This is a genomic window from Sphingobium sp. Ant17, from assembly GCF_000588875.1.
Taxonomy (GTDB): domain Bacteria; phylum Pseudomonadota; class Alphaproteobacteria; order Sphingomonadales; family Sphingomonadaceae; genus Sphingobium.
Window position 1 is genome coordinate 1 of sequence record NZ_JEMV01000014.1, and the last position, 57,078, is coordinate 57,078.

Sequence of the window (57,078 nt, forward strand, 5' to 3'; positions counted from 1 at the left end):
CGGCAAGACGCACGCAGTTGCCGCCATTGGTCATGCCCTCATGACACGGGCGCGGCGTCCTGTTCTGTCTCACCACCGACATGGTCCAGAAGCTCCAGTCCGCGCGCCGCGACCTCAGCCTACCCGCCATGCTCGACAAGCTCGACAAGTTCGATCTCATCGTGCTCGACGATCTGTCCTACGTCCGCAAGGACCAGGTCGAGACCAGCGCCTTGTTCGAGCTCATCGCCCACCGCTACGAACGCCACTCGCTCGCCATTACCGCCAACCAGCCATTTTCGGCATGGGACAACGTCTTCCCTGATCCCGCYATGACTGTCGCCGCGATCGACCGCCTCGTGCACCACTCGACCATCATCGAGATGAACGGCGAAAGCTACCGCAAGCGTTCCGCCGTCGCCCGCATCACGCCGGCGATTACGACCCGCCCAATGGCGCCCCGGACCGGCCATCATAATTGTCGCTGGCTTCGCGCTCGGGAGCACCCTTGCTGAGGCAACGGGTAATTGTCGCCAGCGGCAATTACATGCCAACCATCCCATGCGCTTCAAACCCTCGCTTCCGGCCAGCGCCAGCGACAATTACCCAGCGTCGTAATTGTCGCTCGACGGTTGCTCCTCGCAACAGCAAATGGTAGCCAGAATTCACCAACCGGCGCGGCCACCTATCGGCCATCAAAATTGACGCCGACCGGACACCGTAATCGTCGCGCTACAACTACATCCCGATGGCGAGGGGGTTCGTCTATCTCGTGGCCATCGTCGACTGGTTCAGCCGCAAAGTCCTGGCTTGGCGGGTGTCGATCACGATGGAGGCCGACTTCTGCGTCGAAGCGCTGGAGGAAGCGTTGACGCGCTTCGGGAAACCGGAGATATTCAACACCGATCAGGGCAGCCAGTTCACCAGCCACGCCTTCACCAGCGTGCTGCTGCGCGAGGAAATCGCCATCAGCATGGATGGCCGAGGCGCCTGGCGCGACAATGTGATGGTCGAGCGCCTGTGGCGCTCGGTGAAATATGAGGAGGTTTACCTCCGCGCCTACGGCGGGGTCAGCGAAGCCCGCGAGTCGATCGGTCGTTATCTGAGCTTCTACAATGGAAGGAGGCCACATTCGAGCCTCGCCGCCAGGACGCCGGATCAGGCGTATTTTGACAACCTGCCGGTAATGATGGCAGCATGAATTTGGCAACCAATACGGGGCGTCACTCCAGTCGGGCTACGCCCTCCCTGCATGACGCCCCATATTGGCAAGGCAAGGAACCCGGCAGACGATCCACTTAACCGTTGCCGATCCCTGTTCAGACAAACCCGGCCACCTCTCTTCCACCCCGGCCCAAGGCCATTATGAATGGCGTCAAGTTCCACAATATGGGCCGCGTGCGCCCCTCCAGTCAGCCCGGCGCATCTGGGTGCCGGATGCCACGCAGATGGCAAACTGCGGCTGCGACGTGATGAAGATGGGCGCCACGGCTGAAGCCGCCTGCATGCCGACGGTGCCCGGTGCGGGGTCTCCTTCAGGCGCGAGGGCCGGCTAGGACAGGCCTTGGCTGGTCCGGTACTTATTGACGGCCAGGTCTGCGGCATCGGCGGAGCACGCTTCGCTCCGCCGATTTTAGCCTGTCCCATCCTATAGCGCCGCGCCGGCCTGATCCCACGATCAGGAGATTTTCATGCGAATATTACTATGTCTGCCACTTCTCGTGGCGATCCCGGGCGTTGCGTATGCCGGGCCGCTCACCTTCGACGGAGCGCTGCAGCGCGCCCGGCAGGAAGCGCCGTCTATCAGGGCAAAGACGCTGGGCGTTGACGCGGCGCATTCGGCGCGCGGTGCAGCTGGGGCGCTACCCGACCCGACCCTGGCGGTCGGCATCGACAGCTTCCCCATATCGGGTCCGCTGGCGTTCGAACCCGGCCAGGACAACTTTACGATGGCGCGGGTCGGCGTGTCCCAGGATATTCCCAATCTCGCTAGGCGGCATGCCCAGCAGGCGCGCGCCGACAGCGACATCAGGGCGGCCGAGGCCGACACCGCCGTCGAGGCCCGCACGGTCGAAGTCGGGACGGCGCTGGCGTGGATTACTCTCGCCTATGCCGAGCGGCGGCTTGCCGCGCTCGACGATGTCCTATCCCGTCTCGAGCATGTGGTGGGAACGACACCGAGCGCGGTCGCATCTGGCAGCACACGGCCAGCCCAGACATTGGCCGGACAGCAAGCCATAGCGATGATGCAGGATCGCCGAAGCGAACTGGTTTCGAACGTGGCGCGGGCACGCGCGACACTGACGCGCTGGACCGGGGATCCTGCGCCCGAGATCGCTGGCTCGATCCCGGATTTCCCGGTCGATGCAGCGAGCCTGCGGGCAGGGCTCGATCGCCATCCCACCATCCAGATGATCGATGCCCAGGCCGGGCAGGCGGACGCCGATGTGCGCGTGGCCGATGCCGGGCGGCGGTCCGACTTTGGCGTCAACCTCGCCTATCAGCGCCGTGATCCGCGTTTCGGTGACTATGTCTCGGCCGGCGTGACGGTCAGCTTGCCGTTCTTCACCCGCAATCGCCAGAATGCCGGGATCGCGGCAGCCCAGGCAAATGCCGGGCGGGTTCTAGCCGAACGCGAAGCCGCGCAGCGCGCGCTCGCCGCCGACCTCGAAGCCGATATCGGCGATCATCTCATGCACCATGAACAATGGATGCGGGCGCAAAGCACGCTGCAGCCGCTGGCCGAGCAGCGGGTAAAACTGGAGACAGTCAGCTACGGAGCAGGGCGCGCCAGTCTGGTCGATATCGCCGACGCCTATGCCGCGCTCGCCGATGCGAGCCTCGATACCCTCGACCGTGAAGCCCTGGTCGCCGCCGACGGCGCCCGATTGACTCTCACCTATCGGAGCGACGCACGATGAGCCTCGAAATGTCACCCCGCGCACGGCTGGGACTGGCCGCCGCAGCGCTCGCGCTGGTTGCCGGCGGAGCAGGCTATGGCATCGCCCATCTCGGTGGGGGCGAGGCTCCCGCGATGCGATCCGCCGACGCGGGCCGCAAGCCGCTCTATTATTATGACCCGATGGTGCCGTCGCAGCATTTCGACGCGCCTGGCAAGTCGCCCTTCATGGATATGCAGCTCGTCCCCAAATATGCCGATGGGAGCGGGAGCGACGCACCCGGCGTGGGGATCAATCCGGCGACATCGCAATCGCTTGGGCTCCGCACGGTCGCCGTCCGACGCGGGGAACTCGCGAGCAGTCTGACCGCTACCGGCACGATTGACTTCAACCAGCGCGATGTCGCGATCATCCAGGCGCGCGCGGGCGGCTTCGTGCAACGGGTCTATGCCCGGGCGCCCGGCGACATCGTCGGCGCGGGCGCACCGTTCGCCGACCTGCTCGTCCCCGACTGGGGTGGCGCACAGGCCGAGTTTCTGGCGGTCCGCCGTACTGGGAACGCTGCGTTAATTCAAGCTGCGCGCCAGCGGCTCATGCTGCTCGGCATGCCACTTGGCACCATCGCGTCCGTGGAGCGGAGTGGGCGGCCGCACAATGTCGTTACGATCTCCACGCCGACCGGCGGGGTCATCAAAACATTGGACGTGCGCGCCGGCATGACCATGGTGGCGGGGCAAACGCTCGCCGAGGTCAATGGTCTTGGCACGGTCTGGCTCAATGCGGCCGTACCAGAGGCGATCGCGGGACCGCTCAAGCCCGGCCAGATCGTGCAGGCCTCGCTTGCCGCGTTCCCCGGCGAGACCCTGTCGGGTCGCGTCTCCGCGATCCTGCCCCAGACCCAGGCCGACAGTCGGACGCTGACCGTTCGGATTGAACTGCCCAATCGCGGCGGACGCCTGCGGCCTGGCATGTTCGCGACTGTCTCGTTCGGTGGAGCCACGCAACCGGCGCTGCTCGTGCCATCCGAAGCGCTGATCCGCACGGGCAAGCGGACATTGGTGATGCTCGCACTCGACAAGGGCCGCTATCGGCCGGCCGAGGTGCAAACCGGACGGGAGGCCGGCGGCGATACCGAGATTCTGGCCGGCCTTAGCGCAGGCGAGAAGATCATCGCGTCAGGCCAGTTCCTCATCGATTCCGAAGCGAGCCTGTCGGGCGTCGAGGCGCGGCCGATCGGCGGGGCCGTATCGGCGGCACCCGCCGCCAGGTCCGCCACGTCGCTCTACGAGGCGACGGGCAAGATCGAGCAGATCACCGCCACCTCGGTGACGCTCAGCCATGAGCCGGTGCCCGCGATCAGCTGGCCCGCGATGACCATGACCTTCCAGCTCGGCACACCGGCGATCGTGCGCGGCCTGAAGACGGGCGATCGTGTCCGCTTCGGGTTCGACCAGCCTTCCGCCGGCCCGACTGTGCGGCGCATGGCGAAGGTCGCGGGCCAATGATCGCCCATCTCATTCGCTGGTCGGTCAATAACCGCTTCTTCGTCCTGATCGGCTTGCTGGCGCTGGTCGGCGCCGGTTTATGGGCGGTGCGTTCGACCCCAATCGACGCGTTGCCCGATCTCTCCGACGTGCAGGTGGTGATCCGCACCTCCTATCCGGGACAGGCCCCGCAGATCGTCGAGAACCAGGTCACCTATCCGCTGACCACCACCATGCTGTCGGTGCCGGGGGCGAAGACGGTGCGTGGCTATTCCTTCTTCGGCGACAGCTTCGTCTATGTGATCTTCGAGGACGGCACCGACCTTTATTGGGCGCGCAGCCGCGTCCTCGAATATCTCAATCAGGTGCAGGGGCGCTTGCCCGCAAGCGCCCGCAGCGCACTCGGTCCCGATGCCACCGGCGTTGGCTGGGTCTATGAATATGCGCTGGTCGATCGCAGCGGCCGGCACGACCTGTCACAGCTTCGCGGGCTTCAGGACTGGTTTCTTCGCTACGAGCTGAAAACCGTGCCCGGCGTTGCCGAGGTCGCAAGCATCGGCGGCATGGTGAAACAATATCAGGTACTGCTCGATCCGGTGAAGCTCGCCGCTTACGGCATCACTCACGCCCAGGCGGTCGATGCCATTCAAAAGGCCAACCAGGAAGCGGGTGGCTCGGTCCTCGAGATGGCCGAAGCCGAATATATGGTCCGCGCCTCGGGCTATCTGAAGACGCTCGATGACTTCCGGGCAATCCCGCTCAGAACCGCCGCCGGCGGCGTGCCGGTGACGCTCGGCGACGTTGCTACCATCCAGATTGGTCCGGAGATGCGGCGCGGCATCGCCGAATTGAACGGCGAAGGCGAAGTCGCCGGTGGCGTGGTGATATTGCGCTCGGGCAAGAATGCGCGTGAGACGATCGCTGCAATCAAAGACAAGCTCACCGATCTCAGGAAGAGCATGCCGCCCGGCGTCGAGGTGGTGACGGTCTATGATCGCTCGCAGCTCATCGATCGCGCGGTCGAGAACCTTACCCACAAGCTGGTCGAGGAATTCATCGTCGTCGCCATCGTCTGCGGCCTGTTCCTCTGGCACGTCCGCTCGGCGTTAGTCGCGATCCTGACGCTGCCGCTGGGCGTCCTGGCGGCATTCGTCGTGATGCGGTTCCAGGGGGTGAACGCCAACATCATGTCGCTGGGCGGCATCGCGATCGCCATCGGGGCGATGGTTGATGCGGCCGTGGTCATGATCGAGAACGCCCATAAGAAGATCGAACGCTGGGAGCACGACCATCCGGATCAGGCGCTCGATAGCCCGACACGGTGGTCGGTCGTCACCGATGCTGCTGCCGAGGTTGGCCCGGCGCTGTTCTTCAGCCTGCTCATCATCACACTTTCCTTCGTGCCCGTCTTCACGCTGGAAGCGCAGGAGGGGCGGCTGTTCGCGCCGCTCGCCTTCACCAAGACCTATGCGATGGCTTCGGCGGCTATCCTGTCGGTGACATTGGTGCCGATCCTGATGGGTTGGCTGATCCGGGGCCGCATCCCAGCCGAGCAGGCCAATCCGGTCAATCGCTGGCTGACGAATGCTTATCGGCCCGCGCTCGACTGGACGATGCAAAAGCCCAAGACGGTGCTGCTGATCGCGGCGTTGGTGTTCGCGACCACGGCCTGGCCGCTTGCCCGGCTCGGCGGCGAGTTCATGCCCAACCTCGACGAGGGCGACCTGCTCTACATGCCCTCGGCGCTGCCGGGGCTGTCGGCGGCGAAAGCCTCGCAACTGCTCCAACAGACCGACCGGCTGATCAAGACCGTGCCCGAGGTCGAGAGCGTGTTCGGCAAGGCCGGCCGCGCCGAGACCGCGACCGACCCGGCGCCGCTGGAAATGTTCGAGACCACCATCCAGTTCAAGCCGCGCGACCAGTGGCGACCGGGAATGACGCCCGACAAGCTGATCGACGAACTCGACCGGACGGTGAAGCTCCCCGGACTCGCCAATGTCTGGGTGCCGCCGATCCGCAATCGGATCGACATGCTGGCTACCGGGATCAAGAGCCCAATCGGGGTCAAGGTCTCCGGCGCGGATCTCGTCCAACTCGATCGCATCGCGCATGATGTCGAGACGGTGGCCAAGACCGTGCCCGGCGTCTCTTCCGCGCTCGCTGAGCGGCTGACCGGCGGGCGCTATGTCGATGTCGACATCGACCGCGCCGCCGCCGCCCGGTTCGGTCTCAACATAGCCGACGTGCAGGCTATCGTATCGGGCGCGATCGGCGGCGCGACGATCGGCGAGACGGTCGAGGGGCTGGCGCGTTACCCCATCAGCGTTCGTTACCCACGCGAACTGCGTGACAGCCTCGAAGGATTGCGCACACTCCCGGTCCTGACCCCATCGGGCCAGCAGATCACGCTCGGAACGGTGGCAAAGGTCTCGATCACCGAGGGACCGCCGATGCTCAAGACCGAGAATGCCCGACCCTCGACTTGGGTGTATGTAGATGTGCGGGGACGCGACCTCGCCTCGGTAGTCGGCGACCTCCAGCGCGCGGTCGCGAAACAGGTCAAGCTCTCGCCAGGTGTCAGCATCGCCTATTCGGGTCAGTTCGAATATCTTCAGCGCGCCGTCGAAAAGCTTAAGCTGGTCGTACCCGCGACGCTGCTGATCATCTTCGTGCTGCTCTACATGATCTTTGGGCGGTTCGACGAGGCCGCGCTGATCATGGGCACTTTGCCGTTCGCCCTGACCGGCGGTTTCTGGATTCTCTATTTGCTGGGCTTCAACCAGTCGGTCGCGACCGGGGTCGGCTTCATCGCGCTAGCCGGCGTTTCGGCGGAGTTCGGCGTGGTGATGCTGATCTACCTCAAGAACGCTCTGGAGGAATGCGGTGCCGATCCCGATGCTGCTCAGGTCGAGGCGGCGGTGCGCGAGGGCGCATTGCTCCGCGTCCGGCCCAAGGCGATGACGGTCGCGGTAATCCTCGCCGGCCTGCTGCCGATCCTGCTGGGATCGGGTGCGGGCTCGGAGGTGATGAGCCGGATAGCCGCACCAATGATCGGCGGCATGCTGACAGCGCCGCTGCTCTCCATGTTCGTCCTGCCCGCCGCCTATCTGCTGCTCCGCCGGCGGCGGGCACAGCCCCTCCACCAACCTGTTTAACCTGCAAGGAGAAGACCATGAACTCTGTACGACTGACTATCGCTCTCGGCCTCGCCGCCCTGACTGCCGCCTGCGGCAAAAAAGCGGAAAACGCCGGTTTCGACTGAGACCAACCAGGCGGCACCTGCCGCCACCGGCATGAATGGCGACATGGGCGATATGCCCCCGGCAGCTACTGCACCGACCAAGGCCAAGGGCCATGGCACCGTCATGGCCATCGACAATACGGCGGGCACGATCACGCTCGATCATGGCCCGATCCTCGAAGCCAAGTGGCCGGCGATGACAATGGCGTTCAAAGCAGCGCCCGCAATCATCGATGCAACCAAGGTCGGCGACAAAGTCGATTTTGATCTGACGCTGACCGGCAGCGCCGGTGAAGTGACCGCCATTCACAAGCAACCCTGACCAGCTTCGATGGCGTCGGCCTACTCCGGCGCCACCGGCAGATCGTCAAGTTGCCACCCGATACGGCTCCCTGACAAGGTGGAAGCCGCCGACTTTAGCGGCTCCGGTCCTTAGTCGGCGGTGAGGCCGGCGAGATCGAATTGCCAAAATCGGCTTCGAGCGCGCCGCCGCTTCTGATGCGATCGGCAACGAGCTGGCGGGTCGCTTGCCCGATGGAAGTGACCATACGCGCGCTTTCGCCACGCTCGCGTGCGGCCTGCATGGCCGTATCGACGATAATTTGCGCGACTGACAGCCGGGTGTCGGCCAGGTTGTTTTCTGGCGAATTCTTCAGGAACACGGCGGCAAGACGTTCCTGCCCCGGCGCATGGCCGGGCGGCAGGATCGGTCGTTCCAGCGCGCGAACAGCGCGCTGAAGCTGTACCGGCTGCTGGGCATTGATCTGCACGCCCAAGGCCGCACCAATCTCCCGCACGCGCTCCAGCGGCGTTTGCTCGGCCGAGATAACGGCATCGACCTGCCGCACTCCGAGATAAGTCAGAAGATGGGATTGATAGACTGGCCCCTTGGCGTGCCGGACATAGGCCAGCTCGGTGCGGGCGGCGGCGATCTTCTCAGACGGCGCATCCTGCCCGATCAGCGTTCTCAGACGCTCGCCAGCCTGTTGGCGAGCGGTCGGAAGATACCGCTCCAGTTCCTCGCGCACCTTGTTCAAGGTGATGCGGTAACGCTGGCCGGTTGGGGGCGCGCGCTGGGGAAGCAAGGCGATGCCATGCGCGCCGATGCGCGCCTCCGGGGCGGCATCGCGCTGGACCGCAGCAGCAGCGAGCACGGACGCCATTGCGCGATGATCACCTGTCAGGAAACCATGCCGCGACGCGTCCATCCAGAGTGTCTTATCGATAGAGGCGATACGAATGGGATGTCCCGCTTCGCGCGCGACCTGGGCGGCATGATGGCGCATCGTGCGGCCATTGCCTTCGCGGAAGGGGTGAATGGTATTGAGTTCGTTGACGTGGTTGCCAAGTCGGTCGAAAAATTCATCGCGCGCGAGGCCGCGAAACCCATTCTTCGCCGCCATGTCCGCGAACAGTTTGTCGAGTTCGCTAGCGATATAGGGAGTGGCGGCAAAGCTAGACCCGCCCTTGGAGATGTTGATGCTGCGATCCTCGCCTGCCCAATCATAGAGGTCGTGGAACAGATGTTTGTGCAAGGTGCGATAACCATCTGCTGAACCCGGAAAAGACTGGCGTGCAACCTGTGCGCCGCGCGCCAGCGTCAACCGCCGCTCGGCTTCGTTGAGCGTGGCATCACCGGTGATCCCAAGCCGGTTCCGCAGGATGTCGGTGCCGGGATAGGTATAAGGGTCGTCGCCCAACGTCAGCCTGCGGCGGGGTGCATTCCCGGCTTGTAAAGACCGAGAATGATCGATGCCATCAGTGAGGGGGGAGCGCCCTCGTCGAGCATTATGGCGAAAAGGGCATCGTCGTCATCACTGGGCGTCATGTCCTCAATAATCAGATTGGCGCGCGCATCGGCAACATCTTCGCGCCAGAGTGCGACCTGCTCGGGTGTGCCGCGCTCGAAGTCCATGCCTCGAACGCGCTCACGAAATGTCTCAAGATCGATCTGCGCCATCCCAATCATCCTTCCCCGTTAACTTTACTCTGTCTATCGTGATTTCTCAACAAATCACTTAGCTGGCCGGTTGCAAGGTCAGAAGAATATAGGCGTCGCCAAACTGCCGGTCCGATCGGGTAAGTTTCAGTATTCATTCGATAACATGATCGTAAGCACACGTTTGGTGCGATCCTCGTCCCACGGGGCCTCGCTGCCGAAAGCCAAATTTGGCTCGTAATAGTCGATCTTCCAGAAAACGGTCACTGCAATCACCTTGTCATCATCGGGCCGGTCCTGCGTCCAGTCACCCGATGCGAGACGGAAGACGGCCCCGAAGTCATGCTCACCATAAGGGGCATTGTTGTCGTCGAATTTCGAGAACCGCGCGATCAACACCAATGCGGCGGAACGGTCCGCATCGCAGAGGGCCTGAAACCCCATCGTGACATTGGTGACGGACGTGACGCCGGGGATTGCACGCGCAGCATCGTTCAAGCGGCGGATAGCATCGATCTGTTCAGGGTTCTGCATCACTCGTTTCTTTCATCTGGGCATGGCTGCAAGGCCGTGGGCCGGGCAACCCTGCCGTTCCGGCGAGGAACGGGATGGGGAGGGAGGGCGAGAATCTGCCGCTGGCGCGGGCGAGCGGCCTTAGCGCGGTCGACGCCTCCAAGGCGTCGGGTGCCGCGCTTGGCGGATTACACGGGCGACAAGATTGTCGTTCGGGAACGAAAGGGCAGCGCCCTTGGTGTTCCCTGTCCGCCTCGCGCCTCGGGAGGCTTGGCGGAACGCGTGAAGCTCTTGCGCGCTGGCGCGCATCCGCCTTGACCAGCTCAACGCCATTTCCGTATAAACTACAGTCACTGTAGAATGAGCATTGCGCGTCGCACTCAAGATCGTGGAAACCACATGCAAATCGGCGAGTTGTCGCGTGCGACTGACACCAAAGTGACGACCATCCGCTTCTATGAGGAAATTGGACTGCTGGGCCAACCAGTGCGAACGGCCTCGGGACGGCGAACCTATGGGCTACCCGATACTGATCGATTGAACTTCATTCGTAATGCTCGTCGGCTTGGTTTTTCGATCGACGAGGTTCGATCGCTGCTTGCACTTGCCGATCAGCCAGAGCGCGATTGCCGGGAAGCGGCGAACATCGCAGCACGTCATCTGGCCGATGTAGAACAGCGGCTTAGACAGCTAAGCGCTCTCCGCGACGAGCTCGCAGCCATGAGCGCGGCGGGTTGCTGCGCCAAGACGATGGCGGAATGTCGAGTCATACAGGCCATCGCTCGACCTGCAGCATGAGTCGAGCGAACATCGATAACCTTCTATCCTCCATGCGCTCGAGGATTTGATTGCTATCCTCTTCAAAGCGACCAGGGACACAAGCCTCACCGGTCGCCAACATTATTAATGCGAGCGGATCGCAAATCCCTTGATCCTACAGTAGCTAGAGGTTGTAGGGGGCGCTCATGTCAACGCCCTCACTCCACCACGCCCCTGCCATCAACGCGCCCTCCGCAGGCCCGATCCGTACCACCTCCATGCGCTTGATGCTCATTGCGGCGGCTATCCTATTAGGTTTGGTGTTGCCGCTCACTGCGCTGCGCGCTGCACCAACTACGGACCAGAACGACGTGCAAACCGCATGGCGGCTGCTCGACTATGTCGCCGTCGATTATGGTGGCGCGGTCGCTGGGGGGCGGATCACGAGCGTTTCGGAATATGCCGAAATGAAGGAATTCACAGGTTCCGTGTCCGCGCAGCTCGTCGCTCTGCCTCTCAAGCCTGAACGGGCAGCGCTGATTGAAAGAGCGGCACGCCTCCAGAGCGTGATCGCGCGCAAGGGAACGCCGCAGGAAGTCGCGACGCTGGCGCGCGGACTCGCGGCCGACCTACTGAAAGCCTACCCTGTGCCGCTTGCCCCGGCGACGCCGCCGAGCTTTGCTCGGGGGGTGGCTCTGTTCGGCTCCAGCTGCGCAGCCTGTCACGGCACGACAGGGAACGGGCATGGCCCCGACGCGGCCAAGCTCACGACGCCGCCGATCGCGTTCACCGACATCGAGCGCGCCCGCCAGCGTAGCGTATTTGCGCTATACCAGGTCATAGGCCAAGGCATCGACGGAACGGCGATGCAGAGCTTCGCCGACTTGCCAAGTCAGGACCGTTGGGCGCTGGCGTTCCGCGCCGGCAGCTTCGCCCTGACCGACGAACAGGCGCGGGAAGGGGAGCGGCTGTGGAAGACTGATCCGTCGCTCCGCCAACAGGTGCCCGACCTCCAGACACTCGTGGCGCTCACGCCATCCTCGCTTGCCGATCATATCGGCGAGGAACGGGCTTTGGCGGTCATGGCTTATCTCCGCCGCCATCCTGACGCTGTGATCGAACAGGCTCCTGCGTCGCTCTCACTGGTGCGCCAGAAGCTGGCAGCGAGCCTCGATGCCGCCCGAAAGGGAGATCGTCGTGCGGCGAAGGAATTGGCGCTGTCCGCCTACCTGGACGGCTTCGAACCGGTAGAGCCGACGCTGGGCGCACGCGATGCAACGCTGCTCGCACGTATCGAAGGCGCGATGGGCGAGTATCGCGCTGCAATCGATCAGGGTGCCGGGTCCGACGATCTGGCGAACCGCGCGCTCGTCCTCAACGATCTGTTCGACAATGCCGAGGCCGCGCTGGCCCCTGGCGCGTCCAGCGATGCATCGACCTTCCTCGGCGCGTTTACGATCCTGTTGCGCGAAGGCTTGGAAGCCCTGCTCATCGTCGTCGCCATGATCGCCTTCCTGCGCAAAGCGGAACGCTCGGAAGTGCTACCCTATGTACATGGTGGCTGGGTCGGAGCGCTTGTGGCCGGCCTGCTGACTTGGGTGGTGGCCACCTATGCAATCGGGATCAGCGGCGCGAGCCGAGAGCTGACGGAGGGGTTCGGTTCGCTATTTGCAGCAGTGGTCCTGCTCTCGGTCGGGATATGGATGCACGGCAAGGCACAAGCCGATCAATGGCAACGCTACATCAGAGAAAAGATGGCGCGCGCGCTGTCGGGCCGCTCCGCCTGGTTCCTCTTTGGGCTGGCCTTCGTGGTGGTTTATCGTGAGGTGTTTGAAACGATCCTGTTCTACGCGGCGCTGTGGACGCAGGGGAATGGCAGCGCGCTGCTCGCCGGGGCAGGATCAGCGGTCGCGATCCTCGCCGTGATCGCCTGGGCCATGCTCCGCTACAGCCGCCAGCTCCCGATTGCTAAGGTTTTCGCTTACAGTTCGTGGCTGATGGCGGGGCTGACAGTGGTTCTTGCTGGCAAAGGCGTGGGGGCACTGCAAGAGGCCGGAATCATCGGCATAGCGCCGATCGCCAACGGCCCCCGACTTTCCATGCTAGGCATATTTCCCACTTGGCAATCCATCATAGCCCAGCTTCTCATGGTGTTGGCAATTGCCACGGGCTTCTCGTTCAATCGTCGCAAGCGAGATAAGACCGTCGATCTTGCGCCATCTGCGTAAGGCAGGGTGCTCCGTAAAGACCGAATTTTCTACTTGCTTCTATAGTTACTGTAGATTGTAGGAATAGCGTATGAGTGAAATCCAAACCCCCTCATGCGGCTGTACCGGCGATACGAAGCGGGCGGAGCGCGACCCCGCGTATCGCCGTGCTCTGTGGATCGTCATCCTGCTCAACCTTGGTTTCGGTCTGGTCGAGATCGTCGGCGGGTTTATTGCTGATAGCCAGGCGCTCAAGGCGGATGCGCTCGACTTTATCGGCGATGGGACCATTTCCCTGTTCGGCCTTATCGCCTTGGGCTGGACTGCTCACGCGAGATCGAGAATCGCCCTCGCACAGGGCCTTTTCCTCGGAGCGCTGGGTCTGGGTGTTATCGGATTTGCCATGTGGCGTTCGATGAACGCTGTCGCGCCTGAAGCCGATCTAATGGGCGGGATCGGGGTGGTAGCGCTGATAATCAATGTAAGCGCCGCTCTTGTCCTCTCTCGTTTTCGTGAAGGTGACGCCAATGTCCGCGCGATCTGGCTGTTCAGCCGCAACGATGCTCTGGCAAATATCGCCGTGATCGCTGCGGCAGGGCTGGTCGCCTGGACTGGACAAGCATGGCCTGACCTTGCTGTCGCTGGTATTATTGCGCTGCTATTCCTGCATTCGGCATGGGAAATCACGCGGGGAGCCATGGCCGAGATGAACAATCGCCCATAACGGTCGATAATGCGCGGGTTGCCGATGCGGCGCTCTCGCTTTCACTACCCGACGCAGGAGGAGAGCGGACCAGCTCTGCACCACTTGCGAACTAACTCACGGTGCTACCGCTAAACGGCAATTGCACTCAAAAATATATCCATTATGCTGGATATATGGAAAATGAGTTGGCAATCACCGCTTTGAGCGCCTTGGCACAAGGGACGCGGCTCGACACCTTCCGGCTACTGGTGCGGCATGAACCCGATGGCCTGGCTGCGGGAGAAATCGCGCGCCAGCTCGATGTGCCGCAAAACACCATGTCGGCGCATCTTGGTATTCTCACCCGGGCAGGCCTGGTGCGTTCCGAACGCCATAGCCGATCGATTATCTACCGCGCCGATCTTGACGGGCTGCGGGCGCTGACCCTGTTTCTCCTCAAGGATTGCTGCGGCGGCAACGCGCAAGTGTGCGCGCCGCTGATCGCTGAACTCTCACCTTGCTGCTGAAAGGATGCCCCGTGGCCATCGACATCGTCATCTATCACAATTCCGAATGCGGCACATCGCGCAACGCGCTCGCCATGATCCGCAACGCGGGCATCGAACCGCATGTGATCGAATATCTTAAGACGCCGCCTACGCGAGCCTTGCTGGTCGAACTGGTTGGCCGCGCCGGCATGACCCCGCGCGATCTCCTGCGCGAAAAGGGTACGCCTTTTGGCGAGTTGGGCCTTGCCGACCCGGCACTGTCCGACGAACAGCTCGTGGACGCGATGATGGCGCATCCAATCCTTATCAACCGGCCCCTCGTTGTGTCGCCGCTGGGTGTGAAACTGTGCCGTCCTTCCGAAGCGGTGCTTGATCTGCTGCCGACAGGCCAGCTTGGCGCATTCGCGAAAGAAGATGGCGAACAGGTCGTGGATGGCACAGGCCAGCGTATCGCCTGATGCTGCCAGCAATTCTGATCTTCATCGCCACGATTGCGCTCGTCATCTGGCAACCCAAGGGCCTCGGCATCGGGTGGAGCGCCATGGGCGGGGCGATCGTAGCGCTGCTTGCCGGCGTTGTGTCGCTGTCCGACGTGCCTGTGGTTTGGGACATTGTCTGGAACGCGACGGGGGCATTCGTCTCGATCATCGTCATCAGCCTGCTGCTCGATGAGGCGGGATTTTTCGAATGGGCGGCGCTTCACGTCGCTCGCTGGGGCAAGGGCAACGGTCGTGCCCTGTTCGCCCTCATCGTGCTGCTCGGCGCGGCGGTATCGTCCCTGTTCGCCAATGATGGCGCGGCCTTGATCCTCACCCCCATCGTCATCGCGATGCTGCGCGCGCTGGGCTATGGCGACAAGGCGACGCTGGCGTTCGTAATGGCCGCAGGCTTCATCGCGGACACCGCCAGCCTCCCGCTTGTGGTCTCGAATCTCGTCAACATCGTGTCGACCGACTTCTTCAAGCTCGGCTTTGGCGAATATGCGAGCGTGATGGTGCCGGTGGATCTGGCCGCGATCGCCGCCACGCTCGGCGCGCTGATGGTGTTCTTCCGGCGCGACATACCGACAGACTATGATGTTGCCGCGCTGCGCGCGCCGCGCGCGGCGATCCGGGACGCCGCAACCTTTCGCGCCGGTTGGGTCGTCCTCGTGCTTCTTCTCGTGGGCTTCTTCCTGCTTGATCCGCTGGGCGTGCCTGTCAGCGCGGTTGCCGCTGCCGGCGCGATCCTGCTGCTCGCAATTGCGGGGAGGGGGCATGTCATCGAGACCCGCAAGGTGCTGCGCGGCGCGCCTTGGCAGGTCGTCATCTTTTCGCTTGGCATGTATCTCGTCGTCTATGGCCTGCGAAATGCAGGACTGACCGACCACCTCGCTGCGCTGCTCGATCGGACCGCGCAGGGCGGGGTGTGGGGTGCCGCTCTGGGAACCGGCGTGATCGCTGCCATCCTGTCATCCGTCATGAACAACATGCCGACGGTTCTGGTGGGCGCGCTGTCGATCGACGCCACGCACGCCACAGGAGCGGTGAGGGAAGCGATGATCTACGCCAATGTGATCGGCTGTGATCTTGGCCCCAAGATCACACCCATCGGATCGCTTGCCACCCTGCTGTGGCTTCATGTCCTCGGACAAAAAGGCATTCGCATCGGTTGGGGCTATTACTTCAAGGTCGGCGTAACGCTGACGGTTCCGGTGTTACTGGTGACCCTCGTAGCTCTCGCAATCAGGATCAGCATGGTATGACGGCGCTCGTTTATCTTGGCGCAGCAATCGCAGAAATCGCCGGCTGCTTTGCTTTTTGGGCATGGCTCCGACTGGATAAGTCCCCCCTATGGCTAGCGCCGGGTGTCGCGTCGCTAATGCTGTTCGCATGGCTTCTGACCCGCGTGGACAGTGACGCAGCGGGTCGAGCCTACGCTGCATATGGCGGCATCTACATTTGTGCATCCCTCGCGTGGCTATGGGCTGTGGAAGGCGTACGCCCAGACCGTTGGGACGTTGGCGGGGCCGCCCTTTGCCTCATTGGCACCTGTGTAATCCTATTAGGACCAAGGACCGCCTGATGCCTCTTCGCGATCTCTATGAGGCCGACCATCTCCCGGCGCTCGACCCGGCCTATGTCCGCCAGCGCCCCGCCCTGGGGTTGGGCGCGCTCGATCCTGCGCCGCGCATTCTGCTGCTCTATGGCAGTTTGCGCGAGCGATCCTTCTCGCGTCTCGCCGCGGAGGAAGCCGCGCGGCTTCTACGCCTGTTTGGCGCGGAAACCCGCATCTTCGACCCATCGACACTGCCGCTGCCCGACCAGGTGGCGGGAGACGATCACCCCGCCGTCCACGAACTGCGTGAACTGGCACTGTGGTCGGAGGGTCAGGTGTGGTGCAGCCCGGAGCGGCACGGCCAGATCACGGGCATCATGAAGGCGCAGATCGATCATCTGCCGCTGGAGATGAGGGGGATGCGGCCGACGCAGGGTCGCACGCTGGCGGTCATGCAGGTGTCCGGCGGCTCGCAGTCGTTCAATGCCGTCAACTCGCTTCGCCTCCTCGGTCGCTGGATGCGGATGTTCACCATCCCCAATCAGTCCTCCGTGGCGATGGCCTACAAGGAGTTCGACGAGGCGGGCCGCATGAAAGCGTCCAGCTACTATGATCGCATCGTCGACGTCATGGAGGAACTGGTGCGCTTCACCGTCCTGCTGCGCCCGCACGCGGACCAGCTCGTTGATCGCTATTCAGAGCGTCGATCATCGGGCGTGCCCGTTGATCCGGCTACGGATCTGTCGAGCATCGCTATCGCGGCGCAAGGCCAGCATCCTTGATCGTTACTTTGATCCGTTCGGCCATGACAGGCGACGCTTGCGCCATACAGGCGATTTACGCGCCTGTGGTCGAGCATACCGCCATTTCCTTTGAGGAAGCGCCGCCAAGCGTGGTCGAAATGGCGGCACGGATCGAGGCCACCTTGCAGGATTATCCCTACCTGGTGGCAGAGCAGGGCGGCGAGGTCGTAGGCTATGCCTACGCCAGCCAGCACCGCACTCGCGCGGCCTATCGCACCTCCGTCGATGTGACAGTCTACATTGCCGACGGGGTAAGGCGGACCGGGGTCGGGCGTGCCCTTTATGGCCACTTGCTACCTGACCTTGCCGGACGTGGTTTTCACGCAGCGTTCGCCGGCATCGCATTACCCAACAAGGGCAGCATTGCTCTGCACGAGAGCATGGGTTTCACACCACTCGGGATCTACCGTGATGTGGGCCGCAAATTTGGAAAGTGGCACGACGTAGGCTGGTGGCAACGGCTGCTGTGAAAAGGGCCTGACTGGGTTCATAGTCGCCCGCCGCGCGGCCTTGGTCGCGCGGCGCCGGGCAGGTCCGCCAGGACCGGCGAGCGCGCCCGTCATGCTGTGGCATGGCGAGCGCGCCGGGGCGACGGGCGCGCCGCACTGGATCTTGGTATGGAGAGACGGGGGCCGGTTCGCACCAGCCCCCGCTCGGTCAGGCGTCTTCGTTCTCGGCCATATCCTCTTCGTCAATCATGTCGCCTTCCTGATCCTTGCTCTCGTCGGCCTGATCGAAGGCACCGATCTTAATGGGAACGGGAAGCCAACCTGCGGGCAGGCGTCCTGCCACGTTGACGGCGAGGTCGGCCTTCTTCTTGATGGTTGCGCAGTTCTCCGCACTTGCCGCACCGACTTCATCGGTCAGAAGGGTAATCAGGGCAGCGCGGCGCATCTTGTCGAACAGGGCGATGGGGGCGGTCCAGCGAGCCGCGATGTCCACCCCGCTTGCGCGCGCGATCTGCTCGAACTGGTGGTGGCGCTGACCGGGGGAGCCACCCGAAAACACGGTGCCGTCCACGGTCATGGCAACAAGTCCCGCCAGCAGCGCCATCTTGTCATCGCCAGTCATGGCCCGGATCGCCTCGAACCGGCCATCTTCGGGGACGGCAGCGAAGCGGTTAGCCATCACTTCCTCAACGGCCTGCACGTCACTGGTCGCCATCAACTCGTCCGCAACGTCGGTGGCGATCGCCTTGGCCTGCACCTCGACCGCCAACTGGTAGCTGTGAGCGCCATGGAGCAACTGCCCGGCAAGGCTGTCCAGTAGAACATCGAGAGCCAGCGCCGGGTCGGCCGCGACCGCTTCCTGCACGATCTGCGTCTTGATGCGCGACAGGTCGGCGAGCAGGCTATTGCTGTAGAGCGGGGTCGGCCCGTCATGGCTCGCCTTGGGCTTGGGTTCGGCCTTAGCGCGATAGAAGCTCCTGCCCAGCGTCCCGTCCCGCGCAATCCATAGCGCAACGCCGCCCACCGATACTTGCTCGCCAGTGAAAGCGCGCTGGCCTTCCATGATCGCTTCCTGCTCGTCCACCAGCGGTTCGATCCTCTGACTGTCCTCGCCTTCATCGTCGGCAATCGCTCGATCTCGGCGGCAAGGACGGTCATGCGCTCCGCTTCGGCCTCGGTCGGCTCGCGCGTGGCGGGATACATGCTGCCCTTCATGTAGAGGTCATAGGGCCGCTCGATTTCCGCGCGCACTTCGTGCCACCCGATGCTGCGGTATTCGGCAGCGATCGTCTCCAGCTTTTCCTCCGCCAATTCCTGCACCAGTTCGGGGCTGTCGGCGAAACCCTCATCCCCTTGGCTGAACAGGTCCACGGTGATGGAACCGCCTTTGGCTTCGTAGGCTTCGCGCCCGACGAACAGGAACATGCCGCTGGTCGTATCGACCTTCTCGGTGGTGAGCATCCGGCGGATGGTGTGGGCCTGCCCGTTCGCCGCCTTGCACACTTTCACTTGGAAGTCGTGATCGTCGGTCAAGGTGAGCGCGCGGGCGGCTTCAAGGGTCAACTGATCCTTGGCGATCAGGTCGATCAGCACCGGGGCAAGCGCGGAAAGGCGCAGCATCTTATAGACGAAACTGACCGCCTGACCGAACCGGGCCGCGATTTCCTCGGCGTCCATGCCGGTATCGCGCAGAGCCGCAAAGGCGCGGATACTGTCCGCAGGGTGCATGTCTTCACGCTGGAAATTCTCTGCCAGCGACAGCTCGATGGCCTCTTCCTTGCTGCGTACCTCGACGGGGAACAGGTCGCTGTTCCTGACCTTCTTGCGCTTCACCAGTTCCTTGAGGCCGCGATAGCGCCGTCCCCCTGCGAATACCCACAACAGGCCGTCTTCCTCATAGGCGACAAGGTTCTGCAACAGGCCATGCGCGTGAATATCGTCGGCCATGGACTCGATTGCCGATGGCTTGATGCGGCGCTGGTTGAGCGGGGAAAGACGAAGCTGCGACAGCTTGGCGGTGATGATAGCCATGATGAATGCTCCTGATCTGTAATTTCGATTGGGGGGAGGTCAGCCTTCGAGGGCTGCGAGTTCGTCAAATTCGGCGGAAGCGCGCGTGGCGGCGTCGCCCGCGTAAGTCGCGCCAGTGCGCGGATAGAAGAACACGCGCTCGCCCTTGCGGTAGGGGCTGCCGTCTGCGCCCGTCCCGTCCACTTTGGCCCGCTTCCAGTAGGGATCGCCCTTGTATCGTGTGTAAGCCATTGTCCTTGTTCTCCTTCCTTCGGGGCTGAAAGCCGCTTGCTCTGCGGCATGCGGCTCTGCCTCTCCGGCGAGGAGCGGGATGGAGAGGGAGGAGGAAAATCGATGGCCTGGCGCGGGCAGGCCGCCCTAGCGCGGCCGACGCCCATCGGGGCGTCGGGTGCCGCGCTTGGCGGACCACACGGGGCTGTCGATTTTGCTTCGGGAACGAAAGGGCAGCGGCCCTTGGTGTTCCCCGCGTGCGCGGGCCTCCGGGGGAGGGCCGTAGCGCCGAGGGAAGATGTCGCGCTGCGCGCGGCTATTGGGGGGTGTGCCACATGGCACACCCCCTCACGCGAGGATCGTTACCCTAAATGGGCCGAGACGCCGGTACGGTGGCTTGGTCGGCGCGTGCCGCCGGTAGAGCCGTGCCCGGCAGGGCCGCGCCCTGTACCTGTGTTCTTAGACCCCGCACATCAGCGTATCAGGTTACAAGCGCCCCGGTGCGCCCGAAGACAAAGCGTCGATGACCTTGCATTCCGCGATCGTCGTTGCCTCGCAGTCGCCGCCCCAACGCACCACCTCGCTCCGCAAAGCCGTCAGATCGGCGAGCTTACGATCGATCTCGTCGATATGAAGTGCCACGATGCTGTCCACTTCCTCACACGACCCCCGAGGATTATCGGCCAGGCGTAAGAGATCGCGAACCTGATCCAAGGTAAAGCCAAGGTCGCGCGATCGTTTGATGAAAGACAATCGATCGAGATGGGTCTGGCCATACAGCCGGTAATTCCCGCCGCTACGTGTTGGCGGTTCGATCAACCCCTCGGCCTCATAGAAGCGGATGGTCTCGATTTTCAGCCCGGTTTGCTTGGCAATGGCACCGATCTTCATGAGCCGTCCCTTGACCCTCTAGTAGGATGAGGGTTCATATAGGGTGTCCGACGCACGAATCGAGGCATCAGATGGCGGACGACTGCTGTTCGAAAAAAAGTGATACGATCGCTGAGCTGGGCCGAAAGGCGGATCAGCGGCGCGTCCTGATCACCGTGATGGTGATCAACTTCGTGATGTTTATCGCCGAGTTCGGCGGCGGCCTGGCGGCCCGCTCATCGGCGCTGATGGCGGACTCCGTCGACATGTTTGGCGATGCGCTCGTCTATGCACTGAGCCTTTACGCTTTGAGCCGGGGGCCGCGCTGGGAGGCAGGGGCCGCGGTTGCGAAGGGCGGCATCATCCTTGTTTTCGGCATCGCGGTGGTCGTCGAGATTGCCGACAAGCTCGTGAACGGCGTGCCGCCCTCATCGACGCTGATGCTCGCGTTCGGGAGCGCCGCACTTGTGGCCAACGTCGTTTGCCTGGCGCTGCTGTGGCGGTTCCGCTCCCAAAATGTGAATATGTCGAGCACGTTCGAATGTTCACGCAACGACGTGGCGTCCAACATCGGCGTGTTGATTGCTGCCGGACTGGTAGCCGCGACAGGCTCGGTCTGGCCCGACATTGCCGTCGGCGCGGTGATTGCGCTTATCTTCCTGCGGTCGGCGTGGCGCGTGCTGGGCGAGGCGATCCCCGCATGGCGCGAAGCACGGCCAGTGCCTCCTGAAGTTATGCAATGACACTTGCCGGCATCTCGTTTAGATCACGGCACATGCTGCGCAGGCTCTGCTCCCTCTTGCTGGTCATGATCGCGTCGTCCCTTGTGCTGACGGCGACGATCCATGCGCGCGAGGTTTCCGGGCAGATTATGGTGGATTGCGCCGGCGTCGTACATGAAGATGGCGATGCTGATCAGTCTCAGGGCGACGCCGACAAGGCGATGCCCCATCACCACAGCACCTGCCATGGTCCAGCATTGGACATACCCGATACAAGCGACCTGTATTCCCTGGGCGAGGCGGGCGGGTTGCGTCCGTTTCCTGCGGCGCATAGCGCGCTGGCGTCATACCGGACTGGCCCGGCCTTGAGGCCTCCCGCCGCCTGACACGACCCGCCGGTCGGCGCTCGCCGGCCAGATGTGTTTTGTCAGGATCACCAGATAATGAAAAAGATGTTCGTGGCCATGATGGCCGCGGCGTCCTGCGCTTCGATGGCGCAGGCGCAGCAAACGCCGACTACGGAGGCGACGCAGCCGCTCGGCATCTATACCCTCGATCAGGCCGTGCTGGCCGCCGGCGGCGCGGCACCTGCCGCTGACGCGGCATCGGCCGCAATCGAAGCAGCCCAGGCCGAACGGACAGTCGCGGGGCTACGGCCAAATCCCGTGGTTCAGGGTCAGGTCGAGAATGTCGTCGGCTCTGGCCCATATAAGGGCTTGCAAAGCGCAGAGACGACCGTTGGCGTGGCGATTCCGATCGAGCTGGGCGGCAAGCGCGGCGCGCGCGTCGCTGTCGCCAGCGCACAGTTGTCGCGTGCCGAACTGCAGGCAGCAATCACCGCGAGCGATATTCGCCTGCAGGTGACACAGCTCTATATCGAGGCGATCGCGGCCGAACGCCGGCTCGCAACGGCGCGCGATCAGGCGCGCATTGCCGCCGAAGTGCTGCGCGGCGCGGGTGTGCGGGTTCAGGCGGGCCGGGCCTCACCGCTCGAACAGCAACGCGCCGATGTCACAAGGATCAACGCCGATGCCAATGTGGAACGGCTGACCCGGCTTGCCGAAGCCGCGCGCGCGAACCTTGCACGGCGGATTGGCCGACCGATCGACGGAAGGCTCGATGCTGCGCTTCTGGACCAGCTCCCAGCGTCGACTTTTGGCCCCGTCGAGACGCCGCCGGCGGCAAACACCTTGGCGCTCGCTGCCGCCGATGCCGATCTGGCTATTGCCGATGCCGGCGTGAGGCTTGCGCGGGCGAACCGGGTGCCGGACCTCAACGTCGGCCCGGGCCTGCGGCGGCTCGAAGCGACCAACGACACCGCCGCGGTATTTTCGATCTCCATTCCGATTCCGCTGTTCAACAGCGGCCGCGCGGCCATCGCGCAGGCGAGCGCGCAGCGCACCCAGGCAGAAGCCTTGCGGCGTGTTACCGCCCTCGATGTCGAGCAGGCGATCACGAACGCGCAGGCGGAGGCAGCAAACGCAGCGACAACCGCTCGCGCTGCAGCCGGACCGGCGCTGGCGGCGGCGCAGGAAGCTGCCCGGATCGCCCGGATCGGCTACCGTGAGGGCAAGTTCGGCCAGCTCGATCTACTGGATGCCGAACGAACTCTTGCCGAGACGCGCGTCGCCGCGATCGACGCACTCGCCAATTATCAAAATGCTCGCGCGCAACTGGAGCGGCTGACCGCCCCCGCGACGGCGACCACGATTTCGGGGAACACCGACCGATGAAGACCATCCTTATGGGCGGCGCGCTGCCGCTTGGCCTCGCCTTGCTGCTCTCCGCGTGCGGCGGTCCTGAAGCCGGCGATGCTTCTGCAACCAACGAAGCGGCGGCCGACGCTCACGGGGGCGGCGGTGAAGAGGCGCATGCCGACGAAGGTGTGGTGACGCTCACGGCCGACCAGATCAAGTCCGCCGGGGTCCAGATCGGCCGACCGATGACAGGCGGTGCCGGTACAATCGAACTCCCTGCGACTATCGAAGGCGACCCGCAGGGCACGCAGGTCGTTTCGGCCGCGATCGGTGGCCGCATTGTGGCATTGACCCGCAATCTGGGCCAGTCGGTTGGCAGAGGGGAGACCATCGCGGTCATCGAAAGCCGGGAAGCCGCTCAGCTCAAGGGTGAAGTCGAAGCGTCGCGCGCCAGGCTGGCACTCGCCAATTCCAACCTTGCGCGTGAACAGCGCCTGTTCGCACAGCGCGTGTCACCCGAACAGGACCTGATAGCGGCACGAACGGCTGCAACCGAAGCACGGATTGCCTACCGCCAGGCCCAAAGTCAGGTCTCGGCCGCCGGCGGCGGCGCAGGCGGGGGCGGCCTCAACCGCCTCGGCATTACCGCCCCTATCGCCGGCCAGATCATCTCGCGTCCGATCGTGCTGGGCCAGACGGTCACTGCTGACGCGGAGCTTTACCGTATCGCCAATCTTGGCCGGGTATCGCTGGCGCTGAACCTCAAGCCCGAAGATGCGGGCAGGGTGAAGCCCGGCAACGTGGTGACGGTGACGGCGCCAGGCAGGCAGACGAGCGCCCGCATAACCTTCGTATCGCCCGCGCTTGATCCCCAGACCCGGCAGGTGCCGGTCATCGCAACGCTCGACAATCGCGGCGCGCAGTGGCGTGTCGGCGAGCCCGTCACTGCGGCGGTGCAGCTCAGCGGCAATGCCGGAAGCTCTGCGGTCCGCGTCCCGACGACGGCCATTCAGACCGTCGAAGGCAAATCGGTCGTCTTTGTCCGCACGGCCAAGGGCTTCCAGGCGACCCCGGTCACGCTGGGCGACGCTGCCGGCGATACCGTCATCGTCCGTTCTGCCTCACCGGCCGCGAACAGATCGCCACTACAGGCAGCTTCACGCTCAAGGCCGAACTCGGCAAGGGCGAAGCGGCGCACGAGGATTGATGCCATGATCGCCCGTATCGTCACATGGGCGGTCGAGAAGCGCTGGCTCGTCCTGCTCCTCACCGCCGTCGCCACCGCCATCGGTGCCTATTCCCTCTATCGGCTCCCGATCGACGCGGTGCCGGACATCACCAATAATCAGGTCCAGATCAATGTCCGCGCCTCGGCGCTCTCGCCCGAGCTGGTAGAGAAGCAGGTCTCGTTTCCGATCGAGACCGCGCTTGCCGGCATTCCCGGCCTTGAAAACACACGCTCGCTCAGCCGCAATGGGTTCGCGCAGATAACTGCGGTCTTCGACGAGTCCACCGACATCTATTTCGCTCGCCAACAGGTTGGCGAGCGCCTGGCGGGCGTCGCGGAGAACCTGCCCGATGGCGTAAACCCCGAAATGGGGCCGATCGCAACGGGACTGGGCGAGGTCTATATGTGGACTGTCCGGCTTGATCATCGACAAGATGACAAGCACCGACCCGGCGAGCCGGGTCAGCAGCCCGACGGCAGTTACATCACGCCGGAAGGCGAACGGCTGACGAGCGAAGAAGACAAGGCAACCTATCTGCGCACCGCGCAGGACTGGATCGTCACGCCGCTCCTGAAGAATACGCCGGGTCTTGCCGGCGTCGACTCCATCGGCGGCTATGCCAAGCAGTATCTGGTCATCCCCGACGTCCAGAAGCTCGCTTCCCTGAACATCACGCTCACCGAGCTTGGCACCGCACTCGAGAAGAACAACACCAGCGTGGGCGGCGGCTTCGTCAACCGCAACGGAGAGGGTCTGGCGGTCCGTTCCGACGCGCTGGTGCGCAACGCGGCCGAACTGGCGCGCACCGTCATCGCAACCCGCGAAGGGGTGCCGATCACCCTCGACCAGGTTGCAACCGTTCGCACGGGTCAGGCGATCCGCATGGGCTCGGCCTCGGAGAACGGCACCGAAGTGGTCGTGGGCACCGCGATCATGCGGATTGGCGAGAACAGCCGCAACGTCGCCACGGCGGTCGCTGATCGGCTGAAGGAGATCAATGCCTCGCTGCCGCCCGATGTCGTGGTTCAACCCGTTCTGGACCGGACCGCGCTGGTCAATTCGACGATCAAGACGGTCGCCAAGAACCTCTCCGAAGGCGCGTTGCTCGTCATCGTCGTGCTGTTCCTTCTGCTCGGCAATTTCCGCGCCGCGCTCATTGCGGCGGCGGTGATCCCGGTGACAATGATGCTCACCGGGTTCGGCATGCTGCGTCTGGGTGTCTCGGCAAATCTGATGAGCCTGGGGGCGCTCGACTTTGGTCTCATCGTCGATGGCGCTGTCATCATCGTCGAGAACGCGCTGCGCCGCCTCGCGGAGCAACAGCACCATGAAGGCCGGCTGCTCAGCATGAAGGAGCGCCTCGAAGCCGTTGCCACGGCGGCGCGCGAGATGATCCGGCCCTCGGTCTACGGGCAGGCGATCATCATCCTTGTCTATGTGCCGCTGCTCACGCTCACGGGCGTGGAGGGCAAGACGTTCGTGCCGATGGCGCTGACGGTCATCATCGCCCTGCTTTTCGCCTTTGCCTTGTCGCTGACTTTCGTGCCGGCGGCGATTGCCATCTGGCTGTCCAAGCGGGTCGAGGAGAAGGATGGGCGCATCATCTCGTGGCTGAAAGCCCGTTACGAACCGGGTCTCGAGAAGGCCATGAAGCGCCCGTCGCTCACGATCGGCGCAAGCGTTGTGAGTCTCGTCGCGGCGGCGCTGGCTTTCACCACGCTGGGGCAAGTCTTCCTGCCCCAGCTCGATGAGGGCGATCTGCTCATCCAGGCGCTGCGTATCCCGGCGACCTCGGTTCAGCAGAGCCAGGCCATGCAGGTGCCGATCGAGCGTATTGTCGCCAAGCAGCCCGAGGTGCGCTTCGTCTTTTCCAAGACAGGTACGGCCGAGCTGGCATCGGACCCGATGCCGCCCAATGCGACCGATATGTTCGTCATCCTCAAGCCCCGCGATGAATGGCCTGATCCCAAGCTAGCAAAGGAGGAACTGGTCGAGCGACTGGAAGGCCTGCTCGGCAAGATTCCGGGCAACGCCTACGAGATCACGCAGCCGATCCAGATGCGGTTCAACGAGCTGATCGCCGGCGTGCGCGGCGACATCGCGGTCAAGGTGTTTGGCGACGACTTCGTTGCCATGAACCGCACCGCCGAACAGATCGCCGGTGTTCTGCGCAAGACGCAAGGGGCTGCGGACGTGAAGGTCGAGCAGACCACGGGTCTTCCAATGCTCGATATTCGCGTCAATCGCGACGCGATGGCGCGGGTCGGTGTCACCGCGCAGGACGTGCAGGACACGATAACCGCCACCATCGGCGGCCGCGAGTCCGGCATGATCTTTGAGGGTGATCGCCGGTTCCCGGTGGTCATCCGCTTGTCGGACGCGCAGCGCGCGGATCTGCGTCAGCTCGAACAGGTGCAGGTGCCGATTGCCGGGGGCGGCTATGTGCCGCTGTCCAGCGTCGCCAGTATCGGCGTCGTCGATGGGCCGAACCAGATCAGTCGCGAGAACGGCAAGCGCCGTGTCGTCGTGCAGGCCAATGTGCGTGGACGTGACGTCGGCAGCGTGGTTGCGGACGCACAGGCGGCCGTCGGGCAAAATGTGCGCTTGCCCGCTGGCAGCTATCTTGAATGGGGCGGGCAATTCGAAAATCTGGAGTCCGCCAGTCAGCGGCTTCAGCTCGTGATCCCGGCCTGCTTCATCTTAATCCTGCTGCTGCTCTACGGGGCATTGGGATCGGCGCGGGATGCCGCGATTGTGTTCACCGGCGTGCCCTTCGCCTTGGTCGGCGGCGTGCTGCTGCTGTTTGCCCGGGGTATGGACTTCTCGATCTCGGCTGCGGTGGGCTTCATCGCGCTGTCGGGTATCGCGGTCCTCAACGGCCTCGTCATGGTCAGTTCGGTGCAGGACCTGATCCGGTCCGGCATGGACCGGGCAGAAGCTGCACGGACAGGGGCGATCCAGCGGCTCCGTCCTGTGGTGATGACGGCCTTGGTCGCCAGTCTCGGCTTCGTGCCGATGGCGTTTGCGAGCGGGGCCGGCGCGGAAGTGCAAAAGCCGCTCGCGACCGTCGTCATCGGCGGTCTCATCTCCGCGACCTTTTTGACGCTGTTCGTGCTTCCCACGCTCTACGCGCGTTTCGGCCAGCAGGCGGTGAAGGGTGACGAGGGTGACGAGAGGGAAGAGGCTGCCCCGCCGCAGCATGCATGACCGCAAAGGGGAGGGCGAAACTTCGCCCTCCTCACCACGTTCAGAAAGGAGGCATCAGGTGTCAGTGATCGAAAATGTGATCAGCCTTAAGGCATCGCCGCTGCGCATCTGGTCGGTGCTCACCGACTTTCCAGCGCATTCCCGGTGGAACCCCTTCATTCGACTTTCCGGCGCTGCGGTCCAGGGCGGCGAGGCCGCCTACATTTTCCGCATCGGCAGGCTCGATAAGGAGCTGACCGCCAAGGCGAACATCATCCGCGCCGATAAGCCGCGCATGTTCACCTGGACCGCTGGCGTTCCCAAACTCCTAATGTTTGAGGAAAATTATACTCTTGAGAGCGAGGCCACGGGAACGCGTGTGCGGCATAGCCTGCGCTTCTCGGGCCTCCTTGGCGCGCCTCTGGCGGCGATGATGCGCCGCAAAATTCACGCCAGTCTCGCCCAGTCGGATGCCGGTCTGGAACGGCATCTGCGGCGGCTGTCGGCCCAACCGGCTGCGAAGGGGCGCACCTTGCCGGCTCGCAACGGCTTCAGAAGCAATCGGAGGCCATGATGGCATTCCCATATTCGCGCACGCTGGCCATCGCCGCTGCGCCAATGGCATTGGCTGCATGTTCGGAGCAGCGACGACAAAGGCGCCGACAGAACAGGAAATCCACGCGAATGACAGCGCGGACGCAAGCGGCACTCCTGGCCGCCATCCGTATGAGTGCGACGACAAGCGCACGCTTCTCATCGACTTCAAAAACGAAGGGCTGACCCTTGAGATCCGGCGCAATGCCGATGCGGCACCCATCATCCTGACCGCACCAGCACAGGGCCTCCAATATGTTGGCGATACGGCCAGTGCGACCTTCCGAGGTAACGAGATCAGGATCGAAGAGACCGGAAAGCCAACTGCCGTGTGCACGAAGGCAACGAACCTGTGACCAATCCCCGCATCATCATGGAGCGCTGACGATGGCCGCGCTCAAATTCGCGCTCATTCCGATGGCTGCGATCATGTTCGGGGCGCTCATCGCCGGGTGGCGGTCCCCCGGCGAAAAGCTGGTCGCGGCCATGCAGCATCTGGCAGCCGGCGTCGTGTTCGCAGCCGCTGCCACAGAAATCCTGCCACTGGTTAAGCATGGCGGTTCCCCGACCGCGACGCTGATCGGCGGCGCACTCGGCGTCGCCGTCATGCTGAGCCTCAAGGCGGCGGAGAGCCGGTTCAAGGGACCTGTCGCGCTTCTCGCGGCGATAGGACTCGACCTTGCCATAGACGGCCTGGTTCTGGGGCTCGCTTTCATCGCCGGCGAAAAGGCAGGGGCGCTCCTCGCCGTCGCGCTGACGCTCGAGGTGCTGTTCCTTGCGCTTACCCTCACCAACGACCTTGCCGGCAAATATCGCAAGGCCAAGGCGATCGGCCTGACCTGCGCGCTGGCGTTGCTTTTGCCCTTCGGCGCCCTCGTCGCGCAGCCAGTGGCGTTGCTGACGCCGGTATGGATCACCGGGTTCCTGAGTTTCGGGCTCATGGCACTGCTCTACCTCGTGACCGAGGAACTGCTGGTCGAAGCCCATGAGAAGCCGGACTCACCGCTCATCAGCGCCATGTTCTTTGTCGGGTTTCTCGCGCTGCTGCTTATCGAGGAGATCATGGTATGACGCCCTCAGACCCACAGGCGCCAGATGAGCGCCGGACGTTATGGATAGTGCTGCTGCTCAACGCAGCGATTGCGATCGGCTTCTTCGCCTCCGGACTGATCGGTGATTCCAGCGCGCTGATCGCCAATGGCGTCGACAATCTTTCCGATACGGCCGTTTATGGGTTGAGCCTTGTTGCGTTAAGCCGCGGACAGACCTGGAAAACGCGAGCGGCGCGGGCATCGGGCGTGATGCTGCTGATCTTCGCGGGCGGCATTCTCCTCGATGTCGGACGCCGCTATCTTCAGGGCAGCGAGCCGATCGGACCCACGATGATGGTAATGTCGGCGGTCGCTGCGGTCGTGAACTATATCTGCCTGCGGATGCTCCAGCGTCTAAAGCAGAAGGACGTGAACCTTCGCGCCGCCACGACCTTCAGCTTCAACGACTTCATCTCCAACGGCGGCATCCTGATCGCCGGGGCATTGGTATTGTGGCTGGGGACGAATTGGCCCGATCTAATCGTCGGCCTGGCGACCGCGCTCATCGCGATCAAGGGCGGCATGGAAATCCTGCGCGATGCTCGTGCAGAAGCGAAAAACAGCGCGGAGACGGTGCGATGACCGACAAGCTCAAACTCGATATTCCCGTCCTGTTGCCGCAGATCCCTGACGCGGCCGATGCTTGCGTTGGCCGGCTTGTCGCGACACTCAAGGCGAAACCCGGCGTCGAAGAGGCGCATGTCCTTCCCGCCGATGGCGAGACCCCCGCAAAGCTGTGCATCCATTTCGATAGCGCGGCATTGCCGATGTCGCGTGTGCGCGAAATGGTGCGCGCAGCCGGCGCCGAGATCAGCGGACGATACGGTCATGCCAGGTGGCAGGTCGAGCGTATCGGCCACGAGCGCCGCGCGCGCACCATTAGCGAAACCCTGTGCCGGATGCCCGGCGTGCTGCAGGCCGACGCCAGCGCCTCGGGCAGCATCCGTGTCGAATATGACAAGGAGCGGGTCGACGAGGCGTTCATCCTCGCGGCGCTCGGCAAGCTCAAGGTCAGGCCGGTACAGCGGACTGGCTCGGAGCACGTCGGACACGGCCACAGCACCGGTGACCATACAGGCCACGACCATGGCGACGCCAGTCATGGTGAGGGCGCTGAGAAACATGGGCCGGGTGACGGGCATGATCACGCCCATGCCAATTTTCTTGGCCCCAATACCGAATTGATCTTTGCGCTCGCGTGCGGCGCACTGCTGGCGATCGGCTTCGCGGTCGAAAAGCTGGTAGCGGGCACGCCCGAATGGCTACCGACCGCCTTCTATGTGGGTGCCTATGGTTTTGGCGGATTCTTCACGCTGCGCGAGGCGATCGACAATCTGAAGCTCAGGAAATTCGAGATCGACACGCTGATGCTCGTGGCAGCCGCTGGCGCCGCGGCGCTCGGTGCCTGGGCGGAAGGCGCGCTCCTGCTGTTCCTGTTCAGCCTCGGCCATGCGCTCGAGCATTATGCGATGGGGCGCGCCAGGCGGGCCATCGAAGCGCTCGCCGAACTCGCGCCCGACAAGGCCACAGTGCGCCGCGACGGACAGACCACGGAGCTTGCCGTCGAGGAGCTGGTGATCGGTGATGTGGTGATTGTGCGCCCCAACGAGCGCCTGCCTGCTGACGGCTTCGTCATCAAGGGTTCGAGCGCGATCAACCAGGCCCCCGTGACTGGCGAGAGCATCCCGGTCGACAAGGAGCCTGTGGCCGACATCGAGGCGGCACGCGCGAAGCCCGATGCAGTCGAAGCGACGTCCCGGGTGTTCGCCGGTACGATCAACGGCGGTGCCGCGATCGAGATCGAGGTGACGCGGCGTTCCAACGAAAGCGCGCTCGCCAAGGTCGTGAAGATGGTGAGCGAAGCGGAGACGCAGAAGTCGCCGACGCAGCGTTTTACCGATCGGTTTGAGCGCATCTTCGTGCCGGCGGTCCTGGCCCTTTCGTTCATCCTCCTGTTCGCGTGGGTCGTGATCGACGAGCCATTCCGCGACAGCTTCTATCGGGCGATGGCGGTGCTGGTCGCCGCCAGCCCCTGTGCGCTCGCCATCGCGACCCCCAGCGCCGTGCTTTCGGGCGTTGCGCGCGCGGCACGCGGCGGCGTGCTGGTGAAGGGCGGTGCTCCGCTCGAAAACCTCGGTTCGTTGAAGGCGATCGCGTTCGACAAGACGGGCACCCTGACGGAAGGCCGCCCGCGCATCACCGATGTCGTGCCGGTGGACGGCGCGAGCGAGGAAGATCTGTTGACGCTCGCGGTCGCGGTCGAGGGTTTGAGCGATCACCCCTTGGCGCAGGCGATCGTCAAGGATGGGCGCGAACGCCTGGGCGGACGCCACCTTCCGACGGCGACCGACCTCAAGAGCCTGACCGGACGCGGCGTCACTGCGACCGTTGGTGGCGAGACGGTGTGGATCGGGAAGGCCGAGATGTTCGGCGTGGAGGGTATCCCTACGCTGAATGCGGCCGCTACTGACGCCATCGCGGCCCTGCGTGACGGGGGGCGCACCACGATGGTGGTGCGCAAGGGCGATCGGGACATCGGTGCGATCGGGCTGATGGACACGCCGCGCGAGGCGGCCAAGGTCGCGCTCAAACGCCTGCGGGACATGGGTATCACCCGAATGATCATGATCTCGGGCGATCACCAGAAGGTTGCCGACGCCGTCGCCAGGGATGTCGGGCTTGACGAGGCATGGGGCGACCTGATGCCGGAGGACAAGGTCGCCGCGATCAAGAAGCTCGCGGGTGAGGACAAGGTCGCGATGGTCGGCGACGGGGTCAATGATGCACCGGCAATGGCATCGGCGACCGTTGGCATTGCGATGGGCGCTGCCGGCTCGGATGTGGCGCTGGAGACGGCCGACGTGGCGTTAATGGCCGACGATCTGGCCCATCTCCCGTTCGCGGTGGGCCTAAGCCGCCACACACGCGGCATCATCCGGCAGAATGTGTTCGTCAGCCTGGGTGTCGTTGCATTGCTTGTGCCAGCAACGATCCTTGGCCTTGGCATCGGTCCGGCAGTTGCGATGCACGAAGGCTCCACGCTTCTTGTCGTCTTCAATGCACTGCGCCTGCTCGCCTATCGCGATGTGGTGAAGCAAACAGCATGACCTGCTGATCGGCGGCAACGATCTTGCACAAACGACGGCGCCTCGTCCGCTCGCGAGCGGGCGAGGCGCGATTTTCTTACCGGAACCAGCCCCGCGCCTACTCAGAGCGGGGGCTGGTCTGGCCGTTCAGACGCTCTCTTCCAGCGTGGAGGGGCTTTCCGCGCCCATCCGGCTCAGCAGCCAGTCGGCTGCATCCTGCGCTTGGCGCGCGGCGGTGAAGATGCACCGCTTGTCATTGCGAAGGGCAGACAGCCAGCTTGCCAGATAGGCCGCATGATCCTCGCGGTCGTGGAGTTTGATGCCGATCGCGCCGCTGACGAACGCGGCCCCTAGCTCGGCCACCAGCTCTTCACGCGCATAGTCTTCGCGCTTGGTGGAAATGAGGGTGGGACGGGCAAGCCGATCCACATGGCCGCTGGCGTGACAAAGTTCGTGTGCAAGGGTCGAATAATAATCGTCGCTGGTATGGAAGTCGACGAATGCCGGCATGACGACCTGATCGCCGGTCGGCTGATAATAGGGCTGCGAACCATGAGGGCGCACGGTAACAGGCACCCGGCCAAAGAGCGTATCCAGCTCGGCGTCCCGGTCGTGGGGATTGGTGGCGGTGATGATCGGTTCGGGCATGGGATATTGCGTCTCGATGCCGTCGATCTGCTCCGAATTGAAAACCGTGTAGCGTTTCAGGAACGCGACCTGCCGCCTGCCGTCCTCGCTCTGTTCGTTGCTCGCTTCGCCGCCCTTGCCGTCGCCCACCACGATCTTGTTGGCATAGACCACGGTTGATCCCTTCTCGCCCTTGCGGACACATCCGCCCAGCGCCAGCGCCTGTTTGAAGGTCAGCCAATGCGGGGAGGCATAGCCCTTGGTCATGGAGGCCACCCACAAGGTCAGGACGTTGATGCCGCGATAAGGAACCCCGGTGGAGCGCAGCGGGATATTGGGAGCCGTGCTGCCGTTCCATGATTTGGACCAAGGCCGGGTGCCAGCCTCGATCATGACAATCATCTGGTCGGTGATCTCCTGATAGACGTCGGCCCGGTTGTCGGTGATGCGTCCCATGATTTCGTCCTTTCCTCTTGAGGCTGAAAGCCGCTTGCTCTGCGGCATGCGGCTCTGCCTTTCCGGCGAGGAACGGGACGGGGAGGGAGGGCGAGAATCTTGCTCCTGGCGCGGGCGAGCCGCCCTAGCGCGGCCGATGCCTTCAGGCGTCGGGTGCCGCGCTTGGCGGATTACACGGGGGGCATGATTGTCGTTCGGGGACGAAAGGGCAGTAGCCCTTGGTGTTCCCCTAAGCGCGCGGGCCTGCGGGGGAGGGCCGCAAGCGCCCTATGAAGGCAATACCGCGCCATGGTGCGGCAACAGGGGTGCGCCACGTGGCACACCCCTTACGCGAGGATCGTCACCCGAATGGGATGAGACGCCCACGGCGGCTCGGTCGGCGCTGTAAGGGACGATAGAGCCGTGCCCGCGAGGGCCGCGCCCTGTGGGATGCTCCTACGCTCGAAGCGATCCCGGTGAGATAAGAGAAGGTCCCTCTGCACCCTGAAACACGAAGCCGCCCCTTGCTGCCAGAGCGACAGCGGGAACGGCCATGATGTTTTTTCACTTTTACGCATGAACCCACCGCAGCTCGCGGCGCTGGTTCAGTGCAACGAACCTAGTCCTCGTCATCGTCCTCATTGAGCGCGCCCATCAGATCCGCAACGGTAGCGAACCGCTCCACCCGGCCTTCGGACGCATCGCGCATCGCGGCCTGGGTGGCGGCGTTGGGAACGCGGATGTCAAAAGGCAGGTTCTTGTCAGAGGCAACGCGCACCAGCATCAGCCGAATGGCATCGGACACAGACAGGCCCATCCCCGCAAGAATTGCGCTGGCTTCTTTCTTCAGGTCGGAATCAATCCGAGCACGGACTACGTCTGCCGCTGCCACTTCACTTACCCCATATAATCATCCGAGCCACAATGTAGCTACAAATCCTAAATGGTCTCCTAACACCGGGGTGTCAATAGCACTACCCCTCTCTGCACTCTCCCGGGAGCACGTGAAGCACATGCAGCACGTGGGAGTACCATAAGCACCCATGAGCACAGTGGAGTCAGGTCATAACCACCTGAAAACACGCCAAAAAATGCGATCTGAAAAAAACATATGTTGCACAACCAAGTTTCAGTTGCAGCATATCGGGTGATTTCGCATGGTCTAAGTGCAACGAGCGCACATCCGATGTTGCGCGAGTAAACACCTACATCATTGAAATATAACGATAAATCTAGCATAACCTGTTTGTCGCCGCGATCAGGCGGCGACATGAGGAGTTAAATACATGACGACGATCAGGGAGGCGAGTGCAATCACGAAAAAGCAGCTTGCCCTGCGCGAGCTGCATTGGCCGGGCAAGGAGGACATGCTGTGGCATCGCCTCGCCAACAAGGGGTTCGCAACGATCCCCAAGACGATGCCTATGATCCTCAAGATCATGGACGACATGACCAAGGGGGCGCCGGTGTCCTCTACCTATCTGACGTTGTGGTGCCACACGTGGGACAACTCATTCGTCGTGCTGAACAAGCACGGCGACATGTCGACCGCGTCAGGCTTCGGCGGACAGCGCGGCGAACACACCTGGGCTAACCGGATGAAGAAACTTCAGGAACTGAAGTTCATCGACATCAAGCCGGGCAAGTCCGGGGCGATGGGCAATGCGATCATCTGGAATCCGCACCTCGTTTTGCGGTGGCACAATTCGATTAAGACGCCGGGCCTGACGCAGACAAGCTATGCAGCGCTGGTAGAAATGGCGTTGGAAATCGGCGCAAAGGACATGCTCGACCCGTGGACGCCGGCGCCACCTGACGCCCCGGCTCCGCCCCCCCCGCCGCCACCTCCGGCTCCTGCAGCCCCAGCGCCGCAAGCGACGCCAGCCACGGGAGAGCCAAAATGAGACCAGTAGAGATCACGGGTCGTTTCAAGCGCGATTACAAGCGTGAGAAGCGATCCGACGCGACCCTCGATGCCATTTTCCAGCCGGTCATCGACATGCTGGTGATGGATGAAGTGCTGCCGCCCAATCTGTCCGATCATTCGCTGACCGGCGAGTGGAAGGGATACCGGGATTGCCACATCAAGCCCGACCTGGTGCTGATCTACCGCAAGACCGAAGAAGCACTCGTCCTGGCCCGTATCGGTTCGCACAGCGAACTGTTCGGATGACCCGAGCGCCGATCCGGGGCGAAGGCGGCGTCACCTCAAGCTTTGTACGCTGAACAACGATTTTCCGGACATAATGTGAACATTGGTGTCAGGCAGCGGCGCGAAGGTACTGGTAGAGGGTTTCGCGGCTGATGCCCATGTCGCGCGCTATGGTCGCCTTGCGTTCACCGGCGGCAACGCGGCGGTGCAGATCGGCAATCATCTCATCCGAGAGCGACCGTTTCCGCCCCCGATAGGCGCCGCGCTGCCGAGCGATCGCAATGCCTTCGCGTTGCCGTTCGCGGATCAGRGCGCGCTCGAACTCAGCAAACGCACCCATGACCGAGAGCATCAGATTGGCCATCGGGGAGTCCTCCCCCGAGAAGGACAGGCTTTCCTTCTCAAACTCGATCCGGATACCTCGCTTGGTGAGGCCCTGGACCAGCTTGCGCAGGTCATCCAGATTGCGGGCCAACCGATCCATGCTGTGGACGACGACGGTATCGCCTTCGCGGGCGAAAGTGAGCAGAGCCTCAAGCTGGGGGCGGTTGACGTCCTTGCCCGATGCCTTGTCGGTGAAGGTCCGATCGAGCGACTGACCTTCCAATTGGCGATCCACATTCTGATCGAACGTGCTGACCCGGACATAGCCGATCCGTTGCCCCTTCACTGCGCACTCTCTCCATCAAAATGTCAGGTTGAAATCTATGATACGTAACGAAATTCGTCAACAAATTCCGTTTATCACCCTAATCTGACAGAAACCGCAGTACCGCCCTGACGTCCAGTTAGGCTATACTCCAAGCTGACATCACGAAATCAAATCCCTCAAAGATGGCGTCAATTGCCTTGATGGGGTAAAAACTGGAGTGCTTCCAGGATGGGACATTCGGCAACGTCATCTCCAGTGCATCTGGCTAACGTGGTCGCCAGCGTCACCTCTATCTTCTGCAAATCTGCAATGCGGCGGCGGACATCTTCAAGGTGGAGTTCGGTTCTCGCCATAACCTCCGCGCAGGTTTGTGCACCGGTATCGGTGAGCGACAACAATGACCGTATCTCATCCATTGCATAGCCAAGGTCGCGCGCGCGCAGGATGAACTGCAACCTTTGCACCAGTTCCGGCGAATAGACGCGGTAGCCGTTGGAACTGCGAGGCGGCCCCGGCAGCAATCCCACCTTCTCGTAATAGCGGATGGTTTCGAGATTGCAGCCTGTTTTCCGGGCAAGCTGGGCACGCAAGATGCCGACCTGTTGCTCCATGAAAATACCTCTTGAGTCTGTAGTGGCTACAGAGCCTACACTGCGAATCACTCAGTTGGAACAAGGGATTCAAGCCATGGTCTCAACGCCGGAAGCGGGACAGCCAGCCCTCACCGAAAACCACGAGCCGAAGCAGGCAAACTGGGTTGCGGCGGGCGCATTGATCGGCGCGGGGCTCGCCTCGGCTTGCTGCGTCGTCCCGCTACTGTTGGTTATGCTCGGAATTTCCGGCGCGTGGATCGCCAACCTGACGGCGCTCGAACCTTACAAGCCCTATGTCGCAGGCGTAACGCTCGCGCTGCTCGGCTACGGCTTCTGGCATGTCTATTTCAAGCCGAAACCGCCCTGTGAAGACGGTTCCTACTGCGCTCGTCCACAATCGGCTTGGACCACCAAGGCGGTGCTGTGGCTGGGCCTTGCCGTCGCCATCCTGGCGCTCACCATCGACTGGTGGGCACCCTGGTTCTATTGAAAGGAAATACCCATGAAAAAGACAGTATGTATCGCTATGGCCGTGCTGGCTATGGCTGGCGGCGGGGTCGCCTATGCAGTTAGTGGCACGGCGCAAGATCGCCCCGCGGCTACCGCAACCGCTCAGAAGCAAACCACCTTTGCCATAGAGAACATGACCTGCGCCACCTGCCCGATCACCGTGAAGAAGGCGATGGAAGGCGTCGCCGGGGTAACGGCGGTCACGGTCGATTTCGCAGCCAAGACCGCGCGCGCAACCTATAACCCGCGCCGCACCAATGCTGCTGCGATTGCCGCTGCATCAACCAACGCGGGTTATCCGCGCGCGCTATTCAAAACTGAGCGGGGCGCCGCCAGCGCCTCAAGAAAGCGATAAGCAATGAACGACTGTTGCAACCGCCCCGGGCAGGAAGGATTTGACGTGGCCGTCATCGGCGCGGGTTCTGCCGGGTTCTCCGCCGCGATCGCCGCTGCCGATCTGGGCGCGAAAGTGGCGCTCGTCGGTCACGGCACGATTGGCGGCACCTGTGTCAATGTTGGCTGCGTTCCTTCCAAGACGCTGATCCGCGCCGCCGAAGCGGTGCATGGTGGGCTTGCCGCCGCGCGCTTTCCCGGCCTTGGGGGCGCTGTCCAGATGGATGACTGGTCCGTATTGGCGGCGTCGAAGGACGATCTTGTCACGACGCTGCGCCAAAAAAAATATGTCGATCTGCTGCCCGCCTATGACGGTGTGAGCTATATCGAGGGCAAGGCACGCTTTGCCGATGGTGCGCTGATTGTCGGCGATGCGCCCATGAAGGTCGGCAAGGTCATATTGGCGATGGGTGCGCACGCCGCCGTGCCGCCGATTCCGGGGATGGACAGCGTGCCCTACCTAACCAGCACATCGGCGCTGGCGCTGGATCGCTTGCCCAAATCGCTGCTGGTGATCGGTGGCGGGGTGATCGGGGTAGAACTGGGACAGATGTTTTCGCGTCTGGGCGTTGATGTCACCATCTGCTGCCGAAGCCGCCTGCTCCCCGAAATGGACCCGGAAGTGAGTGCCGCGCTGAAAAACTATTTGGAAGCCGAGGGCGTGCGGGTTTGCGCAGGTGTCGGCTATCAGCGTATCGCCCAAACACAGAGCGGGGTCGAATTGACCTGCGAGGGGCATYGYGACACCGTCGCGGCGGAACAGGTGCTSATYGCCACCGGACGCCGACCCAATAGCGACGGGCTTGGGYTGGAGGAGCGCGGCATAGTGCTTGCCCGTAATGGTGGAATCGTCGTCGATGACCACCTCGAAACGTCGGTTCCAGGCATTTACGCGGCGGGCGATGTAACGGGACGGGACCAGTTCGTCTACATGGCCGCCTATGSCGCAAAACTGGCCGCGCGCAACGCGGTGACGGGCAACCAATACCGCTACGACAATTCCKCCATGCCATCCGTCGTYTTCACYGACCCGCAAGTCGCCAGCGCMGGCCTCACTGAAACKACAGCACGGGCGCAAGGCCTGGACATCAAGGTTTCGCTGCTCCCGCTCGAYGCTGTGCCAAGGGCACTGGCAGCACGCGATACGCGGGGTCTCATCAAACTGATTGCCGACAAGGCRAACGACCGTTTGCTGGGCGGCCAGATCATGGCACCCGAAGGCGCGGATTCGATCCAGACACTGGTGCTGGCGATCAAACACGGCATGACCACCCTGGAATTGGGTGCAACGATATTTCCTTACCTGACCACTGTGGAAGGCCTCAAACTGGCGGCCCAAACGTTTGATAAGGATGTCGCCAAACTGTCTTGCTGCGCCGGGTGATTGTTCGGGGATCAACCGGCAACGAATGGCCTCCCTCCAGTGCAAGCCGCTTTGGTGTCAATTTTGTTATTCGCCTCAGCGGGAGAGCAAAATGGCACGACGCCGACTTCTGACCGGAGACGAGCGCCGGCGCCTGTTCGATCCTCCTGTCCAAGAAACCGCGATCATTGGGCATTATACCCTTCTGCGGAAGATGTTGAATTGGTTGGGCGCCGCTATGGTCCAGCAAATCGCCTCGGTCTGGCTGCACAAATCGCTTTGATGCGACATCCCGGCTTTGGTCTGCAACCCGAGATCGGGCTTCCCGACGTCATTCTTCAGTACCTCGCGGCACAGTTATTCGTCGATCCTTCCTCCTTCTCTGCATATGGTCAGCGCGCGCAAACCCGTACCGATCATGCCGATCTCGTGGCGCGTTATCTTGCATACGCCCGTTTCGACGCGGCGACCTGGCACTTGCCCTGAATCTTGCCGCGCARGCCGCCGAGTATACAGACAGAGGTGAACCGATTGTTCGCGCCCTMATGGTTGGCCTGAAGGGTGAGCGGTTCATTCTTCCGTCAGGCGACACRCTGGAACGCGCCGGTCTTGCTGGCCGGGCACGCGCACGCAAAGCTGCCGCAGCCGCAATCGTCGAAGGCCTCAGCTCTGCTGAACTGACACGGCTAGACGAACTCGTAATCAACAACCCGGATTTCGGCATGACACCGCTGGCGTGGTTGCGTAATTTCGAAGAAGCCCCGACTGCGGCCAATATCAATGGCTTGCTTGAGCGCCTGCGCTATGTTCGCGGCATAGGTATCCACCCGGTAGTTGGGGGCGCCATTCCGGAATTCCGCTTTGCCCAATTTGTCCGCGAGGGCGGCGTGGCACCGGCATTCCTGCTTTCGGATTACAGCGTCAATCGCAGGCGGGCGACGTTGACGGCCGCAGTGATCGACCTTGAGGCCAGACTTGCCGATGCCGCGATCCAAATGTTTGACCGACTTATCGGCGGCATGTTCACGCGCGCGCGGCGTGGGCGCGAGCGTCGCTACCAAGATAGTATTCAGTCGGTGGGGCAACTCATGCGGCTGTTTGGCGCCACGATTACAGCACTTGATGAGGCTGTCCAGAATGGCGGCGATCCGCTCGAATTGATTGACGAAGCGGTGGGCTGGCACCGGCTTGTTGCGGCAAAGGCCCAAGTAGATGCCCTTGCTGATCTTGCCGGCGAGGACGCACTGGTAACGGCAACCGAGCGTTACGCCACGCTACGGCGTTTCAGCCCGGCATTTCTGGACGCCTTCACCTTCAAGGCGTCTGGAACAGGGACGGCACTGATCAAAGCCATCGATGTCATTCGCGATGCGAACACACGAAAGTCGCGCGACCTTCCCGATGGCGTTCCACTGCCATTCCCCAATCGGCAGTGGAAGCGTCTCATCACCGAAAGCGGCCGTATCGACCGCCGACGTTATGAAATTGCGATCATGGCAACCTTGCGTGATCGTTTGCGCGCCGGTGATGTATGGATCGAGGGAACCCGCAACTATCAGCGCTTCGATGCCTATTTGCTGGGTCGGCGCGACGCCGCCAAAGTGGCGGATGTGCTTCCGTTCGATTCAAATGCTGCATCCTACCTCGCTGACCGGGCACGAAATCTTGACTGGCGGCTGCGCCGATTTGCCAAGCAGTTGAAAACAAACAAGCTTGAGGGAGTGTCGCTCGAACGAGACCGGCTCAAGCTTCAGCAAATGCCGCCTGTCACCCCACCGGAAGCTGAAGCCCTCGATCGCAAGCTCGATACCCTGCTTCCCCGCGTGCGCATCACCGAGCTGCTGCTTGAAGTCGCCGAACGCACTGGTTTTTTGAACGCATTCCGTGACCTGCGCTCAGGCAAGGAGCACGACAACCCCAGCACGGTACTCGCCGCAATTCTGGCTGATGGCACCAACCTCGGGCTGGAGCGGATGGCCAATGCCAGCGAAGGCGTCAGCTATGCCCAACTCGCATGGACCCACAACTGGTATCTTTCACCCGAGAACTATCAGGCCGCGCTGGCCATGATCATCTCAGCCCATCACGAATTACCCTTCGCGCGGCATTGGGGCGCTGGCACCAGTTCGTCGTCCGATGGCCAGTTCTTCCGGTCGGGGCGGAGCCGTTCAGGGGCGGCGGACGTCAATGCCAAATATGGCGCCGAACCTGGCGTGAAAATCTATTCTCACCTTTCCGATCACTTCGCATCATTCGGATCACGGATCATGTCCGCGACGGCAGGTGAAGCGCCTTACGTGCTCGACGGGCTTGTCCTGGGCGCCGGCAACCTTCCGTTGCATGAGCACTATACCGATACCGGCGGCGCCACCGATCATGTTTTCGCACTCTGCCACCTACTCGGGTTCCGCTTCGCGCCCCGGCTGCGCGATATTGGCGACCGCAAGCTGGGTTCGATCGCTGCGCCATCGACATACAAGGGCATCGAAAATCTGATGGGCCGCACCATCAAAACGGCAGCGATCGAGGCYGATTGGGATGACATCGTCAGGATTGTCGCCTCAATCAAGGATGGCACGGTGGCGCCGTCAGTAATCTTGCGAAARCTTGCCGCCTACAAACGCCAGAACAGGCTGGATTTTGCATTGGCTGAACTGGGCCGTATCGAGCGCACTTTGTTCACGCTCGATTGGCTYGAACAACCGGAACTGCGMCGTGCCTGTCAGGCCGGTCTCAACAAAGGCGAGGCGAGGCACACGCTTGCCGCCGCCATCTATACCAACCGGCAGGGTCGGTTCACCGATCGCTCGCTGGAAAATCAGGAATTTCGCGCATCTGGGCTGAACCTGCTGATTGCGGCGATTTCCTACTGGAACACGGTCTATCTCGACCGGGCCGCCCAGCACCTCAACGCTGTCGGCACGACGTTCGATGCGGCACTGCTTGCGCACCTTTCTCCGATGGGCTGGGCGCACATCAGTCTGACCGGCGATTACCTCTGGGAGCAGGCCAGGCGACTTCCAGCAGGTGAATTCCACCCACTCAACGAGCCAATGGCGCGGTTGAAGCGTGTAGCGTAGCCCATGTTCCGCTTATGTCCGAGAAATCGTTGTCTGGCGAACAAACCTTGAGGTGACGCCCAGTACGGGACAGACTCTTCCGTTGCCGCGCCTTGTCAACTGAGGGCATAGCGTGGATGGTGCGCCAGACAACGCTAAGGGAGAACGATGCCAGAACGGTGGTATGAGGGCGGTCAACGCCGGAGGTCGATCAGCCCCAGTTGATCCCACATCCACGTAAAATCATAGGTAGCCATCGGATCGCCAGGCCCGGATTTTGCCGCGCCATTCTCTATATATTTGAGCCAGTCGGCCACTTTCGGTCGGCCTGCCTTCGTGCGGGCCAGAGCGCGTGGCGTCTTGTGCCCGAGGGCCGGCACCGCTTCATCAAGCGTTTTGGTATATTCGCGTGTCAGCATCTGATGAACGATGCGTTCCATTTCGTTCGGCGGGATATCGAGCGGCTCTTCCTGCGGAGCGCGGGCGGCATCATCGGCCATGAACTGGGCCAGAGTCCGGATTTCGGTCATAGGTGTGCTCACGCAATCACCAAGCCATTCGCTCATCTGCGCAATCGCCTGTTCAGCGCGGGCGGCGCTGTTGACCTCAACGATCAGTTTGCGTCCAGCCAACTCGACATTGGCAAAAACGGGTGTGCCGTCCTCCATGGTTGTCACAAAAGCCTGCCCGCCTTTGGTCGTTCCTGGTGTCCTCTTCTTCGTCACCGGCGCCAGCCAGTTCCAGAACGTGTCGCTCGCAGGTTCCAGCCATTGAGCCGCGTTCAGCCTGCGAACCACGCTTTTGCCGATCACGCCCTTTGCCAGCGGAAAAACGATACGGTGGAACACAAGGTCATCACCGTCGGCGTTGACCATATCCGGCGAGCTGCCGGGAATGGCCTTACCCAGACAGTCGAGCAGCCACATGTTCGTGAACATCGGCCCCGATGCCCGCAAGAGCGCGTCCTTGTCTAGGGGATCCAATCCGACAGTGCCCTGTGCATCGTCCACAAGTCGGGAAAATGCGTCGATTACGCGCACGGCGCCATCTGCGCTGAACGGCAGCAGTGCCCCGGAAATGCCGTGCCGACCGTTCACGTCAACAATTCTTGCGGCGATTTTGTCCCAGTTGACGAGGGTCTGGGTCGCACCGTGTTCCCGCACCGTCACCGGGGCAACGTCGCGCAGCAGATCGCGCAAGGTCATCGATTGGCCGGGAACCACTTCGCTGATCTCATAGAGCGACATGACCGTATCGCGTAGTGCGCGCATATAGGCTTTGTCCGGCGCCTTTTCATTCCAGCCCCGGCGCTTGAGATAGTCATCGACCAGATTGCCACCGTCAGGTTCCAGTTCCTGCGTCAGCAGATCTTCAAAGGCACAGCCCCATAGCGGCCCTTGCCAGTGATCGCCGATGATTTCGAATATGGCATCTGGCTCGAGCCCGGTTGCTTCGCACGCTGGGCCAAGATGCGCGGACAGCATTTCAGCCATCGCTTCATCCCATGGCGCCCGTTCCGCATATTTCATCAGGCCCGAAAGATCGTGAACCGATTTTGATCTGGACATTCAGGCGGGCCTTTCCACGCCAAGGCGGCGCATTTCTCGATATATGGTTGATCGGCCGATGCCGAGTTGCCGTGCCGCTTCTGTTGGCGAGATACTCGCTTCGACCAGTTTAATGGCGGCATGGACCTTGCTCATGTCGAGCGGCTGACGGCCAGGTAACTTGCCCCTGGCACGGGCGGCGGCGATGCCATCCTTGGTGCGTTCGGAAATCAGCCGTCGTTCAAAATGGGCGATGGCCCCGAACACATGGAAGATCAGTTCGCCGGCGGCCGATGAAGTGTCGATTTTCTCTTCAAGGCTTAGCAGCGCCACGCCTTGGGCGTGCAGCTTCTCAACCGTGACAAGTAATTCGGCCAGCGACCGCCCGAGCCGATCGAGGCGAACCACGGCCAATGTGTCACCCTTACGGGCGTAGGCGAGCAGGTCGGCCAAACCGGGACGATCCATGCTCTTGCCCGACATAACGTCGGTGAACACTTTAATGGCGCCAGCCTTCTCCAGACGCATGGTCTGCCCTGCCACGTCCTGGTCGCCGGTGCTCACACGAGCATAGCCCAGAATACCGCCCATGCCCTGTGTCTCCCAAACGGCCGTTTCGTGGACATTGTGAAAGGCGCCGGCTTCACCCATCCATATCCGTCCACATACTATGTCTCTTTACTCCTGCCTGTCCATAGCCACAAATGACCTTTTGTGGACAGGAATCGGCATGGTGAAGCGCAAACATCAACTCCTGACCGAAGGTGAGCGCGATCAACTGCTAGCCATCCCGGCAGATCGGGACCGCCTGGCCCGGCTCTATACCTTCGAGCCCTCGGACATCGAAATCATCGGTGCGCGACGCGAGCGGCGAAACCAGCTTGGGGTTGCGCTGCAACTCGCCCTTCTGCGTCACCCCGGCGTCACGCTCGCTCAATTGATGCGAGACAGGGGAGCGATCCCCCATGACCTCGCGGTCTTCGTCGCGGAGCAAATGGGCCTACGCGTAACCGATCTGGCCGACTATGCGGCGCGGGATCAGACCATGACGGATCATGCGCGCGAATTGGCGGAACGCCTTGGGGTGCGTGGCCCGATCCGCACCGATATTCCCTTCATGATCGAGGCCGCGACGAAAACGGCATGGGCGACCGACAAGGGGTCAACGATCGTGAGCGGTGTCATCACCGCGCTCCGCGAGGCCCGGATTCTACTGCCCTCCTTCTCCACCATCGAACGCGCCAGTATCGCGGGACGCGCTCGTGCCCGCAAGCAAGCGGCCCATGCCCTGATCGCCAACCTCAGCGCTGAACAGGTCCAGGCCCTCGATCAGCTCTTTGATGAAGCTGGCGCTGGCGGCGCGAGCCGGCTTACCTTGCTCAAGACGATTCCCGTGGCGGCCAAACCCGATCACATCCGGCAGATTCTCGACCGTTTGAGACAGGTACGGAAAATCGGCATTCCTCCGGACATAGCCGACCGCATCCACACCGATCGCTTTCGCCAATATGTCAGGGAGGGCCGCGCCTCTCCAGCCTATATGATCGAGCGTTATACGCCATCGCGACGCCATGCCACGCTGCTCGCCTTTCTAATCGATGTCGAAGAGCGGCTCACCGACAGCGCCCTCGAGATGGCGGACAAGCTGATCGGCGGTATATTCACCCGCGCCAAGAACGCCCAGGCCCGCAATTATGCCGCCACCTCGAAGAATGTGGCGCGGCTGATGCTGATCTTCCGCAGGACGATCGACGCGCTTACCGATGCCGTCGATACAGGCGAAGATCCCATCGACGCGCTGGACGCGTCGGTGGGGTGGACGACCCTTCTGAGGGCCAGGCCGGAAGTGGCGAGCATCGCGGAAACGGCCAGCCTCGATCCGCTGACGGTTGCGGCCGATCGCTATGCGACCCTGCGCAAATTCGCTCCCGATCTGCTTGAAGCGCTGGAGTTCCGCGCCGGCAAGGGCAGTGCGAAGACAATCGCAGCCATTGAGATGCTGCGTGCGCTCAACAGGTCGGGCAAGCGCGATTTGCCCGCCGACGCCCCGATGCCGTTCCGCAAGGAATGGCGGAAAATCGTTGTGGGCGGTGATGGCGAGGTCAATCGGCGGCTTTGGGAGATCGCCACGCTCGCGCATCTGCGCAACAAATTGCGTTCCGGAGATGTCTGGGTCGAGCGATCGGCGAGTTATCGCCGGTTCGACAGCTACCTGCTCAGCGAGCCGAAGGCCAAGCCGGTCGTGTCAGCCCTCGGCCTGCCATCGTCGGCGGACACATGGCTGGAACAGCGTGGCCGCGAACTCGACTGGCGCTTGAAGAGGTTCACCCAGCGGCTGAAGCACGATGCTCTGGAGGGCGTCCGCTTCCGGGATGGCCGCCTCCAGATATCGCCGGTTCGCACGATCGCGACACCCGACGCCGAAGAACTGGCCGACCGGCTCGATGCTATGATGCCGCGCATCCGCATTACCGAACTGCTTCATGAGGTAGCTCAGGAAACCGGTTTTCTCGCGGCCTTCATCAACCTGCGCACCGGCCAGCCCTGTCCCAATGAAAATGCGCTGCTCGCCACCATCCTCGCTGATGCCACCAATCTCGGCCTGTCGCGCATGGCCGCCGCAAGCCAGGGCGTCACGCGCGATCAGCTTCTGTGGACGCATGACGCCTATATCCGCGATGACAGCTATCGCGCGGCGCTGGCCGTCCTCATCAATGCTCACCACCGGCTGCCATTCTCGCGGGTGTGGGGCGATGGCACCACGTCGAGCTCCGATGGCCAATTTTTCCGGGGAGCAAAGCGCGGCGCATCGGGCGGGGACATCAACGCCCGCTATGGCGTCGATCATGGCTTCAGCTTCTATACGCATAATTCCGATCAGCGCGCACCCTACCATATCAATGTGATCTCGGCCGCGACGCATGAGGCGCCCTATGTGCTCGATGGCCTCACCAGCCATGGAACCGATCTCAGGATCGTTGAGCACTATACTGACACCGGCGGGGCGACTGATCACGTATTTGCCCTGTGCGCCATGCTGGGATTTCGCTTCTGCCCGCGTCTGCGCGATTTTCCTGACAGACGTCTCGCGCCGATCGCCGCGGCAGGTGCCTATCCATCCATCGCCCCGCTGCTGGGGAAACGGATCCGCACCGACATCATCCGTGAGCAATGGGATGACGTGCTGCGGCTCGTGGGATCAATCAAAGCTGGACACGTTGCGCCTTCGGTTATGTTACGGAAGCTCGCCGCTTATGAGCGACAGAACCAGCTCGACGTAGCGTTACAGGAAATCGGCAAGATCGAGCGGACATTGTTCATGCTGGACTGGCTTGAAAACCCGGACCTGCGCCGGCGGTGCCATGCCGGCCTCAACAACAGCGAACAGCGGCATGCCCTGACGCAGGCGATCTACACATTCCGCCAGGGACGCATCATCGATCGCAGCCATGAAGCCCAGCAATATCGGGCGTCAGGCCTCAATCTGGTCATCGCCGCCATCGTCTATTGGAACACCACCTACATGGACGCTGCTGTCCAGCATCTACAATCGGAATCGGTCGCGGCGCCCGATCACCTCCTTGCCCACACATCGCCTGTAGGCTGGGAACATATCGCTTTTTCCGGAGACTTTCTCTGGGATAGAGCGGCCGCATCCGCTGGCCGGAAGGCACTTAATCTACCACGAGATATCCACGTCGCCTAACCGTTCACCGGTTGTTCGCCCTTAGCGTTGTTTGGCGTACTCTTCACGCTATGCCCTCTATAGGCGAAATGACGCGCGTCCAGCGCGATATTGCGCTTCGCGAGACCGCGAACGAATAGTGCAATGACCGTACCGGCGTTAGCTGGTCAGTCATTCAGCGATGCGAGCCTTATCCCGAGCCTCGGCAAAGATCGCCAAAAATTCATCTTCAGTCTTACGGCCAATGGCGAGGAGGCTTTCGACGAGGAACGCAGGTGTGCCGCGGATACCGAGACCGAAGGCAAGATTGGCGTCCTGATGCAAACGGTTTAGAAATGCCTGGCGCCGGTCTTTCAGATCCTTCGTGGCCTGCTCCCAATCCGCGCCTATATCGTGTCCGATGTCGCGCAGCGCTGTCTCGTTCAGCGGTATGTGCATTGCCATCGTGCGGTCGTGATAGGCGGGGATAAAAGACTCTGTCGGTCCATAGCGAGGCCGACCAGGGCGGCACGCTCCGCCATTGGCCCGAAGAACGCCAGATCGCGATACTCGATCCGCACGTCACCGTCCTGCTTCACTGCGGCTGCAAGTATGTGCGCGGTCACCTTGCAGATCGGACAGAGGAAATCATTGAACGCAACGACGGTCACCGACCCATCCGGGTTTCCAGCCGACCGACCCGTCCGCTGGTCTGCGGCGGTTTGAGCTCTGCCATTTGAAGACATGTCCTGAGCCAAAGGCGCAGTTTCGCGAAGTGCCCAGCTTCCGAGCCATCCCACTGCGGCAAATCCGCTCAGCATGACAAAGTCGCGGCGGTTGAATGCCGTTCGCGGAGATACATCTCCTTGATCGGGGGGAACGTCAGCTGGCACCATTGCTCGATATCCTGACGCGATTTGATGGAAAGCGCAGCACGGCGGCAAAGCGGCATCATCCAGACGAAATTCCAGAACGCCCTGCGCTGGAGCGATTGCGGCCTCGACGATCGACAGGCCCAGCCCGGTGCCGCCCGACGTGGCGCGAGGGCCACGTTCGAACCTGCGACGCACACGCTCAACCTCATCCGCCGCGATGCCCGCCCCACAATCGATGACACGCAGCTCCAGTCCATCGTTTGCGGCACACTCGATCCGGACTGGGCCTTTGCCGCCATGGTGCAGAGCGTTCTCCACCAGATTGCCCAGCGCAAGGCGAAGGGCTTCGGCATCGATTGCCAGGTCGACATCGCGGAGTCCGCAGGCGGTGACGATCGATCGACGGCCCGTCGCGGCCAGATGTGCATAATCGCCGACCACGCCGTTCACCACGTCATGCACGCGTGCGAAGCAGTTGGCTGGTTCCGCCTCTCGCCTTTCCTGCCGGGCCAGCTCCAGCAACTGGCGTACCAGTCGGCTGGTGCGATCCACCGCTATAGCGATGCGCTCCAGGGCATGATCCCGCATGGCCGGGTCCGTGGCGCGACGGGCCACTTCCGCCTGGGTCTTGAGACCAGCCAGCGGCGTCTGGAGTTCGTGCGCGGCGTTGGCCACGAAGTCGCGCTCGGCCCGTCTGGCCCCTTCAAGTCTGCTAAGCAGATCGTCCATAGCCTGCACCAGAGGCCTCAGCTCTTCGGGCACAGGGTCGACGGCGAGCGGCTCAAGGGTCTGTGGCGAACGCAGCTCGATTGCGCGGGCAACACGACCGAGCGGTGCAAGGCCACTCCTGACACCAAACCAAAGCAGCACTGCGAGCGCAACGAGCCCGACCGCTGCGGGCAACAGCAAGCCCAGCATCAGATCGTTGACCAGATGCTGGCGGACCGCCAAGCTGTCGCCGACCATGACCCTGATGCCACGCGCTGTGTCGACATGTGTATAGACACGCCACTGTTCATCTTCGATCTGGCGACTGGAAAAACCGGGTGCGCCCCCGGCCAACGGTGCATCGGGCGCTCCGGTTGACTGACCGATCAATGCGCCGTTCAGTGACCAGATCTGGCACGACAACTGGCGGGAGTAAGGTGCCGGGGCCAGTCGCCGCACTGGTCCGCTGGCGGGAATATCGAGTGCAGCGACCATTCGTGCCGCCTCCACCAACCGCCCGTCGAGCACACGCTGCACTTCAGCCCTGGTTGAAAAACTCGTCCAGCCTGCTGCACCCGCCCAGACGAGCATGGTCACGCCGGCGACGAGAATGAACAGACGGATCCGTAACGCAGTCATGATCGTATAATCCGGTAACCCTCTCCGCGCACCGTTTCGATCCGGCTCCGGCCGAGTTTTGCACGGAGCTTGTGGATGTGTACCTCCACCGCGTTGCTTTCGATTTCTTCCTGCCAGCCGTAGATGCGATCTTCCAGCTGGCTGCGCGACAGCACGTGCCCCGGGCGCTCCGCCAGAGCATGCAGGATCGCAAACTCGCGGCGGGACACGGCGATTTCCTCGCCATCCAAGGCCACTGATCTACGCGCTTCGCTGATTATCAGCGCACCCAGTTCCAGATCGCCGCTTGCCCGGCCACTGGCTCGACGCATGATCGCGCGCAGGCGGGCTGATAGTTCCGTAAGATCGAAGGGTTTGCCCAGATAATCGTCGGCACCGCGATCAAGTCCCTCGACCCGGTCCGCGACCATGTCACGCGCCGTCAGCAGCAGCACCGGGGTCTCGACGCCGGCCCGTCGCCATTCCGCTAGCAGGTCGAGACCGGAACCATCTGGCAGGCCGATATCGAGCACGACGCCAGCATGATCTCCTATCGCGGCGCGCGCGTCGGCAAGACAGGCCACAGCATCGACCTCGAACCCCTCAAGGCCCAGCCCCACCACGATACCGTCGCGCAGAATATCATCATCTTCAACAAGCAGAATCCGCATTTCTGCTCCTTTCCCTGTCCGCCTTACCGCTACCTTAAGCCGGATGCTAAGCCTGCCTTAAGAAAGGGCGGCAAGGAGAACCACAATGGATGGCGTCATACAGATCGGCCCACTTGCCATGGCTACAGACCGTTTGATCGCTGTTGCAGCGATCTGGGCGTTTCTGGCGATCGCGGGTGTGATTGCGCGCGGCTGGATAGTAGGGCAATGCGTGCCGGATGGTTGTCCTTGCTGGCCGGACTGGTTGCAGCGCGCATCGGCTTTATTCTTGCCAATATTGATGCCTTTATCGCCGAACCCTGGACCATGCTTGCAATCTGGCAGGGCGGATTCTCGGTCTGGGCAGGCGCTGCGGCGGCGTTGATCATCATCTTGGTTATGCTGGGGCGCAAACCTGCAGGTCTTGCCCTGATCGCCACGGTCGCAGGTCTTTTTGTACTTCATCTCGGTGCGGCCACCTTGATTGCACCGGATGTACGACCGATGCCGCGCCTGATGCTGACGGACCTCGATGGCAAACCGGTCGAGCTGGGCATTCCAGGGCGACCTATGGTTATCAATCTGTGGGCCACATGGTGTCCGCCGTGCCGTCGCGAAATGCCGATGCTGATCGACGTGGCGCAAAGCTCCAAAGTTCCGGTTCTGCTCGTCAATCAAGGCGAGGACGCTGCGGCCATCCGTGCGTTTCTTGCCAAGCAGGGCCTGGCCAACGGGGCAATCGTGACTGATCCGGGCGGCGTCTTGGGCAAAGTTGTCGCTTCGGTGGCGCTTCCAACCACCCTGTTCGTCAACGAGGCGGGCGAAATTGCCGGTCTCCACGCCGGCGAGATATCCCGGGCGGCGCTGACCGCAGGGATGCGTGATCTGCAAAGGACCCAATGAGATGAAGACACTGACAATCGCCGCTGGCATCGGCATGGCCGCGCTTCTGGCCGGCAGCGTAGCGCTTTGGAGCGGTGATGCCGACCCGGCGCAAGCTCGTCAGGCGTCGAGCGACACCTCCAGCGCAGACGCGCTGCGCATCCGCTCGCAAATCCAGAATGATCCTGTTGCCCCGGCCATCGCGCCGCAGGGGCACGATGTCACTGTTGTGGTTTTCTCCGACTATCAATGTCCTTTTTGCCGCAAGCTCCACCCGTCGCTCGAAGCACTGGTGAACGAAGACCCCAAGGTGAAACTGGTCTTTCGTGACTGGCCGGTCTTCGGCGCTGCGTCCACCGAAGCCGCGCGGGCAGCCATCGCCTCCAAATGGCAAGGCAAGCATGCCGCGTTCAACGATGCGCTGATGACCACGACAGGCAAGCTGACATCGGACAGTATTCGCGCCGCAGCAGGCAAGGCGGGGGTAGATTGGGCGAAACTGCAGGCTGACCTCACCGCGCACAAGTCTGAGATCGGTGCTGTGCTGGATCGCAATAGCCGATACGCAGCAATGCTGGGTCTTCAAGGCACGCCCGGTATGCTGATCGGCCCCTATCTCATCCCCGGCGGCATCGATCTGCGCGGGTTGCGTGAGGCGGTGGCGCTTGCGCGACGCGACCCTAACGGAACTGCATCACAATGAAAACGCCGGCCAGGACGATGATTGATCGACTACCGCGTCTTACGATAAGGTTTTTCGCACTCTTCGCAGCCGCTTTGCTTGGTTTCATCGCTGGACCGATCGCCGCTCAGGGCACGGCAAATATCAATACGTCGGTGCTGGCCGAATCCGGTTCCCCAAAGCCCGGCACAACAACGCGCATCGCTATCCGCATGGTGCCACGCACTGGCTGGCATGGCTATTGGGTCAATCCGGGCGACAGCGGGCTCTCGGTAGAGGCGAACTGGACCGTGCCGGACGGCGTAACCATGGGTGATCTGCGCCATCCCGCACCAACCCTGCTCGAGCTCGCGGGGCTGGCAAGCTATGTTCACAAAGGTGCATTCACGCTCCTTACGGATTTGAACCTGAACGACGATGTTGCTCCGGGCACTGCCATCCCGCTGCGCGTCAACCTCTCATGGCTTGCCTGTTCGGACACGCTGTGTGTCCCCGAACGCGCCACGCTCGATCTGCTGCTGACGGCCGGTGATGGAACATCCAATGCAGCTGCGGCGCCGGTTTTCCGGGCCGCCAAGGCGGCACTGCCTGTGGAAGGCAGGCTTAAACTGGTGGTCGCGCGTCAGGGTGGAGACTGGCGCTTCGACATTGATGGCGAAGCCAGGCTGGATGCATCGTCGGTGCGCCTGTTTCCCGCTCAGGATGGCTGGTTCGCGGCATCGGCGCCGCAGACCGTCGTGCGCCGGGAAGGTGGATGGCGCGTGACTGTCGCCGCATCGGACAATGCTGCGCCCACACCTTCAGATTTTCGGGGCGTGTTTGCGGATAGTAAGCGCAGTTTCGCGTTGATGGCTTCGGGTGCCCGTGAACCCCCCAAGACCAAGGCGCCTGTAGCACGGTCGGCGCCAGCCTCCACAGCCGCGGTTCTCCCCGACGCTGTCGATAAGCCCACTCCGGCGCAGGGCTCTAAGCGTGCCGCGCCAGCCGACACGCGCGCGTTCAGAATTGCACTTACCGGTGCGATCCTTGGCGGGTTGCTGCTCAACCTGATGCCTTGCGTGTTCCCGATCCTGTCGCTCAAGGCGCTGAGCCTCGCTCGATCGGGCGCTGACCGGCACACCGCGAAAGTGGAAGGGCTTGCCTATTTTGCCGGGAGCGTAGCGACGACCACGGCGCTGGGCGCAATATTGGTCGGCGCCCGCGCGATGGGCCATGACATTGGCTGGTCTTTCCAGCTTCAGGATCCCCGGATGATCCTGCTGCTGATGCTCTTGTCGCTGGCAATCGCGCTCAATTTGGCTGGTCTGTTCGAAGTGAGTGGCCCCTCTTTGTCCGGCAATTGGATGACGAAGAAAGGCGGCCTCGGCGCGTTTGGCACCGGTGCGCTTGCTGCGCTGATCGCGACGCCTTGTAGTGGCCCCTTCATGGGCGTCGCGCTGGGCGCGGCACTGGTTCTGCCGGTTCCAGCTGCGCTGGCGGTTTTGCAGGCCTGGGCTTGGTATGGCGCTGCCATTCCTGCTGATCGCCTTCGTGCCCCGACTTCAACGCTGGCTGCCGAAACCCGGCGCGTGGATGGCAACCTTCCGTCGCATTCTTGCGATTCCGATGCTGCTGACCGCGATCGGGCTTGCCTGGGTCCTGGGACGGCAAAGCGGCGTGGACGGGCTTGCGATGGGCCTGCTGATCGCCGCGCTGGCCGCGGTGGGATTATGGTGGGTGGGCTTGCGACAAAGCGGGGGGCGCTCCGCCATGGTCGGGCTGGCACCGGTGATGGCGGCGCTCCTGGTCGCGATTGCCGTAGAGCTGCCGCGCCCGGCCGCCGCGACCGCTCCCGCAGATACCGGAGCACAAATGTTCAGTGAGGCGCGCCTTTCTGAGTTGCGCGCGCAGGGCGTGCCGGTCTTTGTCGATTTCACAGCAGACTGGTGCCTTGTCTGCCAAGTCAACAAGCGAGTGGCGATCGACCGGGCGGACACGCAAGCGGCATTCGCGAAGGCGGGCGTGACGATGCTCGTTGCCGACTGGACGCGGGGCGATCCAGAGATCACGCGCTTCCTCGCCAGCCGCGGCCGCAATTCGATCCCTTACTATCTCTACGCGCCGTCGAAAAGTCCGGTTCGGGAGTTGCCGCAGATGTTAAGCAGCGAGATGCTGATCGGGCTAGCCAATGAGTCGGAGGGAAAGACAGATGATGAGCATTTATAACAAATTACTCATTCTGGGGGGCGCCGCCACATTGGTTGTTTGCATGCCCGCATCCGCTCAAGTTGCGAGGCACCCGGCGGTCGCGGACTATGGCGCGATTGCGCCCATGGCGCAGGTTGCCAACCGTCCCGCCGCGACGGATGATATGCGTGCGCTGTTCGAAATCACCGGCGAGGCACGTGGGCCAAACGGGGTCAACCGTAGTCTCGACAGGGTCGCGCGCTATCTCAATCTGCTCGCATCGAGCGGCGTTTCCACCAAACCGGGCGATATCAAGGTCATCATCCACGGGCCAGCCACACCGCTGATTCTGCGTGAAGAAGCCTATCAAAAGCGGTTCAACTCCACCAACCCAAACACGCCGCTGATTGCCGCACTCAAGCGAGCTGGCGTTGAAATCCATGTCTGTGGCCAGGCCACCGCTGGACAGGGCATTGCGCGGGAGGACATTGATCCGGCGGTCACTCTCGATCTGTCCGCGATGACGACGCTGGTCCTCCTGCAACGCCAGGGATGGCCGCTCGTTTCAGACTGACAATAGCAGTCGTCGCGGCGCGAAACCCATACCAGAAGGAAAGAACTATGCTGCTGGAAAAGATCAAGACGCCGGGCCTTTCCCACCTGTCCTATCTGGTGGGGTCGGGCGGGCAGGCAGCCGTGATCGACCCACGCCGCGACTGCACCATCTACCTGGAGAAGGCGCGTGCAGCAGGGCTTGAGATCACGCATATCTTCGAGACTCATCGTAACGAAGATCTTGTATCTGGCGCGCCAGTGCTCGCCGGCATGACGGGTGCAAAAGTGCTGCATGGGCCAAACCCGGAGCGGCCCATAGTTTATGCGACGACAGCGCGGGACGGTGATTGTTATGCCGTTGGCCAACTGGAAATCCGGGCCATGGAAACACCCGGCCATACGGATGACCATCTGGCCTATGCGCTGTTTGATACCGCCTATCCGGACAAGGCGGTGGGCGTGTTCACTGGCGACGCCATGTTCGTTGGCGATGTCGGCCGCACTGATTTTTATCCCGACCGGCGCGAGGAAGTGGCCGGGCTGCTGTTCGATTCCCTCCGCAAGCTGCTGGCGCTCGGCGATCAGGCCATCATCTATCCGGCGCACGGTGCCGGCTCGGTCTGCGGATCAGGCATGGCCGATCGCGAGTTCTCCACCATCGGGCACGAGCGGCTCAACAATCCGCGCCTCCTGATCACGGATCGCGAGGAATTCATTCGGTTAAAAGTCAACGAGAACCACTATCAACCGCCCTATTTTCGGCTGATGGAACGGCTGAACGTGGAAGGGGGCAGTGCGCCGCCGCCGGTGATGCGCCCGCGCCGCCTTTCGCTCGCGCAGTTAGGGGACTGCGAAGCGGATCATCTGGTCGATGTCCGCGAACCCATGGCCTATGCCTCGGGCCATCTGCCTGGCGCGATGAGCCTGCCCGTGGATATGATTTCCGCATTTGCTGGCTGGTTCATCCGCGAAGGGGAAAGCGTCGCCCTGATCGCTTCAGATGAAGATCAACTCGCCGCCGCGCTGGAACATCTGGTGCGGATCGCGCTGGATAATGTGGTGGGTGGCTATGTCGGCATGGTGCCTGCCGCGGCGAAAGGCGTAATGATGCAGCAGACGCCCATGATCGATACGGACGAAGTCGAAAACCGTTTGGGTGGTGTTGAAGGGTGGACATTGCTGGATGTGCGCGATGCAGACGAACGGGCCAAATCTGCCATCGACGGATCGCACCATATCTATGTCGGCCAGCTTAACGACCGTTGGCAGGAACTGGACAAGAAGCGCCATTACACCCTGATGTGCGCCAGCGGCATGCGCGCGACGGTCGCCGCAGGGTGGCTGGCCAGCCGCGGTTTTGAAAAGCTCGACATCTATCTTGGTTCGATGGGAGCATGGAAGGCAGCGCATGACTGATCGTATGGATTCAGCCGCATTCTGGGACAGTCGCTTCGCTTCGGAAGACTATGTCTTTGGAACCGAGCCCAATGCATTTGTGCGCCGTGAAGCGGGCCGTTTGACGCGAGGCGGGCGGGTGCTGGCGGTGGCCGATGGGGAAGGGCGCAATGGGGTCTATCTGGCCCAACAGGGCCTGGATGTTACCGCAACCGACATATCCGCCGCCGGAATCGCGAAGGCGCGCAGGCTGGCGCAACAGCGTGGAGTTTCCTTGACGCTGGAGCAGGTTGATCTGGCCGCCTACGACTGGCCGGAGGCTGCATTTGACGCGGTCGTGGCGATCTTCGTGCAATTTGCCGATCCCATATTGCGGGCCAAGATGTTCGCCGGCTTTGCCAGAACTTTGCGGCCCGGCGGCATTCTGCTGCTGGAAGGCTATCGCCCGGAACAGCTGGAATATGGCACCGGCGGGCCGAAAGTGGAGGACAACCTCTATACCGAAAGCATGCTGCGCGACGCCTTCGCCGGGTGGGATATCATTTCCCTGCGAAGCTACGATGCGGATATTCGTGAAGGCAGCGGCCATGGCGGGATGTCCGCACTGATCGATCTCGTCGCGCTGCAGCCCGGCTAGCCTCAGCCGGATCCGTATCCGTATCAGCCACCGGCTGGTTCGACCCTGTCCGTCCCGCCGCCAAGCGCGCGAACAAGGGTGATCGCTGCCCGCTGCCGCGCTGTCTGCACAGTGATGAAGGCCTGTTGCGCAGCCAGGGCGGCAGTTTGTGCGGTAACGACTTCCAGATAGTCCGCCGCGCCATCGCGATAACGGTCCAACGCCAGTTCTTCCCCGCGCGCAGCGGCCTGCGCGGCCCGCCGCCGGTCGGCTTCCTCGGCCGCCAGCGCCGCGTTGCTGGCCAGCGAATCCTCTACTTCCTGGAAGGCATTCAGCACTGTTTCGCGGTAATTGGCGGCGAGGATGTTGTATTCCGCCTCGCTGACGGCAACCCGCGCCCGCTGCCGCCCGCCATCAAACAGGTGGAGCACCGCCGACAATGGTCCCAGCGCCCAATATCCGGTTGGGGCGCTGACAAGGGGCGCACCACTGGCCTGAAAACCACCGGCCAATGCCAGATCGATGCGGGGGAACCGGGCCGCCTTCGCCACGCCGATGCGGGCATTGGCAGCAATTAGCCGCCGCTGTGCCCCGGCAATGTCAGGTCGCCGTTCGAGCAGGGTGGATGGCAGGCCCGGCGCAATGGTGGGCAAAGCCCCAATGCTATCGGCGGGGGCGACGGCAAATTGCCCGGGTATCATGCCAATCAGTGTTG

52 protein-coding genes and 4 pseudogenes (1 of these 56 only partly in view) are annotated in these 57,078 nt (G+C 62.6%); 38 read left to right on the forward strand and 18 right to left on the reverse strand.

The window, feature by feature from the left end; translation table 11 throughout:
- The 6 genes and pseudogenes from BF95_RS08305 to BF95_RS08330 all read left to right on the forward strand — a co-directional run.
- Positions 1 to 494, forward strand: a pseudogene (locus BF95_RS08305) (ATP-binding protein); the annotation flags it as partial.
- Between the two features lie 224 nt (positions 495 to 718).
- Positions 719 to 1,180, forward strand: a pseudogene (locus BF95_RS08310) (transposase); the annotation flags it as partial.
- Between the two features lie 490 nt (positions 1,181 to 1,670).
- The gene (locus BF95_RS08315) at positions 1,671 to 2,900 is read left to right on the forward strand and encodes a TolC family protein (protein WP_043150782.1); all 1,230 of its coding nucleotides are present in this window, start codon (positions 1,671 to 1,673) and stop codon (positions 2,898 to 2,900) included.
- Positions 2,897 to 4,384 (forward strand): efflux RND transporter periplasmic adaptor subunit, encoded by a 1,488-nt coding sequence (locus tag BF95_RS08320; protein ID WP_043150784.1) that lies wholly within the window; start codon positions 2,897 to 2,899, stop codon positions 4,382 to 4,384. The genes BF95_RS08315 and BF95_RS08320 overlap by 4 nt, the downstream gene beginning before the upstream one ends.
- Positions 4,381 to 7,518 (forward strand): efflux RND transporter permease subunit, encoded by a 3,138-nt coding sequence (locus BF95_RS08325; RefSeq protein ID WP_043150786.1) that lies wholly within the window; start codon positions 4,381 to 4,383, stop codon positions 7,516 to 7,518. Before BF95_RS08320 ends, BF95_RS08325 begins: the two co-directional genes overlap by 4 nt.
- Before the next feature lie 150 nt (positions 7,519 to 7,668).
- Positions 7,669 to 7,926, forward strand: a complete 258-nt coding sequence (locus tag BF95_RS08330) for a copper-binding protein (protein ID WP_235209640.1) — start codon at positions 7,669 to 7,671, stop codon at positions 7,924 to 7,926.
- A gap of 94 nt (positions 7,927 to 8,020) precedes the next feature.
- On the opposite strand, the gene BF95_RS08335 is transcribed toward BF95_RS08330, so the two are convergent.
- The 3 genes from BF95_RS08335 to BF95_RS08345 form a co-directional block, all read right to left on the reverse strand.
- Positions 8,021 to 9,304: a Fic/DOC family protein gene (locus BF95_RS08335; RefSeq protein ID WP_043150788.1), complete on the reverse strand. Its 1,284-nt coding sequence runs from the start codon at positions 9,302 to 9,304 to the stop codon at positions 8,021 to 8,023.
- Between the two features lie 2 nt (positions 9,305 to 9,306).
- The gene (locus BF95_RS08340; RefSeq protein WP_043150859.1) at positions 9,307 to 9,564 is read right to left on the reverse strand and encodes a hypothetical protein; all 258 of its coding nucleotides are present in this window, start codon (positions 9,562 to 9,564) and stop codon (positions 9,307 to 9,309) included.
- 126 nt (positions 9,565 to 9,690) lie between these two features.
- Entirely contained in the window at positions 9,691 to 10,077 is a 387-nt protein-coding gene (locus BF95_RS08345; protein WP_043150790.1) for a DUF3768 domain-containing protein, read from the reverse strand.
- A gap of 378 nt (positions 10,078 to 10,455) precedes the next feature.
- Here BF95_RS08345 and BF95_RS26250 point away from each other — a divergent pair, with 378 nt between their 5' ends.
- The 9 genes from BF95_RS26250 to BF95_RS08380 all read left to right on the forward strand — a co-directional run bounded on the left by BF95_RS26250 (position 10,456) and on the right by BF95_RS08380 (position 17,526).
- A complete protein-coding gene (locus tag BF95_RS26250; RefSeq protein WP_081764085.1) occupies positions 10,456 to 10,854 on the forward strand; it encodes a MerR family transcriptional regulator in 399 nt (132 codons plus the stop codon).
- A gap of 239 nt (positions 10,855 to 11,093) precedes the next feature.
- Positions 11,094 to 13,043, forward strand: coding sequence for a cytochrome c/FTR1 family iron permease (locus BF95_RS08350; protein ID WP_043150791.1), 1,950 nt, complete (start codon positions 11,094 to 11,096; stop codon positions 13,041 to 13,043).
- A 70-nt stretch (positions 13,044 to 13,113) separates the two neighbouring features.
- Positions 13,114 to 13,746 (forward strand): cation transporter, encoded by a 633-nt coding sequence (locus tag BF95_RS08355; RefSeq protein ID WP_043150793.1) that lies wholly within the window; start codon positions 13,114 to 13,116, stop codon positions 13,744 to 13,746.
- Positions 13,747 to 13,901: 155 nt separating this feature from the next.
- Positions 13,902 to 14,234, forward strand: a complete 333-nt coding sequence (locus tag BF95_RS08360) for an ArsR/SmtB family transcription factor (RefSeq protein ID WP_043150795.1) — start codon at positions 13,902 to 13,904, stop codon at positions 14,232 to 14,234.
- A gap of 11 nt (positions 14,235 to 14,245) precedes the next feature.
- Positions 14,246 to 14,674, forward strand: coding sequence for an arsenate reductase (glutaredoxin) (gene arsC / locus BF95_RS08365; RefSeq protein ID WP_200866910.1), 429 nt, complete (start codon positions 14,246 to 14,248; stop codon positions 14,672 to 14,674).
- Positions 14,674 to 15,960, forward strand: a complete 1,287-nt coding sequence (locus tag BF95_RS08370; protein ID WP_043150797.1) for an arsenic transporter — start codon at positions 14,674 to 14,676, stop codon at positions 15,958 to 15,960. The genes arsC and BF95_RS08370 overlap by 1 nt, the downstream gene beginning before the upstream one ends.
- Positions 15,957 to 16,280: a YnfA family protein gene (locus BF95_RS26255; protein ID WP_081764086.1), complete on the forward strand. Its 324-nt coding sequence runs from the start codon at positions 15,957 to 15,959 to the stop codon at positions 16,278 to 16,280. Before BF95_RS08370 ends, BF95_RS26255 begins: the two co-directional genes overlap by 4 nt.
- Entirely contained in the window at positions 16,280 to 17,035 is a 756-nt protein-coding gene (arsH, locus tag BF95_RS08375) for an arsenical resistance protein ArsH (RefSeq protein ID WP_043150799.1), read from the forward strand. Before BF95_RS26255 ends, arsH begins: the two co-directional genes overlap by 1 nt.
- A complete protein-coding gene (locus BF95_RS08380; RefSeq protein ID WP_235209641.1) occupies positions 17,032 to 17,526 on the forward strand; it encodes an arsinothricin resistance N-acetyltransferase ArsN1 family B in 495 nt (164 codons plus the stop codon). The genes arsH and BF95_RS08380 overlap by 4 nt, the downstream gene beginning before the upstream one ends.
- Positions 17,527 to 17,713: 187 nt before the next feature.
- Here the strand turns inward: BF95_RS08380 and BF95_RS28925 are convergent, their stop codons facing one another.
- From BF95_RS28925 to BF95_RS08395, 4 genes are all read right to left on the reverse strand, one after another.
- Positions 17,714 to 18,262, reverse strand: coding sequence for a hypothetical protein (locus BF95_RS28925; RefSeq protein ID WP_235209642.1), 549 nt, complete (start codon positions 18,260 to 18,262; stop codon positions 17,714 to 17,716).
- The gene (locus BF95_RS08385) at positions 18,220 to 19,536 is read right to left on the reverse strand and encodes a ParB/RepB/Spo0J family partition protein (protein WP_235209643.1); all 1,317 of its coding nucleotides are present in this window, start codon (positions 19,534 to 19,536) and stop codon (positions 18,220 to 18,222) included. Before BF95_RS08385 ends, BF95_RS28925 begins: the two co-directional genes overlap by 43 nt.
- A 39-nt stretch (positions 19,537 to 19,575) precedes the next feature.
- A complete protein-coding gene (locus BF95_RS08390) occupies positions 19,576 to 19,767 on the reverse strand; it encodes a hypothetical protein (protein ID WP_043150800.1) in 192 nt (63 codons plus the stop codon).
- A gap of 465 nt (positions 19,768 to 20,232) precedes the next feature.
- Positions 20,233 to 20,637 (reverse strand): MerR family transcriptional regulator, encoded by a 405-nt coding sequence (locus BF95_RS08395; RefSeq protein ID WP_043150801.1) that lies wholly within the window; start codon positions 20,635 to 20,637, stop codon positions 20,233 to 20,235.
- A gap of 71 nt (positions 20,638 to 20,708) precedes the next feature.
- On the opposite strand from BF95_RS08395, the gene BF95_RS08400 reads away from it, so the two are divergent.
- Complete coding sequence (locus tag BF95_RS08400) at positions 20,709 to 21,359, forward strand: cation transporter (protein ID WP_043150802.1); 651 nt, start codon at positions 20,709 to 20,711, stop codon at positions 21,357 to 21,359.
- Positions 21,360 to 21,382: 23 nt separating this feature from the next.
- Here the strand turns inward: BF95_RS08400 and BF95_RS28930 are convergent, their stop codons facing one another.
- Entirely contained in the window at positions 21,383 to 21,586 is a 204-nt protein-coding gene (locus BF95_RS28930; RefSeq protein WP_235209644.1) for a hypothetical protein, read from the reverse strand.
- Positions 21,587 to 21,781: 195 nt separating this feature from the next.
- Between BF95_RS28930 and BF95_RS08410 the strand changes: the two genes are divergently transcribed.
- From BF95_RS08410 to BF95_RS08445, 8 genes and pseudogenes are all read left to right on the forward strand, one after another.
- Positions 21,782 to 23,071 carry a TolC family protein gene (locus BF95_RS08410; RefSeq protein WP_043150804.1) on the forward strand — a complete coding sequence of 430 codons (1,290 nt, stop codon included), beginning with the start codon at positions 21,782 to 21,784 and terminating at the stop codon, positions 23,069 to 23,071.
- A pseudogene (locus BF95_RS26260) lies at positions 23,068 to 24,242 on the forward strand (efflux RND transporter periplasmic adaptor subunit). The gene BF95_RS08410 and the pseudogene BF95_RS26260 overlap by 4 nt, the downstream one beginning before the upstream one ends.
- Positions 24,243 to 24,246: 4 nt before the next feature.
- Positions 24,247 to 27,471 carry an efflux RND transporter permease subunit gene (locus tag BF95_RS08420; protein ID WP_043150805.1) on the forward strand — a complete coding sequence of 1,075 codons (3,225 nt, stop codon included), beginning with the start codon at positions 24,247 to 24,249 and terminating at the stop codon, positions 27,469 to 27,471.
- Positions 27,472 to 27,529: 58 nt separating this feature from the next.
- Positions 27,530 to 28,024, forward strand: a complete 495-nt coding sequence (locus BF95_RS08425) for an SRPBCC domain-containing protein (RefSeq protein WP_161774252.1) — start codon at positions 27,530 to 27,532, stop codon at positions 28,022 to 28,024.
- A 58-nt stretch (positions 28,025 to 28,082) separates the two neighbouring features.
- Positions 28,083 to 28,400, forward strand: coding sequence for a hypothetical protein (locus tag BF95_RS08430; protein ID WP_235209645.1), 318 nt, complete (start codon positions 28,083 to 28,085; stop codon positions 28,398 to 28,400).
- Positions 28,401 to 28,431: 31 nt separating this feature from the next.
- Positions 28,432 to 29,115 carry a ZIP family metal transporter gene (locus BF95_RS08435; RefSeq protein WP_043150809.1) on the forward strand — a complete coding sequence of 228 codons (684 nt, stop codon included), beginning with the start codon at positions 28,432 to 28,434 and terminating at the stop codon, positions 29,113 to 29,115.
- Positions 29,112 to 29,717: a cation transporter gene (locus BF95_RS08440; protein ID WP_043150811.1), complete on the forward strand. Its 606-nt coding sequence runs from the start codon at positions 29,112 to 29,114 to the stop codon at positions 29,715 to 29,717. Before BF95_RS08435 ends, BF95_RS08440 begins: the two co-directional genes overlap by 4 nt.
- Positions 29,714 to 32,242: a heavy metal translocating P-type ATPase gene (locus tag BF95_RS08445; RefSeq protein ID WP_043150812.1), complete on the forward strand. Its 2,529-nt coding sequence runs from the start codon at positions 29,714 to 29,716 to the stop codon at positions 32,240 to 32,242. Before BF95_RS08440 ends, BF95_RS08445 begins: the two co-directional genes overlap by 4 nt.
- Before the next feature lie 126 nt (positions 32,243 to 32,368).
- Here BF95_RS08445 and BF95_RS08450 read toward each other — a convergent pair whose 3' ends face one another.
- Together BF95_RS08450 and BF95_RS08455 are read right to left on the reverse strand one after the other, a co-directional pair.
- On the reverse strand, positions 32,369 to 33,304 hold the full coding sequence (locus tag BF95_RS08450; RefSeq protein WP_043150814.1) for an ArdC family protein: 936 nt from the start codon (positions 33,302 to 33,304) through the stop codon (positions 32,369 to 32,371).
- 598 nt (positions 33,305 to 33,902) lie between these two features.
- Complete coding sequence (locus BF95_RS08455) at positions 33,903 to 34,175, reverse strand: type II toxin-antitoxin system RelB/DinJ family antitoxin (RefSeq protein WP_043150816.1); 273 nt, start codon at positions 34,173 to 34,175, stop codon at positions 33,903 to 33,905.
- Between the two features lie 394 nt (positions 34,176 to 34,569).
- Here BF95_RS08455 and BF95_RS08460 point away from each other — a divergent pair, with 394 nt between their 5' ends.
- Entirely contained in the window at positions 34,570 to 35,187 is a 618-nt protein-coding gene (locus BF95_RS08460) for a hypothetical protein (protein WP_051519918.1), read from the forward strand.
- Positions 35,184 to 35,456, forward strand: a complete 273-nt coding sequence (locus BF95_RS08465; RefSeq protein ID WP_043150818.1) for a type II toxin-antitoxin system YafQ family toxin — start codon at positions 35,184 to 35,186, stop codon at positions 35,454 to 35,456. The genes BF95_RS08460 and BF95_RS08465 overlap by 4 nt, the downstream gene beginning before the upstream one ends.
- A gap of 88 nt (positions 35,457 to 35,544) precedes the next feature.
- On the opposite strand, the gene BF95_RS08470 is transcribed toward BF95_RS08465, so the two are convergent.
- Both BF95_RS08470 and BF95_RS08475 read right to left on the reverse strand, forming a co-directional pair.
- The gene (locus BF95_RS08470; protein WP_004213255.1) at positions 35,545 to 36,105 is read right to left on the reverse strand and encodes a recombinase family protein; all 561 of its coding nucleotides are present in this window, start codon (positions 36,103 to 36,105) and stop codon (positions 35,545 to 35,547) included.
- Between the two features lie 170 nt (positions 36,106 to 36,275).
- Complete coding sequence (locus tag BF95_RS08475) at positions 36,276 to 36,698, reverse strand: MerR family transcriptional regulator (protein ID WP_014072603.1); 423 nt, start codon at positions 36,696 to 36,698, stop codon at positions 36,276 to 36,278.
- A 76-nt stretch (positions 36,699 to 36,774) separates the two neighbouring features.
- Between BF95_RS08475 and BF95_RS08480 the strand changes: the two genes are divergently transcribed.
- The 4 genes and pseudogenes from BF95_RS08480 to BF95_RS08495 all read left to right on the forward strand — a co-directional run bounded on the left by BF95_RS08480 (position 36,775) and on the right by BF95_RS08495 (position 42,026).
- Entirely contained in the window at positions 36,775 to 37,170 is a 396-nt protein-coding gene (locus BF95_RS08480) for a mercuric transporter MerT family protein (RefSeq protein WP_014072602.1), read from the forward strand.
- Between the two features lie 12 nt (positions 37,171 to 37,182).
- Complete coding sequence (locus BF95_RS28195; protein WP_200866911.1) at positions 37,183 to 37,545, forward strand: heavy-metal-associated domain-containing protein; 363 nt, start codon at positions 37,183 to 37,185, stop codon at positions 37,543 to 37,545.
- A 45-nt stretch (positions 37,546 to 37,590) separates the two neighbouring features.
- Positions 37,591 to 38,967 carry a mercury(II) reductase gene (merA, locus tag BF95_RS08490; protein WP_043150864.1) on the forward strand — a complete coding sequence of 459 codons (1,377 nt, stop codon included), beginning with the start codon at positions 37,591 to 37,593 and terminating at the stop codon, positions 38,965 to 38,967.
- A gap of 91 nt (positions 38,968 to 39,058) precedes the next feature.
- Positions 39,059 to 42,026 (forward strand): annotated as a pseudogene (locus tag BF95_RS08495) (Tn3 family transposase).
- Positions 42,027 to 42,199: 173 nt separating this feature from the next.
- Here BF95_RS08495 and BF95_RS08500 read toward each other — a convergent pair.
- Together BF95_RS08500 and BF95_RS08505 are read right to left on the reverse strand one after the other, a co-directional pair.
- Positions 42,200 to 43,534: a hypothetical protein gene (locus BF95_RS08500; RefSeq protein WP_235209646.1), complete on the reverse strand. Its 1,335-nt coding sequence runs from the start codon at positions 43,532 to 43,534 to the stop codon at positions 42,200 to 42,202.
- A 39-nt stretch (positions 43,535 to 43,573) separates the two neighbouring features.
- Entirely contained in the window at positions 43,574 to 44,143 is a 570-nt protein-coding gene (locus BF95_RS08505; RefSeq protein ID WP_043150867.1) for a recombinase family protein, read from the reverse strand.
- 139 nt (positions 44,144 to 44,282) lie between these two features.
- On the opposite strand from BF95_RS08505, the gene BF95_RS08510 reads away from it, so the two are divergent.
- Positions 44,283 to 47,258 (forward strand): Tn3 family transposase, encoded by a 2,976-nt coding sequence (locus BF95_RS08510; protein WP_043150823.1) that lies wholly within the window; start codon positions 44,283 to 44,285, stop codon positions 47,256 to 47,258.
- A gap of 150 nt (positions 47,259 to 47,408) precedes the next feature.
- Here the strand turns inward: BF95_RS08510 and BF95_RS08515 are convergent, their stop codons facing one another.
- From BF95_RS08515 to BF95_RS08525, 3 genes are read right to left on the reverse strand one after another with little or no spacing between them, the layout of a single operon-like run.
- Complete coding sequence (locus tag BF95_RS08515; RefSeq protein ID WP_152542617.1) at positions 47,409 to 47,681, reverse strand: DsbA family protein; 273 nt, start codon at positions 47,679 to 47,681, stop codon at positions 47,409 to 47,411.
- Positions 47,660 to 49,438 (reverse strand): ATP-binding protein, encoded by a 1,779-nt coding sequence (locus BF95_RS25550; protein ID WP_081764088.1) that lies wholly within the window; start codon positions 49,436 to 49,438, stop codon positions 47,660 to 47,662. Before BF95_RS25550 ends, BF95_RS08515 begins: the two co-directional genes overlap by 22 nt.
- A complete protein-coding gene (locus tag BF95_RS08525; RefSeq protein WP_043150826.1) occupies positions 49,435 to 50,088 on the reverse strand; it encodes a winged helix-turn-helix domain-containing protein in 654 nt (217 codons plus the stop codon). The genes BF95_RS25550 and BF95_RS08525 overlap by 4 nt, the downstream gene beginning before the upstream one ends.
- Positions 50,089 to 50,316: 228 nt before the next feature.
- On the opposite strand from BF95_RS08525, the gene BF95_RS08530 reads away from it, so the two are divergent.
- The 7 genes from BF95_RS08530 to BF95_RS08555 all read left to right on the forward strand — a co-directional run bounded on the left by BF95_RS08530 (position 50,317) and on the right by BF95_RS08555 (position 56,384).
- The gene (locus tag BF95_RS08530) at positions 50,317 to 50,970 is read left to right on the forward strand and encodes a TlpA family protein disulfide reductase (RefSeq protein WP_161774254.1); all 654 of its coding nucleotides are present in this window, start codon (positions 50,317 to 50,319) and stop codon (positions 50,968 to 50,970) included.
- A 1-nt stretch (position 50,971) separates the two neighbouring features.
- Entirely contained in the window at positions 50,972 to 51,652 is a 681-nt protein-coding gene (locus tag BF95_RS08535; RefSeq protein ID WP_043150827.1) for a DsbA family protein, read from the forward strand.
- A 17-nt stretch (positions 51,653 to 51,669) separates the two neighbouring features.
- Complete coding sequence (locus tag BF95_RS08540) at positions 51,670 to 53,493, forward strand: protein-disulfide reductase DsbD domain-containing protein (RefSeq protein WP_161774256.1); 1,824 nt, start codon at positions 51,670 to 51,672, stop codon at positions 53,491 to 53,493.
- Positions 53,483 to 53,836: a thioredoxin family protein gene (locus tag BF95_RS27285; protein WP_161774258.1), complete on the forward strand. Its 354-nt coding sequence runs from the start codon at positions 53,483 to 53,485 to the stop codon at positions 53,834 to 53,836. The genes BF95_RS08540 and BF95_RS27285 overlap by 11 nt, the downstream gene beginning before the upstream one ends.
- A gap of 106 nt (positions 53,837 to 53,942) precedes the next feature.
- On the forward strand, positions 53,943 to 54,371 hold the full coding sequence (locus BF95_RS08545; protein WP_235209647.1) for a DsrE family protein: 429 nt from the start codon (positions 53,943 to 53,945) through the stop codon (positions 54,369 to 54,371).
- 47 nt (positions 54,372 to 54,418) lie between these two features.
- The gene (locus BF95_RS08550; protein WP_043150829.1) at positions 54,419 to 55,768 is read left to right on the forward strand and encodes an MBL fold metallo-hydrolase; all 1,350 of its coding nucleotides are present in this window, start codon (positions 54,419 to 54,421) and stop codon (positions 55,766 to 55,768) included.
- Positions 55,761 to 56,384: a class I SAM-dependent methyltransferase gene (locus tag BF95_RS08555; RefSeq protein ID WP_235209648.1), complete on the forward strand. Its 624-nt coding sequence runs from the start codon at positions 55,761 to 55,763 to the stop codon at positions 56,382 to 56,384. Before BF95_RS08550 ends, BF95_RS08555 begins: the two co-directional genes overlap by 8 nt.
- A gap of 23 nt (positions 56,385 to 56,407) precedes the next feature.
- Here BF95_RS08555 and BF95_RS08560 read toward each other — a convergent pair whose 3' ends face one another.
- A protein-coding gene (locus BF95_RS08560) for an efflux transporter outer membrane subunit (RefSeq protein ID WP_043150834.1) crosses the window boundary here: on the reverse strand, positions 56,408 to 57,078 show its end. The gene runs 745 nt beyond the window's last position; only the last 671 of its 1,416 coding nucleotides appear in the window; its start codon lies off the right edge, out of view; its stop codon occupies positions 56,408 to 56,410.

Bases quoted from the DNA above. Each gene is read 5' to 3' on its own strand.
- BF95_RS08435 (WP_043150809.1), top strand. From the start codon at position 28,432: ATGGCCGCGCTCAAATTCGCGCTCATTCCGATGGCTGCGATCATGTTC.
- BF95_RS08420 (WP_043150805.1), top strand. From the start codon at position 24,247: ATGATCGCCCGTATCGTCACATGGGCGGTCGAGAAGCGCTGGCTCGTC.
- BF95_RS28930 (WP_235209644.1), bottom strand. From the start codon at position 21,586: ATGGCAGGTGCTGTGGTGATGGGGCATCGCCTTGTCGGCGTCGCCCTG.
- BF95_RS08440 (WP_043150811.1), top strand. From the start codon at position 29,112: ATGACGCCCTCAGACCCACAGGCGCCAGATGAGCGCCGGACGTTATGG.
- BF95_RS08540 (WP_161774256.1), top strand. From the start codon at position 51,670: ATGATTGATCGACTACCGCGTCTTACGATAAGGTTTTTCGCACTCTTC.
- BF95_RS08430 (WP_235209645.1), top strand. From the start codon at position 28,083: ATGTTCGGAGCAGCGACGACAAAGGCGCCGACAGAACAGGAAATCCAC.
- BF95_RS08460 (WP_051519918.1), top strand. From the start codon at position 34,570: ATGACGACGATCAGGGAGGCGAGTGCAATCACGAAAAAGCAGCTTGCC.
- BF95_RS08395 (WP_043150801.1), bottom strand. From the start codon at position 20,637: ATGAAGATCGGTGCCATTGCCAAGCAAACCGGGCTGAAAATCGAGACC.
- BF95_RS08525 (WP_043150826.1), bottom strand. From the start codon at position 50,088: ATGCGGATTCTGCTTGTTGAAGATGATGATATTCTGCGCGACGGTATC.
- BF95_RS26250 (WP_081764085.1), top strand. From the start codon at position 10,456: ATGCAAATCGGCGAGTTGTCGCGTGCGACTGACACCAAAGTGACGACC.
- BF95_RS08355 (WP_043150793.1), top strand. From the start codon at position 13,114: ATGAGTGAAATCCAAACCCCCTCATGCGGCTGTACCGGCGATACGAAG.
- BF95_RS08345 (WP_043150790.1), bottom strand. From the start codon at position 10,077: ATGCAGAACCCTGAACAGATCGATGCTATCCGCCGCTTGAACGATGCT.
- BF95_RS08505 (WP_043150867.1), bottom strand. From the start codon at position 44,143: ATGGGCGGTATTCTGGGCTATGCTCGTGTGAGCACCGGCGACCAGGAC.
- BF95_RS08315 (WP_043150782.1), top strand. From the start codon at position 1,671: ATGCGAATATTACTATGTCTGCCACTTCTCGTGGCGATCCCGGGCGTT.
- BF95_RS08550 (WP_043150829.1), top strand. From the start codon at position 54,419: ATGCTGCTGGAAAAGATCAAGACGCCGGGCCTTTCCCACCTGTCCTAT.
- arsH (WP_043150799.1), top strand. From the start codon at position 16,280: ATGCCTCTTCGCGATCTCTATGAGGCCGACCATCTCCCGGCGCTCGAC.
- BF95_RS08390 (WP_043150800.1), bottom strand. From the start codon at position 19,767: ATGGCTTACACACGATACAAGGGCGATCCCTACTGGAAGCGGGCCAAA.
- BF95_RS08510 (WP_043150823.1), top strand. From the start codon at position 44,283: ATGGTGAAGCGCAAACATCAACTCCTGACCGAAGGTGAGCGCGATCAA.
- BF95_RS08340 (WP_043150859.1), bottom strand. From the start codon at position 9,564: ATGGCGCAGATCGATCTTGAGACATTTCGTGAGCGCGTTCGAGGCATG.
- BF95_RS08385 (WP_235209643.1), bottom strand. From the start codon at position 19,536: ATGGCTATCATCACCGCCAAGCTGTCGCAGCTTCGTCTTTCCCCGCTC.
- BF95_RS08370 (WP_043150797.1), top strand. From the start codon at position 14,674: ATGCTGCCAGCAATTCTGATCTTCATCGCCACGATTGCGCTCGTCATC.
- BF95_RS08555 (WP_235209648.1), top strand. From the start codon at position 55,761: ATGACTGATCGTATGGATTCAGCCGCATTCTGGGACAGTCGCTTCGCT.
- BF95_RS08465 (WP_043150818.1), top strand. From the start codon at position 35,184: ATGAGACCAGTAGAGATCACGGGTCGTTTCAAGCGCGATTACAAGCGT.
- BF95_RS08450 (WP_043150814.1), bottom strand. From the start codon at position 33,304: ATGGGACGCATCACCGACAACCGGGCCGACGTCTATCAGGAGATCACC.
- BF95_RS08515 (WP_152542617.1), bottom strand. From the start codon at position 47,681: ATGGCAATGCACATACCGCTGAACGAGACAGCGCTGCGCGACATCGGA.
- BF95_RS08325 (WP_043150786.1), top strand. From the start codon at position 4,381: ATGATCGCCCATCTCATTCGCTGGTCGGTCAATAACCGCTTCTTCGTC.
- BF95_RS08330 (WP_235209640.1), top strand. From the start codon at position 7,669: ATGGGCGATATGCCCCCGGCAGCTACTGCACCGACCAAGGCCAAGGGC.
- BF95_RS26255 (WP_081764086.1), top strand. From the start codon at position 15,957: ATGACGGCGCTCGTTTATCTTGGCGCAGCAATCGCAGAAATCGCCGGC.
- BF95_RS28195 (WP_200866911.1), top strand. From the start codon at position 37,183: ATGAAAAAGACAGTATGTATCGCTATGGCCGTGCTGGCTATGGCTGGC.
- BF95_RS25550 (WP_081764088.1), bottom strand. From the start codon at position 49,438: ATGACTGCGTTACGGATCCGTCTGTTCATTCTCGTCGCCGGCGTGACC.
- BF95_RS08445 (WP_043150812.1), top strand. From the start codon at position 29,714: ATGACCGACAAGCTCAAACTCGATATTCCCGTCCTGTTGCCGCAGATC.
- BF95_RS08545 (WP_235209647.1), top strand. From the start codon at position 53,943: ATGGCGCAGGTTGCCAACCGTCCCGCCGCGACGGATGATATGCGTGCG.
- BF95_RS08480 (WP_014072602.1), top strand. From the start codon at position 36,775: ATGGTCTCAACGCCGGAAGCGGGACAGCCAGCCCTCACCGAAAACCAC.
- BF95_RS08400 (WP_043150802.1), top strand. From the start codon at position 20,709: ATGGCGGACGACTGCTGTTCGAAAAAAAGTGATACGATCGCTGAGCTG.
- BF95_RS08500 (WP_235209646.1), bottom strand. From the start codon at position 43,534: ATGAAATATGCGGAACGGGCGCCATGGGATGAAGCGATGGCTGAAATG.
- BF95_RS08475 (WP_014072603.1), bottom strand. From the start codon at position 36,698: ATGGAGCAACAGGTCGGCATCTTGCGTGCCCAGCTTGCCCGGAAAACA.
- BF95_RS08410 (WP_043150804.1), top strand. From the start codon at position 21,782: ATGAAAAAGATGTTCGTGGCCATGATGGCCGCGGCGTCCTGCGCTTCG.
- BF95_RS08350 (WP_043150791.1), top strand. From the start codon at position 11,094: ATGCGCTTGATGCTCATTGCGGCGGCTATCCTATTAGGTTTGGTGTTG.
- BF95_RS08360 (WP_043150795.1), top strand. From the start codon at position 13,902: ATGGAAAATGAGTTGGCAATCACCGCTTTGAGCGCCTTGGCACAAGGG.
- BF95_RS27285 (WP_161774258.1), top strand. From the start codon at position 53,483: ATGTTCAGTGAGGCGCGCCTTTCTGAGTTGCGCGCGCAGGGCGTGCCG.
- BF95_RS08320 (WP_043150784.1), top strand. From the start codon at position 2,897: ATGAGCCTCGAAATGTCACCCCGCGCACGGCTGGGACTGGCCGCCGCA.
- BF95_RS08535 (WP_043150827.1), top strand. From the start codon at position 50,972: ATGAAGACACTGACAATCGCCGCTGGCATCGGCATGGCCGCGCTTCTG.